The organism is Gramella jeungdoensis (genome assembly GCF_023805255.1).
GTDB classification, from domain to species: Bacteria; Bacteroidota; Bacteroidia; order Flavobacteriales; family Flavobacteriaceae; genus Christiangramia; species Christiangramia jeungdoensis.
The window spans coordinates 749,730-807,400 of the sequence record NZ_JAMSCK010000001.1 but is presented as its reverse complement, the minus strand read 5'-3'; the positions used below and the strand labels follow the sequence as shown (position 1 = coordinate 807,400).

Genomic DNA, 57,671 nt, shown 5'->3' with positions numbered 1-57,671 from the left:
CATGATCATATGAATAGCCCAGCTGGTAAACTTGTAATCTCCCATACGCACATGGCCGAGGCCATAAAAGAAAAACTGCGAATACCAGAGCATACCGGTAATAGCGGCAAGGATATAATTCAGATTAAGCGGTACATTCCCGGCGGGTTTATATTCTCCCCAGGTCTTATTCTTATTATGCAGAAAAACACAATAGATCCCTGTGGTTAAAAAAGCTCCTGTATTTGAGAAAATATAGACTACGTTTGTTTGAAAATTTCCCGCCCCATAATCATAGGCGATATCAGCAATTGGCTGACCCTGATCTATAGCGAACCCATAAAGGGCAGAAAGCACTCCTGCCAGCAGACATAAAGGCAGACCTTTAGCCACCGAAAAATTTGAATCTATCTCTCCTATATATTTTGAAAGATCAATTTCCTTAAAGCGTCCGGCAATTCCACATAGGGCTATTCCAACAACCCCCAGTATCATTCCTGTTATAAGCCATCCCGCACCTGGCTGCTGCAACACCGCTCCCAGTTCACCTTTCACAAAAGGCGGCAGCAAAGTGCCCACTACACATGAAATTCCAATCGAAATAGCATAAGTGAGGGAAAAACCTATGTAACGAATGGCAAGGCCAAAAGCAGTCCCTCCAATTCCATAGGCAGCTCCGAGTACGAAAGCTTTCCACATGGCATCAGCAGGGGCTTCTTTCAAAACCGTAACTAACTCCGGGATCGTTATCCAGGCAACGAGTAGCGGAAGGAGAAACCAGCATACAAAGGCCTGAGCCAGCCAGTAGGTTTGCCACGACCATTTGATCACTTTCTTCTGCGGCGTGTAGCATAACGCAGCAAAGGCGGCTCCTACGGCATGAAATGCCACTCCTCCAATTACACTCATTAAGTCTTAAGATTTAAATTATAAAATCGATTAGCATTGTTAAAGCTGACTAATTCCAGCTCTTCATCATTTAAAATTTCTTTCAGGCTTTCTTCATACTGCTTCCAGGTATAGGCGTAGCTTCCGGCAAGCAAAGAGACAGGCCAGTCGCCTCCTAAAAAGCATCTATCTGTTCCGAAGTGCATAAAAACGAATTTGATATAATCGTTTATTTCAGCCTTTCCCCAGGAATCTGGTTTTCCAGAGGTAGTTCCCATTCCGGAGATCTTTACATGAAAATTTGGATATTCTGAAGCTTCCTTCATCAGGTCTCCCCATTTTCCATACTTAAGGTTTTGCTGAATTGGCGGCTGATTTAAATGATCGAACACCATCCTAAGCCCCGGAACTTTTTTAGCAACTTCAAGCGCTGTTTCAATATGTTCTGGAAGTATACCTACCAGATCAAAAGGCAGGTCATGATCAGCCAGTATTTGTAAACTTTCGAGCACCTTTTCCTGCAGCAGCCATCTTGGATCCTTCTCATCATGGATAAGATGCCTGATCCCTTTGAAATATTGATTTTTAATATATTTCTCTTTCAAAATAGCCTTGCACTCTTTCGGTTCTTGAAGTGGAAGCCACCCCACTACTCCTTTAATCCATTCATTATTTTCGGCCACTTCCAGCATCCAGTCGGTATCCTCAAAGTTATTGGCAGCCTGCACCAGCACTCCATATTCCACATTAGTCTTCTTCCGCTCTTCTTCCAACTCTTCTATAGAATAAGTTCTGTTAAGAATGGAAGTATCTTCTTCCAGCCAGGAATACCTCGCCTTTTCAAAATCCCAAATATGAATATGTGTATCTATGATCTTCATTCCTGTTCCATTAATCCAAATTCACGCACGATAGCATCATTATGTTCTCCTAAAAAAGGGGCCCCTTTTTCAGATTTTAAGATTTCACCATTCACACGAACCGGACATCTGGTTGTTTTGATCTCCTGTCCTTTGCTGGTAAAAACCGTCATCTCCATATCCAAAACCCGATAGCCTTCTTCATCTATTAGCTCTTCGATATTTAAAACTTTCGCGCACCAGATATCTGCCGGTTCCAGTATATCCAGCCAGTACTTTGTTCGTTTTTCCTTAAGATGACCGGCAAGTATCTTCTTGATCTCATCTCGTAACCTGAACCAATTCTTTGGATCGTCATATTTTTTCAATGGTGGACAATCGAGCAATTCTGCCAGTTTTGGAATACTGCCCATAGCAAGGGCTAAATATCCATCCTGAGTTTCATAAACTCCATAAGGAGCTGCAACATAAGAATGGGCGTGATTCTTTTCACTTCTTTCCGGTAGTTCCTCCCCGTCATTCAGGAAAGTGGTAAATACTTCGAACTGAAAATCCAGGGCCGATTCCAGCATACTCACCTGCACCAGACTTCCCTCGCCGGTTGCATCCCGCTTTACCAGTGCAGCTAAAATTCCCTGTGCCAGATGAGTCCCGGCAAGAATATCCACTACACTTATCCCCATGGGAGTCGGGATCTTTGAGCTTTCAGCATTCAGATATGGTAAGCCCGAAAGTGATTGCAATAACAGATCCTGTCCTGGAAGATCTTTCCATTCACCTTCTTCTCCATATCCACTGATCCCGGCATATATTATTTTCGGATTTATCTCAAGAATTTCCTCATAAGAAAAACCCAGTCTCTCCATCACGCCCGGCCTGAAATTATGCATCACAACATCGGCCTTCTTCAAAAGGTCTTTTACCTGTTGTTTATCCTTTTCATCTTTAAGATCTGCCGAGAAGCTTTCCTTGTTCCTGTTGATCGTATGAAAAAGGGTGGATTCGTTCGCCACTTCAATTTCAGAAACATACAGTTGCCGACAAATGTCGCCCGTTCCGGTTTTCTCGATCTTTATCACACGTGCTCCAAAATCAGCCAGTCTCAGGCTGGCTGAAGGACCAGACAGAAATTGTGAAAAATCCACCACCAGTATTCCCTCTAATAATTTCATACCGGTTTATCGTTTAATTCAAATTCCTTTTTAACCGAAGCTGTATGTTGCCCCAGGTTCGGAGCCGGCCAGGCACCCCATAGTTTTTCACCATTAATTCGTATAGGACAACGATTGGTTTTAATACTTTTCGACCCGGGAATATCAATCTCCTGTTCGAGTTCAAATTCCTTATAACCCTTGGTTTGTTTTAACTGTTTCCAGTTCTTCAGATCGGTAGCCCAAAGTTTCCTGGATTGTAATTTTTCCATCCAGAACCCTGTGGATTCTTCTTTCAGAAAATCCACCAGAACTGATTTTATTTCATCTCTTTTCGAAAATACCATGGACTGATCGTAAGCTTCTAATCGGGGACAGTTCAGAGCTTTTTTAAGCTCCTGCAATGGAACCATCGCCACAGCTATAAATCCGTCACTGGTTTCATAAATTCCGTAAGGTGCACCCAGAAGAGGGTGGGCATTATTTACCGCGGAACGCAAAGGTCGCTTCCCGCTGACGAAATAAGTAGTAAAGATTTCAAACTGGAAATCGATCAAAGATTCTAAAAGACTGATCTCAACTTTCACAGCTTCACCTTTTCTGTTTCTCGAGATCAGTCCGGCAAGAATTGCCTGCACTACCTGCGCTCCACAGAGAATATCGCCGATAGCCAGGCCGAAAGGAGTTGGGGCGTCGTCCCTGTCACCACTGTTAAACATTAGGCCGCTCATGGCCTGTAACAATAGATCCTGTCCCGGTTTTTTTGCCCAGGGACCTTCCTTTCCATATCCGCTGATCTCAGCGTAGATAATCTTAGAGTTGATATTTTTAACCTGTTCAAAACCAAGGCTCAGTTTTTCCATCACTCCGGGGCGGAAATTATGTATCATCACATCGGCTTTTGAGATAAGTTTTTTAATTTCAGCCAGTTCCTCTTCAGATTTCAGATTGGCGGTATAACTTTCCTTATTCCTGTTGATAGTATGAAACAGAAGTGAGTTCTCTTCAACCCACTGGTCTTTGATAGGCAAAATCCTGCACAGATCGCCCTTTCCGGGATTTTCAATTTTGATCACCCTGACACCAAGATCGGCCAGGCGCAAACCCGCAGACGGCCCCGAAAGGTACTGGCAAAATTCCAGGACCAGAAACCCCTCCAATGGCTTCGAGATTTGATCTTTTCTACTCATGCATCTTTTCCTTCAAACTTTGCTGATAGATCTCATTGATAGTTTCCAAAGCCTCTTCAGCCTTAATTTTTTCTAATAAAAAGTCCTGAACCGGGTCTCCGGCATGATCCTGAAAATGGAGGTAACCGTTATAACGCGGCCTCTGGTAGGAATTATCAAGAGATGCCAGTGTATCCTTAAAACAGTTATTATTGAACTGATTGTTCTGTTTGTCAAGCCAGGCTTTTCTATGGCCAGGCTGACCTCCGTGCATCACAAACTCTGTAGACTGGTATTCTTCGGAACCAGCCATTGCTGCAAACTGAAGCGCTTCCTCTTTATGCTCACTAAAAGCGGAAACAGAAAGACCTGTCCCTCCCAGGGTACTTTTAAGTTTCTGACCGGGCTTAAAATCCACTAAATCTCCATAAGTGATCTGGTATTTGGCATAGCCCCGCCTGGTATAATTAGAATAACCGTATGCAAACGGGCAGTACCAGTAATCGTTGGAGCTGCTCATCATTTCAGCAACCTTTATAGGATTGGCTTCAAACATTCTTTTTTCCAGTAAGCCGTAAAATTCAGCCAAACTAGCCAGAGCCTTCAGGCCTGTTTCTTTACTAATTACTTCTTCTTTATTCTTAAAAGGAATTTCACCATGAACCTGGCAGAACATATAAAAGTTCATCAAAAGATCTATTGGAATAGCCGGAGCAGCAACTTTTCCTTTTCTGGCCAGATCAAGAACCTCGTCCCAGGTCTGAGGTACCGCAACTCCATTATCATCAAGCAGATCTCTTCGAAAACTAGGAACGGGCGCTGCCGCATCTATCGCCAGGGCCCACTGGTGGCCGCCATAATTATAACTGTCGTGCGAACCGCCTACCTGATTTTCTTCCTGATTCTTTATAAATTCCTTAGAAAGGTACTTTTCCAGAGGCAATACACATCTGGTTGCCGCAGCGCAGCCTACCCATGGATGATCTATCACCAGTAGATCATAGCTTTCGGTAAGTTTTTCAATAGGGTAATCGGCGAATTCCTGCAAGGTTCTTTGCCGCCATTCAATATGAACATCGGGATATAGTTCTCTGAACCTTTGTGCACAGGCCTGTAACGGAACCAATCCACGTGTATGTCCCCAGGTTATACCTTTCAATATTTTTGGAGAGTCTCCCATTACTGAGCTTTCTTTTCAGTTAACAATAAATGCTCACAAAGCATCACCAGTTCGTCGTTCTGATTGAAAACCTCAACCTTTTCAGTCACAAGGCCATATTGAGGTTTTTTGTGATCTTTCTTATCTGAAATACTGATCTTCACTTTGATGGTATCTCCGATAAAGACCGGTTTTGTAAAGCGAAGTCTTTCATAACCATAGGTCATGGCTACTTCATTAATGACATTAGCTGTCATCCCGATAGCTACTGAAAAAATCAGCGTACCATGCGCGATACGTCTTTTAAAAGGCTGGGTTTTGCACCACTCCTCGTCCATATGATGCGGAAAGAAATCCCCGGTCTGTCCGGCATGCATCACAATATCGGTTTCGGTGATAGTGCGGCCGATAGTAGTACGCTCTTCACCGACTTCAAATTCTTCGTAATATTTTTTTATAAACATACATTCGTTTTAGAAAATTTCCGGAATGCTGGTTACAGAACCCTGTAAGAAACCCTGTATTCCTTTCCCGGTTCAATATTCATCTCATATTCGTTCTCTCCAAGACTTTTAATTTTCGCGGAACTGCGAGGCTTGGATTTACTTTTGAAAATCAGTTTTCCTTCTCCCTTCACTCCGGTAAGCTTTATCTCCTTCTGATCGATGTAAACTTCAATATCCCCATTTGGCGTTGGAACTTTACCCTCCATCCATTTGAGGCCACCTAAATTGGGACGAATTTCATATTCTGCATATCCGGGAGCTGTTGGCTGCACACCCAGATAATATCTTCCGAAGAGATAAACAGGGCTCGCTCCCCAGGCATGGCAAAGGCTTTTTCCATAAGGCCTGCCGTACATGGCAAGCTGATCTGCTCCTTCTTCGGAGGGATCATATTTCTCCCAGAATGAAGTAGCTCCCAACTCCAGCATTCCGCCCCAGTAATCCCGGATTTCTTCAAGTACATATTCCTGCTCTCCCATTGCACAAAGAGCTTCTAGTTCGTAAAAACGCATATAAGGCGTGGTGATCTGCAAAATATCATCATTCAGAAGCACATTTTCCTTTACGCTTTGCTTCTTCTCTTCATCAAAATAGTTAAAGAAGATACCGAACATATTCGCATAGCGTGTCACAATATCCTGCATCTCCCCGTCAATTCGCTGGTGCTGCATCACCTGTTCCTCCTCATCCCAGAAGACATCGAATAACTTGCTTTTCAATTCGGTTGCCAGCTCCTCATACTTTTTCTGATCTTTGGTTTCACCGGCGATTTCAGCACTCACTGCCATAGCTTCCAGACTGCGCGCGAGCAGCATTTGTTCAAAACTCACTTCACCGGTCTTAGGAAGACCATCGGCCCAGTCTATAAACACCCAGTCTCCTTCTAGTGGTTCCAGAAAACCCGCTTCGTTACGCCTGCCTAGAACAAATTCCATCAGACTCTTAATACGCGGATAAAACTTTTTAATGAAGGTGGTATCTCCGGTGTAGAGGTAGTAATCGTAGATACCCCCAAACCAGTACAGCGAATAGTCCATAATGGTATTGATATGTGCCGTTACGGGCTCTTTTCCCCGAAGTGCCAGAAGAGTGCGTTCTACTGATGCCTCATCGAAGAATAAGTAATAGTTCATCAGGTAACTCTGATAGGCGTCGCCAGACCAGATCCACCGATCCCGTTTGATCCCATCGATGAAGAATTCCCGGGTCGTTAGATGCATGGTGTAAGCAGACACATCCCAGATCTCATTCAGCAGCTCATCAGAAGAGTTGAATTCACCCCGGTAATCCAAAGGCAAATATTCATAAAGCATGGAAATAGAATCATATTTTATCGTGGGATCGGTCTGTACCTGTACATAGCGGTAAGCTTTCGATTCGTCATGAGTATAAGTAGAAGGCTGACTCCCATCGAATTGAATATAATCCAATGTTTCACAGCGGGCTGAATCCAGGGCCTCCTCCCGGGATTCCCCGTAATACAGCGAAAGCTGCCCTTCGCCTTCCAGGCCGTGAACTCGAATATAGCCAAAGGTTTCTTTGCCAAAGTCCACCAGTTCACCCTCGCCTACAGGCTCAGTACTTTCCGCAGCCCAGGGTTCAGTTTTCAATCTAAATTCGGAAGGCTTATCTTCAGGAGAATGAAATTTCCAGGAGCCTACAGGTTTCCAGGGCGTTCCTGATTGCTGGGCATTCCCCTCTTCATCTATCCAGAGTTTATCTTCATTTGTAACTATCCAGGATTCATCAGAGTTAATATAAGTGCCATCGATATAAATAGCCGGCAAAAATTCCTGATTGTAAACCTTCAGGGAAATCTTATGTTTTCCCGGTTCGATAGTGACCGTTTCAGGCTGGCCATAGATTTGCTTACCATCCACAAGCAATTGAAAAGGGCCTTCTGTGTGAATATCCACCTCATCCTGCTCCGGAATATCTACTTCGGTTTGAAAAGTTACGAGTGGATAAGGACTGTAATAACGCCAAAGAGGTGGAAACACAGCCTCACGTTCCGTACGCCGCACCTGCATTTTATTGCTAAGCCAGATTTCAAAATCTCCGGGATACCAGATCCAGGTGGCTGATTCATTTGCTTTTGAAGTCTGGGCTTCAACAGAAAAGGGAATAAATAAAAGAAGTGCTATGAACCCGACAAGTAATTTGTGAAGTCTTATTTTTTTTAGAGAATCTCGCATCAAGAAATGAGTTAAAGTCTAAAAATCCTAAAAAATCACTGATGTCTTATCCTGTACCTTCCTGTGCCGGTCATTCAAACAACCAGTCTATCGCCCTTTTTCCTTTCACCCCGACATCGCGGCTTTGAATCTTCTGATCTGCCTTGATGAATCCAAGAATCAGCACGCGCCCTTTGCCTAATTTGAGCTGATGTTGTCCAGGTTCAAATCTGTAAGTATGGATATTGATCTTTGGAGCATCATCCAGTTTCAGGGCATTTGCGAGGGTAATATCGGCCTGCCCCCGGATATTTCCGGCAGCATTGGTCTCCAGGGTTGGGGCAACCAGGTTATCAGGATCTTCGCTATCGAAATAACCGGTAATCACTTTTACGGGTTTACTATTCCTGAATTTCAGGACCGTTCCATTTTCCACCTGTTCCTGTTCCTGGAATTTAACGCCGGTAAGCCTATTTAATTCAGGAGCAAGATCAATGATCTGGGCGCTCATTCTATCATAGACCAGAGTACCGATTTCCACTGGATATCTCTCCTTCTCTGAAAGCAATTCTATTTCTGCCGGTTGCCAGGCTTCAATTTTTTTCTGCTTTATGTTACCGGAACCAGCTTGCTGAAGTTTATAAATATTCCTTCTTAAATTTTCATATTCCTCCACAAAAAGAGGGAGCATTTCTTGCCAGGTCTTATACCTGCCTTCATTCCCACCAATCGGAATTCTCCTCATGCTGGTTTGCATGCTATTGGCATATAAATAATGATCTTTAGTAAGATCCACCAGCGTTCGGTAATGTTTAAGGCTTTTGTCCAGGTGCTTTGCGGCTTCTTTTAAAGTTTCCAGGTTGCCGGAATGGTCATATTCGAGCACTAATTGCGCTGCTTTCACCTTTTCAGAAAAGAATTTCGCAAAAGCGTTGTACGCCTGCATATCATTCTGCAGCCGTTTAAATTCTGCTATATTTTCACTGACTCCTTCAGCCGCCTTATCTATCGCATTTACCGCTTCCTCGCCGTGCCTGGTAATTTCACTGATAATTTGCGGCGGGGTTTCCCCGGAATGAGGTTCATTGTTCCATTCTTTTCTGGCATAATCTATCAGGATCTCCCCTTTTGGCCCAGTAGATTCATAGAAGCCGGGATACACTCTCCACTTATAAGGATTTACCAGCTGACTCATAAACATGCCTAAAAGTAAGGTTTGCCGGTTTCCCTCTGTGATCCCAAAGCGCCGTAATGTCTTGGGTGCAATTTCACCAGCTTCTTCATAGGCTTTTAAAATAGATCGGCCCACCTTACGGCTCCCACCGTACTTCTCTGACAGTTCATCACTCCAAAAATCGATCTCCTCCTGCCTGTCCCTTTCATCATCCCAGGCATAGCGTCCCCAGGCATTATACCATATCCAGTCCCGCTCCATTTCCAGTAATCGCTTTTCAGTTTTATCAGGAGTATAAGGCCAATCCCAATAAGCCACCTGCGGATACAGATGCAATGCATTCGCTCCATGAATGTTGTGCATTGCCTGAACACTTTTCTGAATAAAATCAGGGGAACCATAACGGAAAGGTTCCAAATTGGCCAAAACATGCACGTTTGAAATATGAATGGAAGCCAGGCTACTGAGATCCTGATGAATTTTCGTCCATGGTCCTCGTGGTTCATAGGTGGTCAGGGACTCTCCGTTATACTTATGCATCGTGTAAAGGTTCTTATATAAAGGGAAAGCTGCTTCTATCACCTTTGGCGCATCTGTATCGTGTGCTCTGAGAATGATTGGAGGTTCATCTGTACGTTCAAGCTCTTTAAGCCCGTCTTTTACACCGGGAATCACCGTATTTGTAAACCAGTTGATATCGTTCTTTATGCCGCTCATCGCTTCACCCAGTGCTACGAGCAAACCCACGTTCGGGTATTTCTCAATAAATGCAGCGATAGATTTCCGGTTGTAATCTTCCAACAGTGGTGTTATCTCTCTTCCCCTGTCCTGGGTTACTATATTATGATGTTCTGCAAAAGGTTTGGAAACTATGATGTTGTAGAACATTTGAATCACCCAGATCCCGCGCTTGTTAGCCTCGGTAGTTAAAAATTCGAACATTTCCTCGTTTTTTTTGAAAGTTTCTTCGTCAACTTCCAGGGCATACGGATAATCCTTCAGTTTTATCAAGGAGGCGAAGGGATGCCCATTCCAGAGGTAAAGGGAATTGAACCTGTTTTCCACCAACATATCGAGATAATCGATCCAAAGCTCCTTATCGTAAAACCAGGGGAAATTTTCAGGAGTATATGGATATTCATACACACCTCTTCCAGGTAGAAGAGTGGTTTTTTGCATTCCGATTGCGGTACCACGCAATACCATTTCTGGTTGATCGGTAAAATCAATGGTATCAGGCAACTTCTTGTTTTCCTTAACTCTTTCGGCAAGTTCTAATGCAGCATAGAGAGCTCCGGAGGAATCATAGCCTACCGCATAAATATCATTATCGGCAGAATAAATCCTGAAAGCTTCCTTTTTTTCAGGCACTTTCTTTCGCACTTGAGGTGCAATATTTTCCTTAAACCAATCGGATCCCTGAATACTAATAGAGATCCTGCGTTGTTCTACATCTGTTGGAATACTCTGAAGTATTTCAGTCTTAATTCCTTCGGCGGTGATAGCTTCCTGAAGCTTGCCCGTTCCGAATTTTACTCTGGGAGAATCCCCATCACTGATAATTTGAACCTGCGCCTGCATTCCTATTGAAATTAAGATTAAGAAGAAACAAGCAGCAATAGTTCTCAATTGGAAGTTTTTAAAATTACATATCCCTCCGAAAAGCCGAATTCCATTCATTTTAATTACCGTTAAAGAATATATACAACCCAATCATTACTATGATGAGTGCCGCCCAAATAAGCCAGGCCGATCTTTTCAGTTTTGGAAGTTCTCCATAATCAAGCGTACTTACAAACTTATCCTTAGACCTGTCTGTTAGCGATAAAATGACTGTAAGAACGGAGAGCAGTAAGAAAATATAGAATGATAATAACAAGAAATGAGGCCAGAAGTCATTCGTAGCGCTGGGAAAAACCCAAAGGTAAAGAACTCCGATACCTAAACTCAACAAGGTGCCAAAGATCAAAATAATATTTACCGCTCTTGTGGTCGTTTTTTTCCACATCACACCAAAAAGAAATACTACCGACATCGGAGGAGCAATGAAACCCAGAATAGACTGGAAAACATCGAACAGATTTAAACCCTTTATACTATTTATAGCCAGCGTTACAAAAATAGCAAGTACTGCCCCCAAGGCGGTTACGATTCTTCCGGTTCTTATCTCATCCCTTTTCGTGGCCTCAGGCTTGAATTTTTTCACATAAATATCCATGGTAAACACCGTACTCAGAGCGTTCAGGGCCGAATCTATAGTACTCACCAGGGCGGCTATCAGCACAGCCATTACCAGCCCGGTCATTCCTACGGGAAACATTCTGGTAACCATGGTCATATAGGCTTCATCGGGATTCTGAAGATCCGGATACAAGATAAAGCATATCACTCCGGGGAGGATGAACAAGGGTACATCGAGTATCTTAAGCCAGCCCGTAAAATTAGCTCCTAGCTGACCCTGTTTGATATTCTTTGCCCCCAGGACCGACTGCACCATGGACTGATCTGTACACCAGAACCAAACCCCCATAATTGGATAACCCAGGATTATAGCCATCCACGGATAGTTAGGATCGTCAGCCGGAAGAAAAAGATTCCAGTATTCGGATGGGGTTTCAGCGATAAGAGTGTCTATTCCACCAATTTTATAAATTCCGGTAATGGTAAGCGCCAGGGAAACAACGATAAGCAGGATCATCTGAAAAACGTTAGTATAGGCTATTGCTTTCAATCCCCCCGCAATAGTAAAGAAAGATGATATTATTATCAGAACGATCACCGAAAGCCACATAGGAATGCCCAAAATCTGCTGAATAAGGATTCCTCCTGCGAATAGGGTTAGTGACAACCAGCTTATAAGCACCGTTACTATAGTATACCAGGCAAGGATATTCCGGGTGGAATCACCAAAGCGCTTCCCCATGAATTCCGGCAGGGTTTGCACCCTTGCTCCCATATATCTCGGTGCGAATACAACGGCTAAAAGGAAGATGAAAATAAAGGCGTACCATGCGAAATTACCGGCAACGATACCGGTAGTATAGCCAATGCTGGCAGAAGCAATGAGCATGGATGGGCCCACGTTGGTACCCCACATCGTAAAACCAATGCTTGTCCAGTTTAAGGAGTTACCTGCAAGAAAAAGGTTTTCTCCTGCTTCTTTTTTATTCCTGAAACTGGCCCAGTAGCCTATACCTACTAAAATCAACACATACACACCTACGACCACAAAATCGACCGTACTTAGTAGTTCATGAATTTCCATAGGTAGTTAGCAGATTTTAATTTAGGTAAGATTCCAATTCGTATTCTTTTATAATATCGCCGGTTCTTTCCGGTTTACCTGAAGCAAGCGATCTTTCCATTGCTTTGAGAAGAACAATAGTTCCTATTCCCTCAATAATATTGGGATAGGCGGTAAAACTTTCTCTTATGCTATCGGCGAAATAATTGAGGTAATTCTCATATTCACCTGCATGGTGACTTTTACCTTCGAACCTGAAGAAGTGTTTAAGCTTATGTTCCCAAGTTACCTGTCTTTCCTCTCCATCCTTATCGGTTATGGCATAGCGCAAATCCATATAATCGCCCTGGCTACATCCCAGGTTCCCTCTAAGAATACAGCTCATTTCACTATCTCTTTGCACCGGCTGCACAGGTCCCGAATAAGCTCCTGAAACCCTTGCTATTCTTCCGTCATCAGCTTTATAAATGAATTGCATGGTATCAGGGTTTTTCAAACCTCCTTTTTTACCATTCTCACTAAGCATTCCATACCCCATTACCTCTTCGATATTAGGCAAATACCATCTGATAAAATCAACGGGATGGCTCAAACCGCCATAAAGCCATTTAAAAGAATCTTCCAGAGCCCAGGGTTTTTCCAGGAACCACCGGTGATCGGCGTTATAATAGGATTCTACGGTAACCAGATCGCCAATAAGCCCTGCTTCAAAATCCTTTCGCTGGCGTTTCATCGGTTCAAAAAACCGACTGCTTTGTCCTACAAAGAGTTTTTTTCCGGTTTTTTTCTGTAGTTCTATGAGTTCTGTGGCATCTTTCAGATCATCTATCAAAGGTTTGGTACATACCACGTGCTTATCATGCTTTAAAGCCATTTTGATATGGTTGGCATGGAGATGATCTGGGGTATAGATCGCGATTGCTTCTATTGAATCATCTGTAAGCAAATCTTTATACTTAGTGGTATATTCATGAAAATCGAATTCCTTGGCCCGATGCTTACAAACCTCAATATTGAGATCACACATTTTAACCAATTCCACTTTCGGGCTCGATAAAGCAGCTGAAATCGTGCTTCTACCTTCTCCAAGTCCAAGTATACCAAGTTTTAATTTCTTCTGTTCCATTTAAAGATCAGTTATTCTTAATGTTTTGAAATTCCGGCTGAAGCCCTGCCTTCTTTTTGATTTCCTCAGAAACATCGGGACCATTATTTTCCCATTTATTCCCGGGGCCGGGGCTATTAGAAAAGAACTTATCACGTTCTGTCCAGTTATTCACTGCTCTTATATATGAAGAGCCTTCATCATAATAGATATACTGATGGTGATGTGGCATATGGGCATAAGGGGCATCTACAAGATCGTAGATAGCATTCTCGCTTATCTCGGTATTCGGCTGGGCCGAAAGGGTATAGATTCCTCCAACATCATACATCTGCTTGGCAAAATGATGGATCCTGTTCGCATGGATGCGGTTATTTCTGGCGATAGTAATGGTTTTTGTCCAGCTCCAGCCCACGCAGATCCCGCTATAATTTATATCATGCACCTCATTATGATGAATATTCACATCGTGTACCACACCTGCACTGATTCCAACCGTTCCCCAGTCTTCATTTGTGACGTTCGAAATGTAGTTATTGGCTATTTCGAGGTGATGAACGATCTCACGTTCATCTTCAGGTCTGTACGGCAAGTGTGCTTCAAAATCGGGGCTTCCAAAAAAGCCTGCCTGGATAGCCGTTCCACCAATATCTTTAAAAACATTTCCGATAATTTTACTTTCAGATACCCCGGTAACAAGATCAAGACCGGTTGCGGCAAGATGCCTGAATTCACAATTCTCAAAGCGTATTCCTGAAGCATTGTAAACTTCGACAGCCGCCGGCTGTCTTTCTATCCATGCCTGGTTTTCCAGACTTTCCTTATCGGGGGTGCCTGGTTCCTTCAACTTATAGGCGTCCACGATAGACCAGCCCGCCTGTAAAGGAACGTGACCTTCCCTGGAAGGCCTCATCCATGTAGTATGCTTAAAACTGATATTATCAAACTGAATTTGCGAAACTTTATGATCTAAATTCCCCTGTACTTTAACCAGAGATTCCAGAACCGGAATTATGATATCTGAATCATTAGGGTCTTTATCCTCCTGTGGCCAGTAATATATCTTACCATTTCTTTTATCTAGATACCATTCCCCGGGATTATCAAGCAACTCCGGAGCTCCCATGAGGTAGAATGCCGAATTTCCATTGTACTCATTTTCTGAATCAATAAAAGGTGCGGGCCAGGGATGCTCGAATTCAATTTTACTCTCCGGGTGATAAAATTTCACTGCAGTACTGTCACCATGCTTTTCCATGGATCTTACGCGTAAATTTGCTATGGCCCACCATTGATGGATCACGAACTCAAGACCATCGGGATTCTGAAAATCCCATTCCGGGGTGGGTATCCACATGATTTCCTTTTCACCATCTACCGAGAGAATTCTGCTTAATTCCTGTTCTCCGAGATTAGAGGCTCTTTTGGCTTTTTCATCATCTACCCACATCTGACGGAAGAATACAGGATTTCCACTTTCCCGGGGAACATCGGTCACCCAGAGCTTTTTTGATATTATATCGGGAATACCCGCCACCTTACTGGTATTCTTTCCCCATTCACCAAGTTTTAGTCCTCCTGAAATCACCGGTTTGATAGATCCTGCCGATCTTATAATAGTTGGAGAATCGGGAGTCCCGGAATCTTCAGGCCTTATCAGGATAGGTTCATAAAGCCTGTAAGTTCCTTCTTTAACTATGATCTCTATGCCCTCATCTTTTTCAATTTTCTGAAGACGTCTTAATTCACAGGCTTTCCTCAAAGCCATGGATACAGTGGCAAAAGGAGCTTCTTTTGTTCCCGGATTTGAATCTTTCCCGCCAGGAGAAACCCATAGTTCTGCGGCATTAACTGTAAAGCCAATTAGCAGGAAAAAAGAAAAGAAGATTTTTAATAATGGTTTAGCTGACATAGTTAAGCTGGAATTTTTCGCTGACAATTCAAGCGATCATTAGTTCATTTAATTACCAATTATAGATAAATACAAGAAGTAGTCTATCCTGTACTTACAGGATGAAAACCCGTAAATAATTCAGAAATGAAAAAGATCTGATAATAAATCAGATCCTTATTGATCGGCCGAAAAGTTGAAAAATAAGGTCATCTGCTTGCTCCTAATGCGCCAGTCATCGAAGGTTCCGTAATCGAAAAATATATTTTTTCTGCCTGAGGGGCCGAGTCTTTCCGGCTGATTGGTTTTACTTCCAATTGGCGGAATTGCCTGCATAAAGGAAATATCCTGATCAGGGAATGCCGGAGAAGTACGCTCTTCATATACATCTTGAGGATACTCCGGGGTATAAAGCCTCAGAAATACATCCTCAGTAGAGGTTGCTACTAAAAACGATTGCTCCTCAGACTGGATCCTGGCCCAGTATAGATTTGCATGATATCCCTTGAATTCAGGATAAACCAGGGGAGAAACACCGGTTATAGTATTATTATAGTCCTTTTGATGAACACCCAGTTCAACACCCTGCATCCTGTTCTTCCAAACCCTGTATGGTCCATTCCCTAACCATTTCACTCCTTTTACGAGCTCTTCAGGATATGAAAAATCAACTCCCATATAATCGAAATCGACATCATACTCCTCGGGTTTATAGAATATTTCAAGTTTTGCCCAACCCGATGGATAGAACGTCCAGGTGAACTCTTTCATCCTGGATTCCTCTTCAAAAGAACTGATAAGAGAAATCGTCTCTCCATCCCTTTTTGTTTTAAGCGATTTGAAAATCACCTTTCCCGCACTAAGATGAGGACCATTATTAAAAGGAATTTCTCCATTTGAATTTTCAACTTTTTTGAGAAGACCATCATTTTTACCAATCTGGTATTCAATTTCGTTAGCATTTATAATAAACCTGTCTTCGGTTTCGGTCATAGTAACATTACCGGCCCTATCTTTTTCCTTTAGCTGTTCCACCACATCTTCAGGCAGTGAAATTGGCCAGTTGGTAGTATAAAGCTCCTGACCATTATTATCTGTAGCCGTCACATAAAGTACGTCATACTGATGCCAGTCATCAGGCAGGTCAAGTTTTAATTCGCCGATATGCCCTGGTTCAACATCGGGCGAAGCTGCGCTACCGGTAATCGCATTACCCTCAGAATCTTCATCGGGTGCCGGCATTTCAGCCAGTTTCCAGCTAAAAGAAAGTTCATTCAGATTCGTATAGAAATAACGGTTTTCAACCTTCAGGGTTTTATCAAAATGGGCACTAATATCAACATCCTGAAATTGCACGGGAGACCAGATCTCTTTAATTGCAAAGTAACTGCCTTCTTTTTCATGGAAAGGTCCAAGAATACCATCGGCTGCCGATCCATTATAAGTATCTATCTTTCCATTATCTGTTCGTTTCACTCCTTCATCGGCGAAGACCCAGATAAAACCTCCAGCAGCCCTGGGTTTATCCCAGATCATCTCCCAAAAATCATTCAGACCGGCTCCTGCACCACCGTCATACATTCCATGTAAAAATTCGGTAGGAAACACTACTTTATGACCATTCCAGAAGGTCCCTACACCATAGTTATATGGGCGGTAATGCTGGTTGGCCATTCCGTTAAATGATTGCCAGGGGTGGACCGTACGCCGATTCTGAATATCATACTTCTGAAAAAGTGTATCTAAATCGGTGTTATGACCTCCTTCGTTTCCATTGTCCCAAAAAACTATGGAAGGATGATTCACATCCCGGGTAACCATCGCCTTTACCAGATTACTGCCAATTTCCGTATCATAGGCATCATGCCAGCCAGCCAGTTCGTCAAGTACAAAAAGTCCAAGTGAATCGGCTACGTCAAGAAAATGGGTGTCCGGTGGATAATGAGACATACGAACGGCGTTCATATTCATATCTTTGATAAGTTTCACATCTTCAATACTCCTTTGCTTACTGGAAGCACGACCTGTTGTTGGCCAAAAAGTGTGGCGATTTACACCTTTGAATTTTATTTTAGTTCCATTTACATAAATACCATCCCGTTCACGCAATTCCACTGTTCTAAAACCAAAGCGCTCTGTCATTTCATGAATCGCTTTTCCCTTAGAAATAAGTTCAAATTTCACATTATACAAATTGGGGTCTTCCGGATTCCAGGTTTCTATATTCTCAAGCTGAGACTGCAGCCTCACTTTTTCACTGCCTTTTTTAATTTCGGCTGAAAAAGCTTCACCAATCGAATTATTTTCAAGATCCATGACCTGGGCAAGGACTTTAGTTCCTGCCTTCACGCCTTCAAAATATACTTCAGCATTAAAACTACCGTTGGCTTCAGCATCTATAGCCACTCTTTCGATATGCTGAACGGGTTTAGCCTGGAGATATACCGGACGGAAAATTCCGCCGAAAACCCAGAAATCAGCATGGCGTTCGGCTTTATTTACCGATTCATTCTCCGAATGTTTGGCCACCCTAACTTCCAGTAAATTGGTATCATCATATTTAAGTAAATCGGAAATATCATGTTTAAAACGGTAAAAAGCACCCTGGTGGACGGGTCCGGCAGATCTTCCATTTATCTTTACTTCTGTATCGGTCATCGAGCCTTCAAATACGATCTCTATATGTTTGTCCTTCCAGTGGGCAGGTACTGTAAATTCATATTTATAAAATCCTTCTTCCTTACCACGATCCTTATCTTCAGCATGCCCATAATTATAGATTCCAAAACCAAACTGTTCCCAATTTGAGGGCACCGGTATGCTGGTCCATTCACCTGAATTCCGACCTTCGGTAACCATAAAATCCCATACCACAGTATCATCTGTTCCGGTTCCGGAAAGGTATTTTACTTCGGTTTCCTGGCCTGACACCGAAAAACAGGTGATAATCGGTAAAAGCAGAATCAGAATTTTGGATTTATAAGTGATCATTTGTCAGTTTATTGCAAAAAAGGACATATAGTGTCGATAATAATTCAGTTAGTATTTGCATTCATAAATCGAATGTTTTTCGTCAGATCTCCTTCTTTTTGAAGAATGAGAGAATCTCCAGGGACATTGAATTCAGCATCTTTAAAAAGTATGTTCCTGCTATCCAGGAATTTCATCAATGAATCCTGACTGGTAACCTTAATATGCCTAAAAGTAAGATCCATTGCATCATTAGCCACAAATAAGGCTTCGCTATTTTCTACGATAACATTCTTCATCTGGACATTTTCCAGGGGCGATTCAGGGATACCATAGACTTTAAAGAAAGTTTCTGCTTTTTCCACCAGGATATCTTCAATAAAAACATCTTTGAAGTTTGGTGTGAGTTCATTGATCTCACGCGCAGGTTTTCTTTTTGCGAGATCCCCTACATACATAGGCTGCCCGAGCATATCCCATTTAAAGGCCGTTCCACGAAGGTTCATTCTAAGGCGTTTGTAGTAAAATTTTTCACCTCCCCCGCCTCTTGGCCTCCTGGTTTTGAAACGTATACCAACGCCTGTATTATCAAAAACACAATCATGGATATAAAGATTCCTGATCTTTCCTGCAGTCTCACTTCCAACGGTTATAGCACCATGTCCCTCTTTTGCCAGACAGTATCTTACCACTACATTTTCTGTAGGTTTATTTACACGAATACCATCTTCCCCTCTACCTGCTTTCATCGTAAAACAGTCATCACCGTTATTTAGTGTAGAATACTCTATGAGCACATTTCTACTGGACTCAATATCTATCCCATCACCTCGTGGAATACCAACCGAATTTACCGTGACTCCCCGAATAATAACGCCGTCACAATAAACCGGGACTATATTCCAGAAAGCAGTTCTTTCCAGGGTTACGCCCTCTATATAGACATTTGTTGATTTTGTAGGAGAAATAAGCATAGGTAGAAAGATCGACTCTCCGTCAAAACCTTCATACACTCTTTCTTCCACGGGTTTTTCTACAGGTACAAACTTTTCGGTAACATCTTCGGTCATCATCTGATCCTTAACCGGACCTTCTTCGGGACCATATATGGTTCCCTTACCTGTGACGGCTATATTATCCTGTTCATAGGCATAGATACAGGCACCAAGGGACATCACCTCCACCCCTTCGTGGCGGGTAAAAACAGCAGGGCGATAATCCTCCAGCTCCCCGCTAAAATATAGTTCTGCACCTTCTTCAAGGTGTAGATTTACATTGCTCTTTAAGGAAATCCTACCGGTTCTCCATTTACCTTGAGGGATGATTACTTTACCACCAGCTTTTTGACTAACCTCATCAATTGCCGACTGAATTATTTCAGTAACCTTCTGATTTTCCCTGGCTCCCTTATCAATGATATTGACAGTTAAATCAGGAAAAACCGGTTTTTTGAATTCCGGCATATCGAAAGGAGCTTCTACCGGAGCGATTTCATCAGGAAGATTTTCAGCTCCCACCTGATCTTTAGTCACAAGACTGTCCAGGGGATAATAAGATTTTTCAGTACTGGCAATTTCCCTGTCTTTCTTTTCAGAATTTCCACATGAAAAAAGGCCGGTCATTAAAACAGCGATCAGTATTAACTTAATTTGATATTTCATATCCTTATTTCATTAATCGAGACTTACCTGCCCGCCAGTTTAATCTTCGTTCTTTCCTCTCCCCCGTTTAATATATATACCAAAGGAAGCGGCCTGTCCTTGCTCTCGATAAACCGAGGTCTTTCCTGCCATGGTGTTAATGAGAGGGTATTAGTGAAATCCATCCAGTATTGCAAACGTGCAGGATTGAGGTCCCATGTCATATGAAAATGATTAGCCGGAGCATATTGTTTATATTCCAGCATGGAAGCATATCTTGGAACCACAAAAGTATGTGGCCAGGTTGGGTTTGCTCCTGCACAGACCTCTTTAGCAATATCCTCGGGCAATTCCACGGTTTCGGTTTCATCCCAAAGCATGGAAAACATCCCACTTAAGGATGAATAGGAAAGCCTTGCTGCAATTCCTTTAATTTCTCCGGGTGAAACGAAATGCACAGAATTCCCTAAATAGAAAAAATAATCCACTGCCTTTGGAAAGCTTATTTTACTCATTATATCCTTTTCTGAAGCTTCAGGCTTAGCTGCCCAGTTAAAGGATGCCGAGCCTGAATTCACACCGTCCACAAAACCTTTTTCTGTCCATTTTTCACCTTTCTTAGACTCATAGTTATGCTTTTTAGCAAGTTCTTTAGCATCTTCAGAGCCATATGCTTTTCTGAAATCCATGAATAAAGGCGGATTTCCACCAGACAGCCAGGTCATAAAAAGCTGGGTTAATAAACCCTGTACATCGGCTTCGGTAGCAAATGGGATCACTTCTTTCTCTCCATTATGATCAAAAGTTGAATTGAATAAAGATTCCATGATATCTGCCACTGGCAGCTGAATTCCGCGGGCATCTGATCCCCACTCAAGCTGACTCATAAAACCGCCGCCTACCGCATCGATCTCTTTCATAAGATCCCGAACGATTAGATAGAGGGCCAGACTCTTCTCAAGTAATTGTTCATCTTTCTCTTCAGGAAGCTCAATACGTTCTCTGGCATGTGAAAATAGCCAGGTCTTTAATCTCTGAAGCTCTTCTTTATCATAGGATTCCTTTTGAAGCATATCGGCCAGGAGTTTCATATCCAGCCTGGTGATCTCTATTCCAAAATTATTCCTGGTTTCCATTACATGGGGTAAAGCAGTTTCCATCCCCATGGAATCATGCCCGAAAACCACTACACGCTTTCCTTTTAATCCCTGAAAAGTAGCAGCGGCATAACACCAGTCTACCAAAGACTCTAAGGTATCGTCGCTCATTTCAGGATGCTGGCCTGTTTCAGGCCATTTCCCGATATTGATATGGGATAATTTCCCGTATTGAGCAATAGCTCCGTTTGTGGCATGGGTGTATACAACGCCCGGACGTGTTGCACTATTACCAGTTGTGAAATTGATCGGGATATCCTTCGGAAAATGAGAAAGCAGCGAAATTGTTGTAAGCTGCGGAAAAGACCAGGTATCCGGAATACAAACCAGTATGTTCACACCCGCCTCCAAAAACTGCTTCGCAACAAGATCGGCCTGGGGTTCTAGATCCACCAGCACGTCTGAATATACTACTTCTGCACTGGAAGCATCCGGAAACTTTATTTTTCCTGATAAAGATTCAGCTACATGTTTCACCAAATTTTTACATCGCTCTCTGCTTTGTTCATCAATCCTCGGGTCACAGGGTGCAAAAACCCCGATCACTGCCTTTGAAGTATTTGGTTTAATATCCTGAGAAAGTAACCTGGCATTCATAATAGTGTATTTTAATTTAGTGCTTTATTTTTTCCACGAGACAACAGGTGAAGCAGGAAACCCGTCAAAAAGATCACCGTTGTCCCTATGACTATTGTAAGATTCGTGTGAAGCGGATTCCTGAAACTGATCCATTCATCTGAAGTGAGAAAAACCGGCGTCATGCTCATCCAGGCGATCACCAGTATTCCTATAATGACCGCTATCCCCGCTTCGATTTGTTTTATTTTTCTGGAAAAGAAACCCAGTAAGAAAAGACCGAGTACTCCTCCGCTGAAGACTGAAGAAAGTGCCCACCATGCATCCAGTGCACTCTTTACCGAGGTCATTGCCAGAGAAACGAGAATACTTAAAACTCCCATAATGACTCCGGCGGTGGCCAGTACCCTGAATTCTGTCTTACTTGAAACTTTTCTTTTAGAGTATGTCTTAAAGAAATCGGTCAGAATCACCGTAGAGGAGCTGTTAATACTGGTAGATATCGTACTCATCCCGGCAGCAAAGATCGAGGCGATGAGTAAACCGGTGATCCCCTTTGGCAATTCTGTAACTATAAAATAAGGGAAAATCCTGTCCGCTTCGGTGATGTCCTGTAAATTTTCCGGCAACAGACCAGGCTGAACATAATAATAGGCAAAAAGAGCCGTCCCGATCATGAAGAATAGTAAAGAAACCGGAATATAGAGAAGACTTCCCATCCAGGTAGATTTCTTGGCTTCTTTTTCGGTTCGTGCACTCATGTAACGCTGCACATAATTCTGATCTATCCCGAAATTCTGAAGGTTGATAAAGAGTCCGTAAATAAAGATCACCCAGAAAGTTTCCCGAGTCAGGTCGGCTCCAAAACTCCCCAGACTGAATTTATCGAATTCCTGCCCCACTTCAATTATCTGGCCGGGACCGTCGGGCATGGATATCAAAATAATCACAAGACATGCCAGGGCACCCGAAATAAGAACTATTCCCTGAATGGCATCGGTCCATATAACGGCTTCAATACCTCCCATGGCCGCATAGATGATTACAAATACTCCTGTAAAAATGATGATACTGCTGATATCCCAGCCCAGTAACGCATTGGTTGGTAAAGCAAGCAGATAGAGGATGGTTCCCATTCTGGCAAGCTGGGTAAGTAAATAGCATATAGACGCATAATTTCTTGCCCAGGAGCCAAAGCGCTCTTCCAGATAATAATAAGCAGACTGGCTTTGAATACTTCTATAAAGAGGCACAAAGAATTTAACTGCGACGAGAGCTGCGAAGGGAATCGAGAGGCTAAATACAAAACTGTTCCAGTTACTTAAATAGGCTTTTCCCGGCAGAGCCAGAAAACTTATACTGCTTACAAATGTGGCGAAAATTGACATTCCTATGGCCCAGGAAGGTAACTTCTGCCCCCCTACCATATAATCATCTGTGGTTCTTCCTTTTTTGAAATAAAAAGAAATCCCGAAGAATAGAATAGCTGCCAGATAAATTATAAATACTAGAAGGTCAATTACTGGCAAATCCATCTACTGGTCTTTCTTTTTGTTCTGTGTCAGAATTTTACTTGCCTGGAGTTTCTTTTGTATTTCCTCAAGATTAACAACCAGTCTGCTTTTCTCCTCTTTTCTAAATTTATTTAAAGGGGAAGACATGTAGTCGTTACAAATTCCCAAAAGATGCAAAGCACACTTCAAGCCTTTTAAATAACTGGAACCAAATTTTCCTAAAGAATAAAGACCAGCTGATATATTCATTACTAGAGCGTGGAGTTCCCTTACTTTTTTAATATCCCCAGTTACCGCCGCATCATAAAGCTTTACATATAATTCAGGAAACATATTAGCCCCACCGTTTACACCTCCGTGCCCGCCAAGCAGAACAGTCTCAGCCATAATTTCTTCCGGTCCAACAAAAAGAGAAAAACCCGGATCATCTTTCATATGGAAAAGAAGCTTATTGAAATACGCTGTATTCCCCGAACTATCTTTTAGACCAATGATATTCTCATGTTCTGAAAGTTTCTTTACCGTCTCCGGCTCAATATTGATCTTAGTATGAGAAGGCATATTATAAAGGAATAACGGTAATGGAAGTCTGTCTGCCAGATACTCATAATATTCGATGAGCTCAGGTTGTCCAAGATTGAAATAATAAGGAGGAGCCGCTACAAGGGCAGAAGCTCCAGAATATTTTGCAGTTTGGGCTAGTTTTAAACTTTCGGAAACTGCGGTATCGGTAATCCCTACAAGGATCGGAACTCTCTTCTTTACCAGATTACAGGTTTCTTCAACGAGGCGATGTCTTATAGGATAAGGTAAACTGGTAGACTCTCCGGTTGTACCTAAAATAAAAATACCATGAACTCCTCCTACTACAATATGATTTATCAACTTGCCCAGCCCCTCGAAATCAAGTTCATCCTCATTGAGGAGTGGGGTTATCATTGGAGGAATAATCCCTCTAAACTGGTTTTTTTCTGAATTCCGGTCCATAAGCTTGAATATTGCTTGATTTTTTGTTCACTATCAAACTTATTATTAAAACCGGCAAAAACTATCCTGTACCTCCTTGGCGTAAAATACCTAAGATTCCTGCCATGCCCGGGCTACCTGTTTAGAAGAACCAAGACCATCTATTCCCAGTTCAATCACATCTCCAGGTTTTACATACCGCTGCGGTTTAAGTCCCATTCCCACTCCAAAAGGAGTACCGGTTGAAATAATATCCCCAGGCATTAAACTCATAAACTGGCTAAGATAACTCACCACGGTAGGCACATCAAAAACCATATCTGAAGTATTGCTTTGCTGTTTGATCTCACCATTCAGTTTAAGCCACAGCTTAAGGTTGTGCGGATCCTTTACTTCATCTTTGGTAACCACATATGGCCCAATAGGAGCAAAAGTATCACAACTCTTTCCTTTAACCCATTGACCTGCTCTTTCCAATTGAAATTCCCTTTCACTATAATCGTTGTGCAGAACGTAACCGGCGACATGGTCCATTGCTTCTTCTTTTGAAACATAACTGGCCTTTTTACCAATTACGATTCCAAGCTCCACTTCCCAGTCAGTTTTTGTACTGTTCTTTGGAATAATCAGGTCATCATTTGGCCCCACAATGGCACTTGTGGCCTTAAAGAATATCACCGGTTCTTCAGGAACCGTAGCACCACTTTCTTCGGCATGTTTAGCATAATTTAGACCGATACAAATTATTTTTGAAGGTCTTTTTACAGGTGGTCCCAGCCTTGTACCAGCCGGAACGAGTTTGTTTTGGGACTTATTATTCTTAAGCCATGATTTCAGTTTTTGTATTCCGTCAGTTCCAAAAAAGTCCTCGTCGAAATCTGAACCAAAATCAGATACATCTATCTGGGTTCCATCTTCCAATTCTACGCCAGGATATTCCTGCCCGGGCTCACCACATCTTATTAGTTTCATTTTTCAAGTTTTATCCGTTAAGTTTTATAAATCCTCCGTCTATTGGGAAGTTTGTTCCAGTAATAAAAGAAGCTTCATCTGAACACAGGTAAAGTGCCAGGCTGGCAACTTCTTCCGGTTTTCCCATCCGACCTAAAGGCTGAGTTTTAGAAAGCTCCTCAAATTTTTCTTCTATCTGGTTCGGGTAATTCTTTTTAATAAAAGCATCCACAAAAGGTGTATGCACTCTGGCAGGCGAAATGGCATTACATCTTATCCCATCTTTCAAATAATCTTTTGCAAGGGAATAGGTCATTGTAAGCACGGCCCCCTTAGACATCGAATAAGCAAAACGATCTTCTATACCCACCACAGAAGCGATACTGGCCATATTGAGAATCACCCCATCTTTATTTCTTTTCATATGAGGAACCACTGCCTGCGAACAGTTGTAAACCCCTTTTACATTTACCTGGAAGATCTTATCAAAATCATCTTCAGCCGTATTCTCAATATTACCCACGTGGGCAATACCTGCATTATTTACAAGGATATCAATAGACTGTTTTTTAGCTATCTTATCGATAATATTTTTCACTTCCTTATGATCTGAAACGTCACAGGCAACTATTTCCAGCCTGGACTTTTCAGCAACTGAATTAAGTAAATTTTCGGCCTTTCCAGAATTTAAATCGAGAATAATCACATGAGCTCCGTGAGCTATAAATTTCTTCGATATTGCTTCACCTATACCACTGCCGCCACCGGTAATGATCACATTTTTACCTTTTAAGCTAAATTCTGATCTCATGTTTCTTTCTAATTCTTATTTACAAAATCCTTATAAAGTTGACGCCAGTTCCTGCCATTGGAATTAAGATAGCTCTCAGCCTTGGTTTTATAGATCTCAAAAATTGCAGAGATCTCTTCCATATTTTTATAATCCACCGATCTCTCGCGCGCCTCTTCGAGTAATCCCCTGATGTGTTGGGCTTCTTCATCGGTGAGATCAGGTACGATAGCATGATAACCTTTCATGGTAAAATCAACTTTACCTACAGTATATTTATCAAGAATGGCTATCACTTGCTCTTCATTCAGGTCTTTTCTCAGACCTTCCATAAAGTTCTGGTGTATTGAATCGGGCTTGGCCGAATGAGCGATCATTCTTCTATCAAGTTCACTTAGTTTATCACCGGTTTTCGGATTAATACCTGCAGGAACCTGAGTATATGGATGGGAATTATGCCAGTCTCTAACAGCTATAAGATGTGTGGTAATTACATTCTCCACGCGAGTTATCCTTGCCTCATCTTTCAATTCAAGGGAAGCAACCCATTCCTTTGCTTTGGCTTGCTGATCCTGGTTGCTTTTAGCTCTCCGTTGTGAAACGTCATCAGGATCGGTTTTGATTTGCGCATAGATTTCCGATAGGTTAAGGCAAAAGATAAATACCAGAAGGAGATATATTTTTTTCATTTCTATAAATATGGAATGAATGTAAATATAACCTGCTCCTTCGGAGACACTATCCTGTACCTTCCCGCGAAAAAATCAAATAAATAAGGGTTTTAAGTGCCTTTGAAGTAAATTGTGGGTTACCCTCTCTTCTATCACAGCCCTGTTCTTTTCAAGCAACGGAAAGAATTGTTCCTTCCTTTCCCCTGCGATCTTATAGGCACAATGCATGAGCTGTCTGAAATGAGGATTAAAATGATCGGACTCCTGTTCATGACGTAAGGCGTTCGCGAAAGCCCTACCCGATTGAAAGGAATCTGGCCCGGGAAGCTGGTCTGTATCAATATCGAGTACCTCAGCATAGTTTTCGGTAAGCTCTTCGAAACGCTGAAGGGCTTCAGCATATAATTCTTTTATGAACCGAAAAGCATCACCTTCACTTTCAGCAAGGCCTATCGCTTCTTCAAGCCAGGTAGTTCCTGCTGTTTTCAGGTGAAGGCCGATATTATGCTTTTTGATCAGTTTATTTATTACCGGATAAATCGAAAATTTATCGCTTCCACTATGAACACTCAGCTTAAGATTTTCAGGGAAATCAAATTCCTGAATTGCAAATTTCAACACCTGTATATCCTCTTCAAATTCCTCTTTAAAACGATCCAGATCACCTTCGTAATCTATGCCCTTATAAAAATTCCCGGTGAATTTGGGAGCGATCGTATTTACCGGGACCCCATAAAATGCGAGAGCAGCAAGAATGAAAAATAACTGAGCCGGAGATTGTGGCTCTTCAACTTCATCTATGGAAACTTCTGTGAAGAACTTTCCATTTTTATTTTCCTTTATATGAAAATAGACTTCAGAAGCTTTCTTCATTGGAAACAGGAAAGCATGTAGCATCTTCTCTATTTCTGAAGACTTGAAAAGGATCCACTTATCTTTGGTAAGCTGAATCCCTTCTTCATACTTCTTAAAAAAAGCAAGGAATTTTTCTTCATCTGACGGCTCTCCTTTTCTCCCGATGTATTGAGCAACATCAATGGTAAAAAAATCGCTTGAATTTATATACCTGTTTACCGTTTCCAGGTTTATATGATCGGCATCTACCAGAAAATTATCCTGGAAATCTAAATCCCGAACTGCGATCCTGGCTTCTTTTTCCACACTTTCAGGCTGGCTGCCTACCGTTTTATGTTCCCGGTCAGATTTATTCCAGACAGGCGTAACTGCAACTCCAAGTTCTTTCAATTCAATGATCGCTTTGAGCTGCCCTTTACCTTCTTTCCCGAATCTGTCGCCGGTACCAAACGAATATTTACCCAATTCCTTACTCATGACTCATAAATTTTTACACACCGCTAAAGGCTCCAAAGCCACCATCTACCGGAATGATTGTTCCTGTTACGAATGAAGATTCGTCACTGGCCAGCCAGTTCGCCACTCCCTGCAGCTCCTCTGGTTTCCCAAATCTCTTCATAGGCGTTTGAGAAATAATGGTCTCTCCACGACTGGTTAGACTCCCATCATCATTTAGCAGCAAACTCCTGTTTTGTTCACCAATAAAAAAACCAGGAGCGATCGCATTGACTCGAATTCCGTCGCCATACTTGGAGTTCATTTCTACGGCGAGCCATTTTGTAAAATTATCTATCGCTGCCTTTGAGGCGGCATAACCCATCACCCTCGTTAAAGCTCTTTGGGCGGCCATCGAGGAGATATTTATTATACTTCCCTTGCCAGCCTCTGTCATCGCTTTTGAAAATACCAGTGTTGGTAGGACAGTACCCTTGAAATTCAAATCGCCAACCTTATCAAGATCATCAATATTAAGGTCAAAGATTGACTGATCGGGGGTGATCACGGCACCCTTCATATTTCCTCCGGCGGCATTTACAAGAATATCTACAGGGCCGAATTCCCTCACAATTTTTTCTTTAGCTGAGACCAGTTTTTCCTCATCCAGGACATCAGCTACCAGGGCAAGGGCTTCTCCCCCCGCTTCCTTTATTTCATCTACTCTTTCATTTACGGTATCTTCACTTCTCCCAAGAATTCCAACCCTGACACCATTCTGCGCGAGACCTTTAGCAATGGCTCCTCCCAGCACACCATTTCCACCTGTTATTACCGCTACTTTATTTTTTAAATTATGCATTTCGTTGTATTTATTTATTGACAAGTGCAAACTCCAAACCTCTTAATTCGGCAAGGCCGCGCATACGGCCAATAGCCGAATATCCCGGATAGAATTGCTTGCCCTGATCATCCATCATTTCATGACCATGATCGGGTCGCATTGGCAGAGTTTCCCTTTTATTTTTCTTCTGAAGTTCGTGGAACTTCTTCATCAGTTTAAGAATATCAGCATTGCCTTCCAAATGATTGGCTTCAAAGAAAACCGAATTTCCCTCCCGCTGAACAGATCTTAGATGAACAAAATGAATTCTGTCGTAGAATTTCGTCAGAATTCCTTCCAGATCGTTGGAAGCAGAAGCCCCCAGGCTACCACTGCAAAAAGTAAGTCCGTTAGCGTTTTGCGGAACCTTGGTAAAAATATATTCCAGGTCTTCAATTGAGCTTATAATTCGTGGTAAACCCAATACAGGCCATGGCGGGTCATCAGGATGGATGGCTAACTTAACACCATTCTCTTCAGCTACAGGAATGACCTCTTTCAGAAAATAAAGCAGGTTTTCCTTAAGGTCTTCCGCGCTGAGACCTTCATAATCCTTTAAGCCCTTCCTAAGCTTCTCAAGCGTGAACCCGGCCTGGTCTCCCGGCAATGCCATAAGCAGGCTCTCCTTTAAGGTTGCCCGCTCTTTCTCGCTCATCCGGGAATATTTTTTTTCGGCTTCTTCCAGAAGGGATTCTTCATAATCTTCTCTGGCATTCTCTCTCTTGAGAATGAAAAGATCGAAAACAACAAGATCTATCCTGCTGTAATAAAGGGCTGTGCTGCCATCTTCCAGTTCGAAACGGACATTGGTTCTGAGCCAGTCAAGCACAGGCATAAAATTGTAACATATACGGCTAATACCGCAACTGGCAAGATTCTTAAGACTGACCTTATAATTTTCTATGAGCTGGTCGCGGGTTTCTTTTCCCTGCTTGATATCCTCATGAACAGGAAGGCTTTCCACAACGTTCCAGTACAATTTAAAGCCATGCTGAGTGTTACTTTCTTCCAGCATATCAATTCGCTTCCGGATCTCCTCCACAGTCCATATCTCGCCCACCGGGATATGATGTAAAGCTGTTACCACTCCATTGGCACCAGCCTGCTTTATGGTCTTCAACGAAACCGGGTCGTGTGGCCCATACCATCTCCAGCTTTTTTCAAAAATCATCAGTTTATTTTTTAGTTCTTAAACAGGCTTATAACAAATTTACGGATCATAAATTCAAATCTCTAACGATTTAAAGTCAGACTCGCCAAAATAAAAGGCCCTGTTCCCTTGGGATCGTTAGCCCTAATCTTTTCGTTCACATAATACTCATATGAACCATCTCTGTAAGGATCACCTCCAAGACCTGCCACCGCACAAACCTGGTTAAGATTTACCAGGCCATTTTCTTCAACGCTTATTAGTTCGTTCAATATACCTTCATAGGCTTTCTGGGCCGCCGTATTGAATTTTTCAGGTAAATAGCCTTTATTATATCCTTTAGCAAATGTATAAGTAAACATCGAGGAACCGGACGCTTCAAGGTAATTACCTTCTCTGTCTCCCTGGTCGGTCACCTGATACCATAATCCGGTCTCTTCATCCTGATATTTTAATAAGGCATCCCCAAGTCCATTAAGGTAACCAATAAGCTTCTCTCTTCCCGGATTTTCTTCAGGCAGATAGTCCAAGACATCTACAATGGCCATTGCATACCAGCCCATAGCCCTTGACCAGAAATTTGGTGAGGTTCCCGTCTCTTTATCAGCCCATCGCTGCTGTTTACTGCTATCCCAACCGTGGTAAAGAAGGCCGGTCTTCTCATCCAGAGCATGCTCCTGGATCAATTCGAATTGCTTCACTATATCATTGTAGGCTTCAGCTTCCGTCTTTAAGCTGTCTGAGAACATTTTTGTATACTGGGCGTAAAAAGGTTCAGCCATATACAGTCCGTCAAGCCACATCTGTTGGGTATAACGTTTTTTATGCCAGAATCCTCCTTCTGGCGTACGTGGCTGATCCTTTAACTGGTTCCTTAAAGTATCGGCCGCTTTTCTAAACCTTTCCTCCCCGGATTCCTTGTACAGATATAATAAATTATCACCCGATTTTATCATATCAAGATTATACTTGCTCATTTCGTAAGTCTTGATCGAACCATTTGGTTCTACCAAAGCATCAGCATAAGCATAGATATAATCGAAATATTTATCTTTCCCAGTTTCTTTATACACCCCTTCACAGGCATTCAAAACAAGTCCGTTGGTGTAACTCCACCTTGCCTGATCTACAAAATCAAGTTTGGAGGCCTCCGGAAATCGGGAAATCTCTGAAAGCATCATTCTTTCATACCATTTCAGATCTTCGGAAATCTGTTCTAAGGTATCACCCACTTCAGATGTTGCCTTTTCTTCCTGTTGTTTCTTATCTTTACATCCGATGCAAAGCACAATCAAGATCAAGGCTATAGAGCTTAAAGAGTTTAGTCTGTTCAAAATCATATTATTGAAGTTATTTTTATAATTAGTCAGATTAATTAGATTATCCGTTTTATAGCAATTCAGAATTCGCTTCTGAATCTTCAGTATTTAAAATTTCTCATCTGGCCCCTGAATTCCTCAAATCCCTCTTCAATGCCATATTTATCTATGAAGACCAGGGCAAGTGAAACAGCTTCCACCAATCCATTTATTTTGCTTAGATCCTGATCCCAGAATTCAGTATTAGAAAGGGCCTTTATCGAAACCTGGTTATAGTCGCTCGCTCTCCAGATATCCTTTAAGGCTGAAACAACCTTTTCGTCATCCTTTACAGGCAATCTTCTGCCATTCCAAAGGGATCCGTAAAACCGAAGAAGACATGCCAAAGCAAATGTTAGCTTCACGGGCAGCTTCTCTTTTTGCTGTTGATAAGCCAGCAGGCTGGGTAATACTCTTACTTTGAATTTTGAAACAGAATTAAGTGCTATACTGGAAAGCTTGTGTTTCAGAAATGGATTTCTAAAGCGGTCCAGCACCTCCTCTGCAAACAAATTTAGTTCCTCCTCTGGCAGGGAAAGTGTGGGGATAATTTCATCAAAGATCGCGTCTTTTACAAAGCTTCTGGTGAACTGATCATCTAATATCTCCTTTACTGTTTTATTACCATACATCAAAGAAAAAGGGACCATTGTAGTATGCGCCCCGTTTAAAATCCTCACCTTTCGTGTTCTGTATGGCTGAAGATCCTTTACTATCAGTATATTTTCATCTATTTGATCAAAGGGAACCTTCGCTTTTAATTCTTCATCACCTTCAATAAATATTTCCACGGCCACTATAAGCTTATCTTCAAAGAGAACCTCCTTCTGATAGATCTCGATATTTTCAGCCGGATAACCCGGGACTATCCTGTCTACAAGAGTATTATGAAAGGAATTATGATTTTTAACCCAGTTTATAAATCCTTCCTCCAAATCCCATAAATCGGAGTATTTAAGAATGATTTTCTTTAAGGTATCGGCGTTATTATTAATCAGTTCAAAGGGGAGTATGATCAATCCCTTTTCCGGGGCACCTCCAAAATGTTGAAATCTTCTATAAAGCAGGGCTGTCAACTTCGCCGGAAAGCTATTATGCGGAGTGCCCTGCAGAGTATCATTCTCATCAAAAGCAATACCTGCTTCGGTGGTATTCGAAATTATGAACTCAAGACTCTCTTCTTCAGCAAGCTTTAGATATTTCTCATAATCTTTATAGGGATCAATTCCATGCTGGATACAGGAAATAACCTCTTTTTCCTCTATCTTCCTTCCCTTACGGATACCTTTCATAAAAAGGTTATAGAGCCCATCCTGCTGATTAAGCATATTTACCGCCCCCCCGGGCAATGGCTGAATTACAGCAACCCCGGCGTTAAAGTCGGCCTCTTTGTTTAGCCTTTCAATAATATAATCTACAAATGCCCTTAGAAAATTCCCCTCTCCAAACTGTACTACCCTTACAGGAAGCTTCCTCGTTAGACCAGTCTTTTCCCTAGTAAGTCTTTTATTCAGGACGTTCCTCATAATTCCATTCTAAACAGCAGTTTACGAGTAGCAATTTCTTTATCTATTATCTGGAATCCATCCTGTAGGTACCTGAGTTATTCCCCATTGAAAAATATCATCACCCATGCTACTATCGCAACGATAAGCACAGAAACTGCAATATCTTTCCAGTTATAACTTGTTTTATTATTTCTTTTCTCTACTTCCGAAATGGTCTGGAAGGTAAGGTTGTCTGTTTTCTCGTGTGCCGGAGCCGGAGTAAGAAGACTAACCACTACAATCAATACAATACAGAAAAGGAAGAACCAGGCTCCGAAAGAAAGGAAATTTATGTCTCCAAGCATATATAAGATTCCGTCCGAATCCAGAGAATCCTTAACAATTTCAAGAGTAATTCTAACCGCACCTAATATAAGGCCTACAACAAGTGTTGTTATAGCTCCCTGAGCATTGATCCTTTTATAAAATATTCCAAGAAGGAATACAGCCGTTATAGGAGGTGCAATATAAGACTGAACACTTTGCAGGTATTCATATAAAACTCCGGAAATATTCGCCATGATTGGTATCCAGGCAATTCCTATAATTACAATAATAACTGTTGCGATCTGTCCTGTTTGCACAAGTTTCTTTTCCGGTGTATTAGGTCTTAATTTTTTATAGATATCTACGGTGAATAAAGTAGAACATGAGTTAAATACGGAGGCTAATGAACTCATTAGAGCTGCAAGTAAACCTGCCGCTACAAGTCCGCGTAAACCGGATGGCAGTAAGTTACTCATCAATACAGGAAAGGCTTCATCCGGGCTATCCCAGTGTAATTCTCCTCTCATCTTCAATGTAAGGGCAATGATCCCGGGAATAAGGAACAGGAATACCGGGAGCAATTTAAGCAATGCACCAAAAATAGTCCCTCGTCTTCCTTCTTTAATATTCCTGGCTGTAAGGGCTCGCTGAACGATGTACTGATCCGTACACCAGTACCAGACACCTACGATGGAACTGGTTATAAGCAGTGAAGGCCATGGGAAATCGGGATCGGTTGCCGGTCTCCACATATCAAGATACTCAGGTCCCACGGTCTGGGTCATACTCTCCCATCCGCCAACTTTATCAAGTCCTATAAAAGTAAGTGCCGCAGCTCCTATTACAAGAATAATTGCCTGCAGGGTCTCGGTATATACTACCGCACGCATTCCTCCAAGTACTGTATATAGTCCGGTAAGGATCACGGTTCCAAGCGCACCCGTCCAGAAATCTATTCCAAGCAAAGCCGAAACCACTACTCCACCTGCGTAAATGGTTACCGATATTTTGGTGAGTACATAGGCTATTATTGAGAAAACCGACAATACCCATCTCGACCTCGCGTCAAATCTTTTTTCAAGGAATTCGGGCATGGTAAACACACCGCTTCTGGCATAAAAGGGAAGAAAAACCCAACCCAGTATCAATACCACCCAGGCCTGAATCTCATAAATAAGCATGGGTAATTTATCACCGGCACCTGCTCCTGCAAGGCCAACCACGTGTTCAGACCCGATATTGGAGGCAAAAATGGAAGCTCCAACCACGAACCACCCCACATTTCTTCCGGCCAGGAAGTAATCTTCGGTATTCGATTGTTTTTTATTGATCACCCATATCGCTATTCCAAGAAGTATGGCGAAATAAATCGAAATGGTGATCCAGTCTAAAGTATCTAAGGTCTGCATATTATTGTACTGAAAATTTGTAAGAGGTTTGAGAAGTATATTTTTCTCCCGGTTCCAATACCACCGAGGGAAATCCTTCCTGGTTAGGCGAATCTGGATAATGCTGGGTCTCCAGACAGAAACCCGTTCTTTTAGCATAAGTCCCACCTCCTTTTGCAGGCAGGGTCCCGTCAAGGAAATTCCCTATATAGAACTGTATCCCAGGTTCGTTGGTGAAAACTTCCATAAATCGACCACTTTCAGGATGATAGGCTGAGGCGGCAAACCTTACACCGCTGTCCTGCTCATTAAGCACCCAGCAATGGTCATATCCCAGACCTCTTTTCAACTGTTCATTGCTCTTTTCCTTATCAAGCTCGGTCCCAATGGCTTTTGGCTCCGTAAAATCAAAAGGAGTACCTTCAACAGGTTTTAATTCACCTGTCGGGATCAGGGTCTCATTCACCGGTAAGAACTGATCGGCATTGATCTCAACTTTATGATCGAGGATCTTCTGACTAAAATCAGCCGAAAGGTTGAAATAAGAATGCTGGGTAAGATTTACGATGGTCTTCATATCTGTCGTGGCCTTATATTGTATATCCAAGGTATTGACTGGTGTTAACGTGTAGGTCACCACCGTCTGAAGATTTCCCGGATAGCCACCTTCCCCGTCCTTACTGGTATAGGATAATTTAAGAGATACCGCATCTTCGCTCTCGCTCACTTCAGCATCCCAAACCACCTTATCAAAACCTTTTTCCCCACCGTGCAGGTGATTCTCTCCATCATTGGTTTCAAGGACATATTCGGTCCCGTCCAGAGAGAATTTACCTTTGGCGATACGGTTCCCGTAGCGGCCAATGATGGCTCCGAAATATGGATTTTCTTTTTCATACTGGGACAGGGAATCAAAACCCAGAACCACATCCTCGTAAACTCCATCTTTATTAGGCACTTTAAGGGCTGTGATGATTCCTCCATAGGTGATCACATCCATCTGCAGTCCGTTTGTATGTGAGATCATGTATTTTTCTACATTCTCACCTTCTGAAGTTTTTCCGAAATTCTGTGTTTGAACACTAAATCCTTTTTCTTCCATTCTGGAATCTTCTTGCTCAGATCCCTCATTTTCAGAAGGATTCTTACATTGTATTAATACAAGAAGAAGGGCCATACCTGACAATCTGAGCAGGTTATTAAAATTTTTCATAATCAGGTGGTTATTTTGTTATCACATTCCGTGCTGAAACAGATGATAATAGGCCTCATTGGCGTTTAGGGTATCTTTGAAGTCCCTTACCCGAGTATTATCATCGATCACCAGAAGTTCAATTCCGGCCATATCAGCAAAATCCTCCAGGAATTCGGTGGTCAGAGCCTGGGTATACACCGTATGATGTGCGCCACCGGCAAGTATCCACGTGGTCACGGCCGTATCCATATCTGGTTTTGGATCCCACAAGACGCGGGCTACAGGTAGATTTGGAAGATCTGCTTCCGGCTCCACGGCTTCCACCTCGTTAACGATCAGTCTGAAGCGGTTACCCATATCAACAAGTGAAGCATTCAGCGCGTTTCCTTTAGGAGAATTGAATACCAGCCTTACCGGATCTTCCTTTCCTCCAATCCCCAGTGGATGCACTTCGCAGTATGGCTTTTCGTCAGCGATACTGGGGCAGATCTCCAGCATATGTGAACCAAGAACAAAAGATTTCTCGGCTTTGAAATGGTTAGTATAATCTTCCATAAAGGAAGTTCCCCCTTCAAGCCCCTGGGCCATTACTTTCATGGCTCTTAACAGAGCCGCTGTTTTCCAGTCCCCTTCAGCACCAAAACCATAACCATCGGCCATTAATCTTTGCACGGCAAGTCCCGGTAACTGTTTAATTTCTCCAAGGTTCTCAAATGTATCGGTAAATGCTTTGAAGCCACCTTCGTCCAGAAATGCTCTGAGGCCAAGTTCGATCTTTGCTGCATCTACCAGAGACTGTCTTTTTTCTCCGCCTTCTTTCAAGGAATCGGTTAAACTGTAATCGTTTTCATAAGTTTTCAAAAGATCATTTACCTGCTCGTCGGTCACTTTTTCGATATGTTTAGTCACATCTGAAGAATCGTAACCATTCACCTGCACACCAAATTTGATCTGTGCGGCTACCTTATCCCCTTCGGTTACAGCAACATCTCTCATATTATCACCAATACGTGCCAGCTTTAGGTTCTGCAATTCATCCCAGCCCAAAGCGACGCGCTGCCAGTTCCCGACTTTTTTCTGAACTGCCTCGGTTTGCCAGTGACCCACGACCACCTTTCTCTTTTTACGCATCCGCGACATGATGAAACCAAATTCACGGTCACCATGTGCCGACTGGTTCAGGTTCATAAAATCCATATCTATCTTACCCCATGGGATCTCTGCATTAAATTGAGTATGTAAATGACAGATCGGTTTTTTAAGAATACTTAATCCATTGATCCACATTTTGGCAGGAGAAAAGGTATGCATCCAGGTAATAATCCCTATACAATTCTGGTTATTATTTGCTTCCAGCATCACCTGGGTGATCTCGTCAGGGGTCTTTACCGTGTCTTTATAAACCAGCTTTACCGGAACAAAAGAGGATTCGTTTAATCCCTTAACTATTTCTGCAGAATTGGCCGCAACCTGTTTCAGGGTTTCCTCGCCATATAAATGCTGGCTCCCGGTGACAAACCAAACTTCTTTATTTTTAAAATCTGTCATTTTTTATCTTTTATAAATTATTCTTGACCGTAATAGGCATCCTTGCCATGCTTACGCTCATAATGTTTTTTGATCAGTGAGTCTTTTAGTCTGGGTGCTTTGGGATTGATCTGGAGGGTGAGATATGCCATTTCGGCCACCGCTTCCAGCACCTTACTGTTGTAAACCGCCTTAGCCGCATTCTTTCCCCAGGTAAAGGGGCCATGGTTCCCTAAAAGAACCATCGGCACTTCTTCGTAAGATATCCCTCTTTCCTTAAAACAGTCCAGGATCTGTATTCCCGTATTATGTTCATAATTACCTTCTATAAGATCATCCCTCATGGGAGCCGCACAGGGAATATCCTCGGTAAGGTGATCGGCATGGGTGGTCCCAAAGATCGGGATGTTCTTTTGTGACTGCGCCCAGGCTACAGAATAGGTGGCATGAGTATGGGCGATCCCACCAATATTCTTCCAGTTCTTATAAAGATATGCGTGTGTCCTGGTATCTGAAGAAGGCCTCATTTCCCCCTCGATAACATTATTTTCAAAATCCATGATCACGATATCTTCCGGCTTAAGGTCTTCGTATGGCACCCCGCTAGGTTTAATAGCGAAGACGTCCTTGTCGCGATCCACCGCACTTACATTTCCAAAGGTATAGATCACAAGGCCAAGATCATTCAACTGTATATTAGCCTCGTAACATTCCTGTTTCAGTTCTTTATACGAGCTCATTCTTATTGATTTTATTGCTGATATTGTTTTCTACAAAAGCAGCGAGTTCTTTATATTCTTCCAGATATTTCCGGTATTGTTCTATCTTCTCAGGTTGCGGATGGTACTCTGCCTCGAATGGGCTTCCAAGTTTCTTACTGGCTTCGATCACATTTGGGTAAATACCCGCTGCAACAGCAGCATAGATAGCTGCTCCAAGGGCCGGTGCCTCATTAGACTCAGCCACCTTTATCGGCATATTCAGTACATTAGCCAGAGTTTGCATGATGTAACCCGATTTACGGGCAACCCCGCCAATTCCTATGACGCTATCTATCTTTACTCCCTCTTCCTGAAAGCGTTCCACGATCATTTTTGAACCAAAACAGATGGAATTCACCAAAGCATTGAAAATATGTGGAGCTTTGGTTCCAAGGGACAGGTTGCTAATGGCACTTTTGAGTTGCTGGTTCGCATCGGGAGTACGTCTCCCATTTATCCAGTCCAGTGCTACCGGAATACTTTCAGAAAGCTCCAGCTCTTCAGCCTGAGCAGAAAGTTTCGGAATAAAATTATCAGCGATCTCTTCCTTAAGTTTCTCTTTTTGATCTTCGGAAAGGCTGTCAGAATTATAAACAAGGTTCTCCAGCGGCCAGCTCAATACATCTTTGAACCAGGCCAGTACATCACCAAAGGCTGACTGTCCCGCTTCAAGGCCTATCATGCCCGGGATCACCGAGCCATCTACCTGTCCGCAGATACCTTTAACCGTATTATTTCCGATTTCGGAGTCTTCAGATACGATAATGTCACACGTAGAAGTCCCCATCACCCTTACCAGGGCGTGTTTGTCTATCTGTGCTCCAACAGCTCCGGAATGCGCATCAAAGGTTCCAACCGCTACCACGCAACTGGTAGAAAGGCCTAGTTTTTCAGCCCATTCCTGATTCAGGTTACCCGCTACCTCATCTGAAGTGTAGGTATCCCGGTAAAGTTTATCTCTCAATTGTGCCAGATAGGGATCCAGCTTCCCAAGGAATTCTTCCGATGGCAATCCATTCCATTCCTCGTGCCACATGGCTTTATGTCCTGCTGCACAACGACTGCGTTTGAAGCTCTCAAGATCGGAATCTATTAGCATAAAGGTCATCAGGTCGCAGTGCTCCATCCAGGAATAAGCAGCATTCTTTACGGCTTCATCTTCCCTGGTGACATGTAGTATCTTGGCCCAGAACCATTCCGAAGAATAAATTCCTCCTTCATATTTGGTATAATCGGGGCCTCCCCAGCTCCTGGCGAGTTCATTGATCTCATTAGCTTCTTTGATGGAAGTATGGTCTTTCCAAAGCACCATCATGGCATTTGGGTTCTCCTCAAAACCCTTTTCAAAGGCAAGGGGTTTTCCTTCTCTGGTCACGGGTACCGGAGAAGATCCGGTGGTGTCTATACAGATCCCTTTTACTTCCTCAGCCTTTACTTTTGCCCGGGAAATTACTTCTTTAATAGTATTTTCAAGCCCTTCCACATGGTCCAGGGGATGCTGCCTGAACTGGTTTTGAGAAGCTTTGCAATATAATTGCTCCTTCCATCTCTTATACCAGTGCACCGCTGAGGCTTCTTCCTTTCCGGATTCAGTGTTCACCAGAACGGCGCGAACCGAATCTGAACCGTAATCCAACCCAATTACGTAATTTTTCATGCTTGATCTATTTAGAGAATAAACTGAGGTCCAATTTCCATATCTATTAGCTGGATTCCATCCTGTAGATACCTGAGTTATTTTCCATTAAAAATATCATCATTCCTGCATGACAAAAACAAGGGTCTTAATTAATAAATCATTGCCGTATTTCCCTTAAATACCTTTTTTTATGTAACTTTTAAAGAATGGAATCAGAAGGCTTGTCTTTCAAATTTTAACATTAACAAAATCAACCAGGCTTAGTAGTACTTCCCAGCATTTTGGTTCATTTTTTTAATTAATTAAAATGAATTGGCAATGATCTGCTCGAAAAGCTCCTGCTTGCCACTTATCTGTTTTGGCTCACCGCTCTTTCTGGCTATATCACTGAGATCCTCAAGCGAAAGTTCTCCTTTTTCAAACCTTGCACCTTCTCCACTATCAAAGGAAGAATAGCGTTCTTCGCGTAGATTTTTATAGTCACTGTTCTCAAGAATCTCATTTGCACAAATGAGTCCGCGGGCAAATATGTCCATCCCGGAGATATGAGCAATAAACTTGTCTTCCAGATCGGTTGAATTTCTTCTGACTTTCGCATCAAAATTGATTCCTCCGCCTTTCAGGCCACCAGATTCCAGTAATACCAGCATGGCTTCAGTAACTTCATAAAGGTCGATAGGGAATTGATCGGTATCCCAGCCATTCTGGTAATCTCCGCGGTTGGCATCAATGCTTCCAAGCATGCCGGCATCAGCAGCCACCTGTAATTCATGCTGAAAATTATGACCGGCCAAGGTGGCGTGGTTCACCTCTATATTTAGTTTGAAATCATCCTGTAATCCATATTTATTTATGAACGCCAAAGAAGTCGCCGCATCAAAATCATACTGATGCTTCATGGGTTCCATAGGCTTAGGCTCGATGAAAAAGGTTCCTTTAAAGCCATTTTTTCGGGCATAATCCTTACAGGTATGAAGGAATTTTGCAAGATGCTCCTGCTCTCGCTTCATATCGGTATTCAAAAGGCTCATATAACCTTCACGACCTCCCCAGAACACATAATTTTCTCCATCTAAAGCCATAGTTGCGTCCAGGGCGATTTTCGCCTGGCCTCCGGCGTAAGCCAGAACTTCAAAATTCGGGTTTGTGGATGCCCCGTTCATATATCTTTTATTGCTGAAAAGGTTCGAAGTTCCCCACAGCAATTTTATTCCAGTTTCCTGTTGTTTTTGCTTTGCATATTCGGTCATAGTTTGAATTCGCTTCTCGAATTCGGCCAGATCTGAAGCTTCATCCACTACGTCAACATCATGAAAACAATAATATGGAGTGCCCAGTTTAGTCATGAATTCAAAGGCTGCATCCATCTTATCCTTTGCCCGCTGAATTGGATCATTACTTTTATCCCATTCAAAAGTTTCGGTACCCGGACCGAAAGGATCTGCTCCTGTATTATTAAAAGTGTGCCAGTAAGCCGTGGCAAACCTTAAATGTTCCTTCAGTGTCTTTCCACCAATCATGCGGTTTTCATCATACCATTTAAAGGCCATGGGATTCTTACTATCCCTTCCTTCAAATTGGATCTTTTCGATATTCTTAAAAAATCTGTTTTCTGAACTCATAACTAATCTTCTATTTTAATATGTTCTTTCCATTCCTGATATATTTCTTCATAGGCCAGGCTCCATTCTCTTCTAGGTTCAATTTTTTCCAGGCACTCCAGGTCGCTGAAGGCTTCTTTTTGATTATTATAAAAACCATGGCCCATCGCGGCACCCCGTGCAGCACCTTCGGCTCCTGAGGTATTGTAAAGTTCCAGGCTGGTTTGAGTAGTATTACAAAAGATCTCGCGAAATACGGGGCTTAAGAAAAGATTTGCTTTCCCTGCACGCACCAGGTCTCCTGAGGTTCCCAGCGATTTCATAATATCAAAACCGTAATTCATGGCAAAGACAATCCCTTCACAAGCGGACCGTATTAAATGTTCCGGTTTATGAATATTGAAATTCAGGTTCTCTATCCCTGAAGTTGCTTTTTTATTCTTGAAGATCCTTTCCACCCCGTTTCCGAAAGGATAAAAACGAAGGTTTTCACTACCCGGCTTTGCCCTGGCAGCCTGGGTATTCAGCGCTTCATAACTCACCAGGTCAGAATTTCCAACCGACACCATTTTCCGCAGCCACTGGTATAAAATTCCCGATCCGTTAATGCAAAGCATCACACCGTTCCTTTTATTTTCTTCGGAATTGTTCGCGTGCAAAAATGTATTGATCCTGCTTTGAGGATCATAAATATCCTGGTTACTTACAGCATAAACTACCGCAGAAGTTCCCGCAGTAGTGGCGATCTCTCCGGGCTGGAGCACATTCAGCGAAAAAGCATTGTTAGGTTGATCTCCTGCCCTGTAGGTGATCTTCAGCTCTGGATGCAGACCTAATTCACGGGCAACATCGGGATGTATTTTCGCCTGATCACCAAAATTGGGAACAATCTCTGGGATAAGTTCCTTTGACAATCCCATCCCGTCCAATATCTCATCAGCGAGTTTTTGATCTTTAAAATTCCATAGAGCTGCTTCGGAAAGACCGGAAGTTGAGATCTGCGCCACCTTTGAGAATTTTGATGCAATAAAATCCCCCGGGAGCATTATATGCCTTGCTTTAGCGTAGATCTCCGGTTCGTTCGTTTTTACCCACTTTAGTTTTGAGGCCGTAAAATTACCCGGACTCCCCAGGATTATCTCTTCACATTTTTCAGCACCAATAGCATTATAGGCATTGTTTCCAATATCTGCAGCTCTACTGTCACACCAGATGATCGATCTTCGTAAAGGCTTTAAGTTCTCATCGGTAAGCACAAGACCATGCATCTGGTAAGCAACTCCAATCGCCCTGATCTTTTTCAGTTCTATCCGGTGTTTATTCTGTAAGATCTTCAGTCCTTCTTTCACATATTGCCACCAGAGTTCAGGATCCTGTTCTGCCCAGCCAAATTGTGGGGCGATGATCTCCATTTCAGATTCAGGCAGCCCCACGGAGGCTACTGTTTTCCCTGTTTCCGCATTCAGAACTGCGAGTTTAACCGAAGAACTTCCTAAATCGATACCCAGATAGTACATAAAATCTATTTTATTCTGTTCCAATTCAATTTAATCACCATTAAAGAATATCATAATGGCAGCGACAATCAACAGCACAATAATGGTAATGAGTATATCTTTCCAGTTATAACTGCTTTTATTGTTTTTCTTCTCTTCATCAGTAATGGTAGAAAAGGTGAGGTTAAGTGTTTTTTCTTCTGAAGGTTCTTTGGTTAACAAACTAACAATAATCAGTAAGATTATACAGAAAAGGAAGAACCATGCTCCAAACGAAAGGAAATTCATATCCCCTAAATAGAATAAAATTCCGTCCTGATTCAGAGAATCTTTTATTATTTCCAGAAATATTCTAATAGTCCCCACCATCAGACCAACTACGAGGGTTACAAAAGCAGCTGTGGCATTAATACGACGGTAAGATATCCCCAACAGAAATACCGCAGTGATAGGAGGTGCAATGTAGGATTGAACACTCTGCAGATATTCATATAGTACCCCAGAAATATTAGCCATAATAGGTATCCACACAATTCCGATAATCACCACTACCACTGTTGCAATCTGTCCGGTTCTAACGAGCTTCTTCTCCGGGGTATTAGGTCTTAACTTCTTATAAATGTCAACCGTAAATAAGGTAGAGCAGGAGTTGAATACCGATGCAAGTGAGCTCATAAGAGCGGCTAGTAATCCTGCAGCTACAAGCCCTCTGATCCCAGAAGGTAAAAGATTACTCATAAGAACTGGAAAAGCTTCATCTGGAGAATCCCAGTGCAACTCACCTCTCATTTTCAAAGTTAGTGCTATGATCCCCGGAATAAGAAAAAGGAATACTGGTAATAACTTGAGCAACGCACCAAAAATGGTTCCCCTTCTTCCTTCCTTTATATTTCTCGCAGTAAGAGTTCTTTGAACAATATATTGATCGGTACACCAATACCAGATCCCAACAATACTACTGGTGATCAAAAGGGTAGGCCAGGGAAATTCAGGATCATTTGCTGACCTCCACATATCAAGGTATTCCGGCCCTACCGTCTCCTGAATACTTCCCCATCCACCTACAGCATCCAGTCCCACAAAAGTAAGCGTGGCCGCTCCAAGGACAAGTACAATTGCCTGAAGGGTTTCTGTATAGACCACCGCTTTCATCCCTCCAAGAACAGTATATAAACCGGTTAAAACAACCGTTGATAAGGCACCTGTCCAGAAATCTATGCCTAACAAAGCAGATACCACGATCCCCCCGGCATAAATGGTTACAGATATTTTGGTAAGCACATAAGCTATGATGGAAAAAACAGACAGTACCCATCGGGACCGGGCATCAAAACGCTTTTCGAGAAATTCGGGCATGGTAAAAACCCCGCTTCTGGCATAAAATGGAAGGAACACCCAGCCTAAAAGAAGAACCACCCATGCATGTAGCTCGTAAATAAGCATGGGCAATTTATTCCCGGCCCCGGCCCCCGCGAGTCCTACTACATGTTCTGAGCCTATGTTAGACGCAAAGATCGAAGCACCTACCACAAACCAACCTACATTACGCCCTGCGAGAAAATAATCTTCAGTATTCTCTTTCTTTTTTCTAATTACCCAAATAGCGATTCCGGCAAGGATGAGAAAGTAAAAACCAATAAAAATCCAGTCTAGAGTATCGAGCGTTTGCATATGCTAAAGGTTTTTAATTTTAAAATTTGAAAGGAAATGGTCGGTTTTGGTATATTTGACAAATCTTATAGTAGATATGACTACAAGTATAGCTAAAATTTGTCCAACTTTCAATGTTTCTATCTGAGAATTCGATATTTTTTAATGAAATACCTGAATTTTAAAAGTATTAAGGTTTATTGTGAAGAAAAGCCATTTGAATTTCGAAAAGTATATTTGCATCCATGAAGAGAAGGTTAATCAATCAGGAAACAGGAGAATTAGAGGATAAATCTGTTATCAAATCGGTCACAATAGACTGTGTTATATTCGGGTTCCAAGATGGCAAACTGGAAGTTCTGCTGATAAAACATGCGTTAGGAATAAAAAAAGGTGAATGGGGCCTGCCCGGTGGATGGATAAAAAAGGAGGAAGGCATAGACCTGGCCGCGAATAGATTATTGAAAGAACTCACTGGCTTAGGGGATATTTATCTTGAACAACTGAAAGCATTTGGTGATCCAAACAGATTTCCTGAAGGAAGAATTATCACCATCGGCTATTATGCTCTTATAAATAAGGAAAAATATGATATAAAAGCCGGATTTACCGCCTCTGAAGCTAGCTGGTTCAAATTGGAAGAGATTCCAGAGTTGATCTACGATCACAATGAGATTCTTAATTTCAGCCTGAAAAAGTTACGCCACAGGGTTAAGCATGCTCCTATTGGATTTAACCTTTTACCGGAAAAATTTACTCTGCTTCAGCTCATGCAGTTATATGAAGAAATTCTAGGTTTAAAAATGGACAAACCTAATTTCAGACGTAAATTTTTAAAAATGAAACTCCTGGTCGATTTAAAAGAGAAAGAAAAAGATGTTTCTCATCGTGCTGCCAAGCTCTATAAATTCGATGACAGAATTTATCAAAAATTAACCGAAAAAGGCTTTAGTTTTGAGTTTTAATCTAATACATCTATTTCTTTCAACCATTTTTCGCATAATTCCGGCCACATATCTGTCAACTCTGAACTATTGTTTATTCCAACCCCATGACTACCTACAGGAAAAATATGTAGACTTCCCTCTACACCATATTCTAGCATGGCTTCATAGAACAAGATACTATTTATTGGGCTTACCGACCTATCATTCTGCGCATGCACAAGAAATGAGGGAGGTGTATCACCGCTTACCTGCAATTCATTAGAATATTTCTCTATCATTTCCTCAGAAGGAGATGTACCAAGGAAATTTTCCCTGCTTCCCCCGTGAGCATATTTTCCGAAGCTGATTACAGGAGAAACGAGGACCTGAAAATCGGGTTTAAAAGAATAGTCATTTAGGGTATCATTCTTTATTACTGAAAAATCTTCAGTATGTGTTCCTAAAGTAGTGGCGAGATGTCCCCCGGCTGAAGTTGCAAAAACACCAATTTTTCCGGGATCGATCCCATATTGTACCGCACTGGACCTTATTACCTTCATTGCCCGCTGAGCGTCCTGTATTGGTCCCTTATGCCTGATTTTAAGATCTGGAGAAGTGGGTAAACGATATATTAGCACAAATGCGGAAACCCCGAGGCTATTAAACCATTTGGCTACCTGAAAGCCTCCCCAGTTATAGGTAAGATGCTGATAACCACCCGAAGGTAGGATCAAAACCGCAGCTCCTTTATTTTCTTCTTTGGCAGGTAAAAATCTGTACAATCCTGGTTCAGCAACCTGGGTAATACGCTCCCCTTTTTCAAGAAGTTCCAGCTTCATACCCCTGGAATTGGGCATTTTCCCCTCCGGCCAGATGGATTTATATTCCTGTGCCAGACAGGCACAGGTCAGAAGAAATAGGATAAAACCCAAAACTGTTGTTTTCATATTGTTTTTTTAAGTAATTCTTCTCTCATCAGGCTGAATACGTCTATTAAAGGCGCCGCCTCCAGACCTGGTAATGGCACTTACCAGTTTTAATGTGTCTTTTCCCATTCAGGATATTTCCGGTATAAGAGATCTTCTGCATAATTATCGATATAATTATAATTTACCCGTCGTTCTCTTTCTATTTCATTTAGATGATACTTTATCTTTCCATCCCGTCCAACAAAAATAGGCCGGCCGGTTTCAATTTCATTAAATCTTCCCCAGAGCGGACCACCATTAGAATCCTTCACTACAATCCTATCCCTACCTTCCGGCGCATCAGGATCGTCTATCCATTTCACTTTAAGTCCCATTACTTTATTCTCCTCAAACCATTTAACCGCACTTCTAATGGATTGCTTTACTTCTTTTGAAGGATTGTCCAGCTTCATAAGATATTCCACTATTTCTGTACTTTCTTTTCCGCTTAAAGAAGGCAGCTCATAAGCCCGGGCTTTGGCCGGGCTCAGGTCATCCTTATCGTGTTGCGCACACCAGATAGTGAGTTCCCCATCAACTTTTACCTGTGTTTTTAATATAATATCCAAGCCCTTATCAATTGCATTTTGAGCCTTTTGAACCCTTTTTTTATCTACGAATGAATAAGTGGACTTTTGTTTCGCAATATCCCGTAACAGATTCATTACCCCCATCATGGCCCCGTCATTAAATGTGATATGGTCGTAATATCCTTTCCTGATAGGGTAGAACTGAGGCCAGCCGCCATTCTCGTACTGTGCCTGGAGTAAAAAATCCATTCCCCGAAGAAAGGCATCCTTATATTTTTTTTCTCCTGTAGCCTTATATACCCTGGCAAGAAACCTTAGCTGTGTATGGGTCGCTCCATTATCGATAGTGGTTCCTATCTCCTGGTATTTTTCAATTTCAAGCTCTTCTATTTCTGCTTCAGAAAGCTCCCTGGCCATATTAATATTCTTAAGCCAACCTCCATTATCATGCTGATAAAGCAATACGTTATCGGCAATTTGTCGGGCTTCCTCCCCGGCATACCATTGCCTGGATCTATGCTGAACTTCCCGCCAACTTAACTTTTCAGTTTCCTGAGCTTTTAGTCCTCCAATTGAAACCAAGAAAGATATTAATAGTACAAATCCGTATTCCAAACATCTTTTCTGCATCAATCTTTTCATTTAATTCTTATTCTTTTGTAAACAAATCCCTTTCCAGAACTTCAGGTTGGATGTATTCTTTGAGTTCAAGATCTTTTCTATAGATTTCCTGAAGCGCGAGACTCGCAACAAGTCTCGCCCCTTTTTCAGATAAGTGAGTATCATCCTGCATTCCTTCCGGTTCATAATTATTCTGGCCGGGTTCAAGGTGAAGATGTAGTTGTTTGGAATCCTCAGGTCCGTACGCTGTTTCAAGTTGTTCTGTTAATAACTGCATATCTATGAATGGGACGTCCATATGTTCAGCAACCATTCTCGTAACCAGAGGATATTCCCCATGAGTATCGACCAGAACCCCGGATTCGTTAAAATTCCGGCGTACTATGGAACTAAGCAAAATGGGGTTAGCTCCTTTTTCCCTGGTCTCCCTAACGAATTTTTCAAGATTGGCCCTGTACTGAGTAAAGGGGTTGGTATATCTTTCAGGATCCTGAATTTTCTGATCGTTATGACCGAACTGGATAAAAACAAAATCTCCCGGCTGTAGCTTGTTTTTAACCTTTTCCCATCGCCCCTCAGAAATAAAACTTCTTGTACTACGGCCATTCACTGCATGATTTTCAATATTGATTTCTGAAGTCATGAGTTCAGGGAGCATCTGGCCCCAGCCATGTTCGGGATTCCTGCCGGGATCCTTTTTATCAGACATGGTGGAATCGCCAATTAAATAAAGCGTGGGTTTTTCATGTGCTGAAACAATTACTGTAAAAAACAGCAGGCAGAACATTAATAAATTCTTCATATCAAAGCTTTAATTTTTAAATTCGAAGGCACCTAAGTCGGGTGCTTCACCCTCATAGGTTAATCCAACTTCAACTCCTTTATCTATAAGATCACTTTCGGCTACCAAATGCATAAAATTAACATCAGGCAAACTTCCGTCAGCCTTTCTGGGACCTAACAATTCTTCTATTCCAAGGCTCTTAAAATCTGCTTCAGAAACCTCAACCCCCAGCTGCCAGCTATTATACGAAATATCAGTTTCAGTAGCTTCTGTCCTTCCTTTCTCTCCTAAAACAAGACTATTCTTGATTGTTAATTTGGAAAGCGGATTGGTACTGCTGAAATTATAGTTCGTTCCGTTATCATAGGCTGAACAGTTGAGAATAGTTACTTCTCCTCTATTGCTGTTGTGATCAAAACCATCAAACAGATTCCCAACAGCGATACAATTCGTATAAACTGCATTATGCTTTAGAGCTTTATCATCACTACCACCTGTCTTGAAACCATTTCCGTCCCCTCCGCCTGCGACGCCATTTTGCAGATAACCGTTCCTGATGGCCCAGCAATTCTCGTATGTAGTGGTAATATTGTCGGCACCGCGAAGGTATCCATCCCAGCCGTCATCCAGATTGTTCCAGGCCCTGCACCCGATAAACTTATTCCCGGTTCCCGCCGTAAGTTTGCAGGCAAAACCATCAGCATTTTCGATACGTGAATCAGCATTAAAATAGGAGTCACAATTGAGGATCGTATTATTGGAAGCCCCGCTATCAATCTGCAAACCGGTGTCGGCACATTCTGAAAAAGTACAGAACTCAATCAGGTTATTACTACCCTCTATTTTCATTCCATTATCACCGGCTCCAACAAAGTCGATTCCTTTCACATGCCAGTTATTCCCGGCAAGGATGACTCCCTGATTTGATGAATTTTCACTCATTCCTGAAAAATCGAATTTGGGCCTGTTTTCCGATTCTTCTCCTATAAGAACTATTTTTTCTGATGAAAGGCCGGAAGTGGTTATTCTTATTCTTCCGTTCAGTGTAAATGTCACAGCTTTAACTATTATGGAATCCCCTGCTTTAGCATTGGAAATAGCCAAAGAAAGTTCTGATGGAGTCTCAACGATTATCACTGAAGATTCTTCGGGCTCAGGGTCTGGGTCCGGATCAGGGTTTTGTCCAGTGTCGGGGGTCCCGTTATCTATCTCCTCTTCAATACTTTCACTACCACAGGAAAAAATGATAGCTGAAATCAAAATCAATCCCAGATAGTAAAATCGTGAATTATTTCTCATCATTAGCGTAATTATTTATGGCCTTGGAAGCCCAGTACCAGTCTGTGGAATTACTAAAAATATTTTCAAGCGTATATTTTTTTGCTTCCTCTTTAGAAAGCTGGTGCGACCATTCAACCCGAGTTTCCGGTGAAGCTCCCTCACCTTTGCTATTGTATTCAGCATAATAAGTGGTTTCCTCCTTATTGGGGAACATTTTATCCCCTGTCCATGGATCCCAGCCTTCAGGCACGATATGAGACCCCATTTCAGTATTAATGAAAACGGTTTGAGCATAAGGCCTCCAGGGACGTCCCAGGTAAACCTCATCCACATCTTCGGCAGCGGTAAGTTTACAATCAATAAAAACATATCCGAATTCCTGGTTTTGAGGAGTAGCAGCGGCAGTTACATAAGAATTTTTCAAACTATGAACAGCGCAATTTTTAAATACTACCGTGGCTTCTCCAAAAATAAAATCTGTAGTTCCTTCAATATAGCAATTGAGATATAGTTGCCGACTGCCTTCAGTTGCCGTATAAATGGTATCCTGGCAACCCAGAATATTAGAGTTCTTTATTACAAAACGATCTCCTTCCACATGCAGGGCCACCGCCTGGCCCTCGCCGCAGGAAGAATTTGTGATCGTTAGATTCTCAATTTTAATATCATCTCCCCGAACCAGAACTGTATACGAATTGAAAGTCGAAAATTCCTTTCCGGTCTGCGGATTCATTTTTCCGGAATAATCATCATTGGTAATGATCGTATTTTCCTGGCTCTCCCCTATCAAAGTAAGTTGATGTTTCCAGGAAGGGATCTCCAGTTTCTCGTTATAAGTTCCATTCTTAATATGAATCTTCACTTCTCCCGGACCCAGGTCACGCGTAGAATTAATTGCTTCCTGAATCGTAGTATAATCTCCGGAACCATCCTGAGCTACTGTAATTTCACGATAAGTATCTCTGGCTGAAGAAGAATCTTTAAAAATCTTATCCAGGAAATTTACTGTAAGATTGAGAGTTCTTTCAAACCATGGATGCATCAACCAGAAAGAATGAGGTGAATTCTCCAGGGTATGAACCTCGTAATAAATAACATTTTCAGATAATATTTCAGTCATATCGTCCCTTCCCGCGTGAAAGCGCGGATAGGAACTGTTGATAAACAATGTAGGCGGAGTTTCAGCATCCACATATTCCAATGGGGAAGCTTCTACCCAGTTATCCAATTTCTCGGCTTTAGATCCTCCCAACCACGTGGCGGCCATCCAGCCTTCCTCGGCTTCCGGATGAACAAAAGAAACGATCCCATCTACATTTATGATCGCCTGGACCTCATCTGAAATATTATTATTCTCAGTTTTAAATATTTCGGAATTTGGGGTGACACCTAACAGTGTTGCCAGTTGTGCTCCAGCAGAGGCTCCCAGCACTGCAATTTTATCTTTATTTATCTGGAAATCTTCGGCATTTTCACGCATCCATTTTACGGCGTCTTTTAAATCTAAAACCCCTGCTGGATAGATAGCTTCAGTTCCCAGTCTGTAAGAAGCTGTCACTGCGGTATAACCATTCATGGCCAGATGCTGGGCCATTGCGCGTTCGTTTTCCTTACTTCCGGTAAGCCAGCCTCCACCGTGGATCAGCAATACTGCCGGATTTTTCCTGTTGTCGCCGTTATTCGGAATATAGACATCGGCTTTGATCTCCCTCTCACCTATCTTTTTATAAACCAGGTCTTCCTTCGCAAGTATATTATCCGATTTTAATGGTTCTACGGGTCTGATAAAAGGATAATCCTTTTTAAGTTTTTCATAGGTTCCGGCAACGGTATATGGTTTTATTTCATGTTCCTGCGCCTGAATTTTTAAAATGAAACAGACAAGAAACGTTAGAAATAATATATACTTGTTCAGGTTCATATTTAATTTAATATTCATTCTTTTTCTATTATTTTTAGATCCTTCATTCCATCAAAAACGAGCTGAGCCACAGCCTTAGCTCCCGCGGGCTGAAAATGGGTATTATCATCCTGTCCCTCAGGATAGGCTTCATATTTTCCCGGCGGCAGATTCATAAAGTAATTTTTACTTACATAATCCTTTCCTTTTTGGGAGAAGTAATCCATAGAACGCTGGTTAAGGTCAATCAACATTACATTCATTTCTTCAGCCACATCTTTCGCAGCCTGGTCGTATTCGCCATGAACATTCTGAAGATGACCATCTTTCCAGGGATAATTACGGGCCACCGGAGTAAGTATAATGGGATGAGCTCCTTTCTGGCGCGCCTGACTCACGTACAACCGTAGAAATTCTTTATAACCTTCAATATTCACATAACGCTCTGCCTTACTTTCCGAAGCATCATTATGCCCAAACTGCATCAATACCAGGTCATCTTCTTTCAGATTCTCAAAAACCGATCGCCATCGACCTTCCTGGAAAAAGGTACGGGTACTACGCCCGCCTCTGGCCTTGTTGTCCACTACCACACTATCCGCCTTGATCAATCCTCTAACTTTAGGCAGACTGTCTGAAATCATAAACTGCTGAAAAACCTGTCCCCAGCCCATTAATGGATACCGGGTTTTCATATAATCCTTTCCGGGGTCATAATCGCCAGAATAGTCGGCCATCGTGGAATCACCGATCAGGTACACGGTTACAGGTTCCTGCTGGGAAGTAAATGCTAATAAACCCAGGGCCAAAAAAGAAAGTAGTGCAATTGCCTTTTTCATCATTTTTATATTTATCTGGCTTCTAAAGCTCCAATTTCGGGGGCCTCACCTTTATAATTCAATTCCAGTTTAATTCCTGCATCTACCAGTTTACTTGAAGAGACAGGTCGCATAAAGCTAATATCGGGAAGACTCCCATCATTTTTTCTCGGTGCAGTTAATTCTGAAAAATCCATAGACACAAAATCACTTTCCTGAACTTCAAACTCCATCTGCCAGCTATTGTTTTCAACCTGTTCAATTTCGGCATTGTATTTTCCAAGCTTACCGAACACAAGCGTATTTTTAATAATTATCTTTTCCAGGCCGTTCTTTTCGGCAAAAGCAAGATTACGTCCATTCTTAGTAGCTGAGCAATTGATAAGGGAAACCGTTCCACGATTGCTGTTATGATCAAAACCATCATTCAGATTGTTTACGGCTAAACAACGTGTATAAGTGGCGTTATGTTTTCTGTTCTTATCATCACTACCTCCGGTTTTAAACCCGTTTCCATCACCCTTTCCGGCGGTGCCATTCTGAAGATACCCATTATTAAAAGCCCAGCAGTTCTCATAGGTAGTATTCACATTATCGGCTTCCCTCAAATATCCATCCCAGCCATCATCCAGATTATTCCAGGCACGACATCCAATAAATTTGTTTCCTGATCCCACATCCATTTTTACAGCAAATCCATCGGCATTTTCTAGTTTTGAATCTGCATTGAAAAAGGAATCGCAGTTAAGAATCGTATTATTTGATGCCCCATCATCCAGTTGAAGTCCGGTATCGGCACATTCAAAAAAACTGCAGAATTCCACGTGATTGTTATTGCCTCGAATATGCAGGCCGTTGTCCCCGGCATTATAAAACTGAAGCCCTTTGATATGCCAGTTATCGGCTTTAAGAACAATTCCCTGATTTGAGGAATCTTCTTCCAATGCAGAAAAATCAAGTAGAGGGCGCTCACCTGAAATATCGCCCATCAAATAAATTCTATCTGAAGGCTCACCGGAATCATTAATATAGATTCTTTCTGTGAGCTTATAAGTTCCGGAATGAACAAAAATGGAATCCCCTGGTTTAGCATCATCAATAGCTGTAACAAGTTCCTGGGTATTCTTTACTTCGATGAAGTTTTTAGTTTTTTTTTTATTAACTGAAGCTGAAGTCTTTTTTAGAATATCCTTTTCTGAAATTTCAGACTTAGAGAAATCTATTTCCTTACTCTCCCCGAGAATCCTAATAGAAGGTTCTGAATCTCTATTGAACTCAAAGTTATCAAGCTCAACATTCTTAGCGTTATAAAGTACGAGCGAGGGACCTTTCTTTTGCAGGACCCGGACATTCTTCAGTTTTATATCATTGGCATCAATCACCGTGATCCCGTTCTCAGCTTCCAGGACTGCATTTTCCAGACTCACATTTTCCAATTTCATTTCAGGTAATCCCATAAAAAAGGCAGCGGTATTGGACCCTGTAGCTGTGATATTTTTCATTTGGATATTTCTGAAAGACGGAGTTTCTTCGGTTACAGGCATCATAGTCTCATCTCTCTTTTCATCGGCAGCATCCTGATCTCCTTCAAGGATTGGTGAATTTCCGCCATAAAAAAGATTGAAACGAATGGCTTCCGTAGGAATATTGATCATATCGATATTGGAAATATGAATGTTCTCAACAACCCCACCCCTGCCTCGGGTACTTTTAAAACGAAGTCCTACATCGGTACCTATAAAAGTACAGTTTGAGACATGCACATTTTTAACTCCGCCAGACATTTCGCTACCTATCACAAAGCCACCATGCCCATGATATACTATATTGTTCTTTACTATCACATTCTCTGTAGGTATGCCGCGATCACGGCCATCTTCATTCTTACCTGATTTAAAACAAATGGCATCATCACCCACATCAAATGTATTATTGTAGATCACAACGTTTTTACATGATTCCAGATCCACACCATCACCATTCTGTGAATACCAGGGATTTCTTACCGTAAGGTTTCTAATAGTAATATCCTCGCTCATCAAGGGATGTATATTCCATGCCGGTGAATTCTGAAAGGTTGGACCATCCAATAAGATCTTTTTACTTTTTACGATACTCACCATTACCGGTCTGAGAAAATCCTTTACAGCCTGTAGTTCTTCCTCTGAAATCTTATCTGGCACATTGAAATTAGTGGTACTTTCATGACCTCTTTTCGAGCTTTCAGAAGGGAACCACATTTTACCATCTTCAGATAATACACCTCCCGTTTCTAGAAGGTCATCCCATTGCCTTCCTGTCATTTTTCCTTTTTTCACTGGCCGCCAGGCTCCTCCGCTTCCATCGATAATTCCTTTACCGGTAATTGCTATATTCTCTACATCTTTTGCAGTGATGGGAGAAGTATTCCGAACTGTATTCAGACCTTCAAAGCTGGTTCTTACCAACGGATAATCATCAAAATCCTTACTAAAAACCAGAAGTGCTCCTGCTTCCAGGTGAAGATTAATATTGCTTTTAAAATGAATAGGCCCCGTTAGCCAGATACCCCTAGGCACTACTACTTTCCCTCCTCCTTTGGAAGCAGTATGAGAAATGGCTTTTTCAAAAGCTTCAGTGTTTTTAGTTAGTCCGTCACCCACAGCTCCAAAATCCTTAATACTTACATGAAAATCAGGAAACACAGGCTCCTGCACTTCAGGCATTTCAAACTCAATACCTTCATACAGAGACTCGGGATCCCAACCGGAACTTTGCTGACCTCTCATAATTCCTGTAAGGGCAATGGAACAGAATAAAACAATAATCCCTGTAATTAATCTCATATCCTTTCTTTTAACTGTGATTATTCTGTGATACTGAAGTATTCCACATCGGCATAACCACCTCGTTTGGCTTCCTTTGTACTCACGCTGAACAAACCTACCTTAGCGCCAATCCATTTTCCAGGTTGAGCTTTGAATGGTTCCCCAATCTTCCTGAATTTTTTACCATTCTCACTATAACTGAACTGGCACATCGCATCAGGGGCGCTCACCTCAACGCGAAAAACTGCTTCATTTGAATCGATTCGCTTTTCCTCAACAGTCACTTCCTCTTCACCATCGATCGCAGCGATAGCCTGGGTTTGTTTTATGATAAATCCATCCTTATCATGAGTTAGAGTAAGAGTGGCATAATCCATTCCCATTACGATGATCCCGGTTCTTTTGCCTTTATCGGCCTCCTGAGGAAAAAGGCTCAGTTTAGTAGTGGCGGTAAAATTGGGAGCAGGAAATTTCTGCAGAAGAAGATTTGGAGTCATCCATAGATTCTTATAATCTTCCTGTGTCTTGATGGAAAATAACCTTAAATGGTCATCTCCCGGAAGCTTAGCATGCCACACCACGTCCGGGTTTGCATGCCACTGCCACTGAAGTCCGAGACTGTCACCTTCAAATTTGGTACTTTCAACCGGTGTTACAATCGGATAATCTTTACCAACATCCGGTTTTTTATATGTTTTCACCGGTTCTCCAATGCCGTTTCCATCCTTATCCTCCCCCATAACCGGCCAATCATTTTCCCAGCTCATAGGCTGTAAATGAACTATCCTGCCATAGGCTTCCAAATCCTGAAAATGATAGAACCAGTCCTCACCTTCGGGCGTTTCTACCCAGGCTCCCTGATGCGGGCCGTTTATATCTGTACTACCCTGCTCAAGAACTACTTTTTCCTCGTATGGACCGTAGATGTTCTTCGATCTTAAAACAAGCTGCCAACCGGTGGAAACACCCCCTGCAGGCGCAAAAATGTAATAATAACCGTTGCGCTTGTAAAACTTGGTGCCTTCCACGGTTGGATGATCATCATGCCCGTCAAAAACATGTCTTCCGGCATCCAGAACTTTGGTTCCTTCAGCATTCATTTTATTAACCGTCACCAGGCTCTTCACCCCTCTACGACTTCCCGCATAGGCATGAACCAGGTAAGCTTTACCGTCGTCATCCCATAGCGGAGAAGGATCTATAAGTCCTTTTCCTTCCATAACGAGCACCGGTTCTTCCCAGTTCCCGAACGGGTCATCGGTCTTTACCATATAGATGCCGTGATCTGGATCACCCCAGTAGATATAAAGTTCATTATTATGAGAGCGAATACTTGGCGCCCAGACGCCATTCCCATGTTGCGGAACAGCAAAGGTCTCTTCTGGCACCTGCACCGGGAGCGCATAATTGATCAGTTTCCAGTTGATCATATCTTTTGAATGCAAGATCGGCAATCCCGGGGCTGCATTAAAACTTGAGGCCGTCATATAATAATCATCTCCAACCCGCACTACATCGGGATCCGAATAATCGGCGTAAAGAATTGGATTGGTATAGGTACCGTCCTCATTATCGCTTACCCAAACTTCAGATTTATAATTCTCCTGCTTTTGCGCAGAAACCATAAGAGAGATTAATAAAATAAGGCTAAGTAAAAAGCGCATTTCTGTATTTTTTGATTATCTGTCAAACTGTAAGCTTGCCAGGATAAAAGGTCCTGTTCCCTTTGGATCATTGCTTCGAACTTCCTCGCTAATGTAGTATTCATAAGAAGCATCGCGATAAGGATCTCCACCCAGACCGGCCACTGCACAAACCTGGTTCAGGTTCACCACTCCATTATCTTCAACAGTGATAAGATTATTCAAGATGCCTTCGTATCCTTTTTTGGCCACTTCCAGATATTTTTTGGGCAGATATCCTTTTTTCGACGCCTTTGCAAAAGTGTAAGTGAACATGGAAGAACCTGAAGCTTCCAGGTAATTTCCTTCACGGTCTCCCTGGTCAAGTACCTGATACCATAAACCGGATTCTGCATCCTGATATTTAGTTACCGCCTCCGCAAACTGGTTCAGGTAACCTATGATTTTTTCGCGGCCTTCATGATCCTGAGGGAGGTAATCCAGAACATCTACCATTGCCATTCCGTACCAACCCATGGCACGTGACCAAAAATTCGGAGAAGTTCCGGTTTCCTTGTCGGCCCATTTTTGCTGTTTACTGGAATCCCAGCCGTGGTATAGCAGACCAGTTTCTTCATCATACGCATACTTCTGAATAAGATCGAACTGATGTACAATATCATTATAAGCTTGTTGTGCTTCTTCACCTTCGCTGAACATTTGGGTATAATGCGCATAAAACGGATGCGCCATATAAAGCCCGTCCAGCCACATCTGCTGGGTATAACGTTTTTTATGCCAGAAACCACCTTCCTTGGTACGTGGTTGAGTGTCAATCTGGCTTCTGAGCAATTTCAATGCCTCCAGAAATCGTTCTTCCTTTGTCTTAGGATATAGATACAGTAGCACATTCCCTGAATTAAGCATATCAAGGTTCTGATCGCTCAACTTATAAGTTCTAATATCACCTTCGTCGGTGACCATGGTATCGGCGTAATCGTAGATATACTGATAATATCTTTCATCTCCCGTTTCCTGATAGACCTCCTTTGCAGCTTTCAAAACCAGGCCATTCGTATAGCTCCATTTAGGTTCATCGCGAAAGTCCAGTTTGGAAGCCTCAGGAA

General features: G+C 42.2%; 42 protein-coding genes (2 of these 42 cut by a window edge). 1 reads left to right on the top strand and 41 read right to left on the bottom strand.

Going from position 1 to position 57,671, the window contains the following annotated elements; genetic code table 11:
• The 32 genes from NE848_RS03685 to NE848_RS03530 form a co-directional block, all read right to left on the bottom strand.
• Positions 1-888, bottom strand: the 5' portion of a protein-coding gene (locus NE848_RS03685; RefSeq protein ID WP_252110858.1) for an L-rhamnose/proton symporter RhaT. The gene continues 147 nt to the left of window position 1, outside the view; the window shows 888 of its 1,035 coding nt (coding positions 1-888); its start codon is at positions 886-888; the stop codon falls past the left edge of the window.
• A complete protein-coding gene (locus NE848_RS03680) occupies positions 888-1,748 on the bottom strand; it encodes an amidohydrolase family protein (RefSeq protein WP_252110857.1) in 861 nt (286 codons plus the stop codon). The genes NE848_RS03685 and NE848_RS03680 overlap by 1 nt, the downstream gene beginning before the upstream one ends.
• Positions 1,745-2,899 (bottom strand): CaiB/BaiF CoA transferase family protein, encoded by a 1,155-nt coding sequence (locus NE848_RS03675; protein WP_252110856.1) that lies wholly within the window; start codon positions 2,897-2,899, stop codon positions 1,745-1,747. The genes NE848_RS03680 and NE848_RS03675 overlap by 4 nt, the downstream gene beginning before the upstream one ends.
• Positions 2,896-4,068 (bottom strand): CaiB/BaiF CoA transferase family protein, encoded by a 1,173-nt coding sequence (locus tag NE848_RS03670; RefSeq protein ID WP_252110855.1) that lies wholly within the window; start codon positions 4,066-4,068, stop codon positions 2,896-2,898. Before NE848_RS03670 ends, NE848_RS03675 begins: the two co-directional genes overlap by 4 nt.
• The gene (locus NE848_RS03665; protein WP_252110854.1) at positions 4,061-5,227 is read right to left on the bottom strand and encodes an ABC transporter substrate-binding protein; all 1,167 of its coding nucleotides are present in this window, start codon (positions 5,225-5,227) and stop codon (positions 4,061-4,063) included. Before NE848_RS03665 ends, NE848_RS03670 begins: the two co-directional genes overlap by 8 nt.
• Entirely contained in the window at positions 5,227-5,670 is a 444-nt protein-coding gene (locus NE848_RS03660) for a MaoC family dehydratase (protein WP_252110853.1), read from the bottom strand. Before NE848_RS03660 ends, NE848_RS03665 begins: the two co-directional genes overlap by 1 nt.
• 32 nt (positions 5,671-5,702) lie before the next feature.
• Positions 5,703-7,907, bottom strand: a complete 2,205-nt coding sequence (locus tag NE848_RS03655) for an alpha-L-rhamnosidase-related protein (protein ID WP_252110852.1) — start codon at positions 7,905-7,907, stop codon at positions 5,703-5,705.
• 70 nt (positions 7,908-7,977) lie between these two features.
• Positions 7,978-10,641 (bottom strand): alpha-d-galacturonidase, encoded by a 2,664-nt coding sequence (locus tag NE848_RS03650; protein ID WP_252110851.1) that lies wholly within the window; start codon positions 10,639-10,641, stop codon positions 7,978-7,980.
• Between the two features lie 100 nt (positions 10,642-10,741).
• Complete coding sequence (locus NE848_RS03645) at positions 10,742-12,325, bottom strand: sodium:solute symporter (protein ID WP_252110850.1); 1,584 nt, start codon at positions 12,323-12,325, stop codon at positions 10,742-10,744.
• A gap of 16 nt (positions 12,326-12,341) precedes the next feature.
• Positions 12,342-13,430, bottom strand: coding sequence for a Gfo/Idh/MocA family protein (locus tag NE848_RS03640; protein ID WP_252110849.1), 1,089 nt, complete (start codon positions 13,428-13,430; stop codon positions 12,342-12,344).
• 7 nt (positions 13,431-13,437) lie between these two features.
• Entirely contained in the window at positions 13,438-15,321 is a 1,884-nt protein-coding gene (locus NE848_RS03635) for a right-handed parallel beta-helix repeat-containing protein (RefSeq protein ID WP_252110848.1), read from the bottom strand.
• Positions 15,322-15,477: 156 nt separating this feature from the next.
• Entirely contained in the window at positions 15,478-18,291 is a 2,814-nt protein-coding gene (locus tag NE848_RS03630; protein ID WP_252110847.1) for a glycoside hydrolase family 2 TIM barrel-domain containing protein, read from the bottom strand.
• A gap of 44 nt (positions 18,292-18,335) precedes the next feature.
• Positions 18,336-19,931, bottom strand: a complete 1,596-nt coding sequence (locus tag NE848_RS03625) for a glycoside hydrolase family 28 protein (RefSeq protein WP_252110846.1) — start codon at positions 19,929-19,931, stop codon at positions 18,336-18,338.
• 23 nt (positions 19,932-19,954) lie between these two features.
• Positions 19,955-21,664, bottom strand: a complete 1,710-nt coding sequence (locus NE848_RS03620; RefSeq protein ID WP_252110845.1) for a hypothetical protein — start codon at positions 21,662-21,664, stop codon at positions 19,955-19,957.
• A gap of 11 nt (positions 21,665-21,675) precedes the next feature.
• A complete protein-coding gene (locus NE848_RS03615) occupies positions 21,676-23,178 on the bottom strand; it encodes a sodium:solute symporter family protein (protein ID WP_252110844.1) in 1,503 nt (500 codons plus the stop codon).
• The gene (locus NE848_RS03610) at positions 23,179-24,144 is read right to left on the bottom strand and encodes a dihydrodipicolinate synthase family protein (RefSeq protein ID WP_252110843.1); all 966 of its coding nucleotides are present in this window, start codon (positions 24,142-24,144) and stop codon (positions 23,179-23,181) included.
• A 90-nt stretch (positions 24,145-24,234) separates the two neighbouring features.
• Complete coding sequence (locus tag NE848_RS03605; RefSeq protein ID WP_252110842.1) at positions 24,235-25,095, bottom strand: fumarylacetoacetate hydrolase family protein; 861 nt, start codon at positions 25,093-25,095, stop codon at positions 24,235-24,237.
• 10 nt (positions 25,096-25,105) lie between these two features.
• A complete protein-coding gene (locus NE848_RS03600; RefSeq protein ID WP_252110841.1) occupies positions 25,106-25,885 on the bottom strand; it encodes an SDR family NAD(P)-dependent oxidoreductase in 780 nt (259 codons plus the stop codon).
• A gap of 8 nt (positions 25,886-25,893) precedes the next feature.
• A complete protein-coding gene (locus tag NE848_RS03595) occupies positions 25,894-26,553 on the bottom strand; it encodes a DUF3826 domain-containing protein (RefSeq protein WP_252110840.1) in 660 nt (219 codons plus the stop codon).
• Positions 26,554-26,628: 75 nt separating this feature from the next.
• Positions 26,629-27,867: a tagaturonate epimerase family protein gene (locus tag NE848_RS03590; RefSeq protein WP_252110839.1), complete on the bottom strand. Its 1,239-nt coding sequence runs from the start codon at positions 27,865-27,867 to the stop codon at positions 26,629-26,631.
• Positions 27,868-27,880: 13 nt separating this feature from the next.
• Entirely contained in the window at positions 27,881-28,687 is an 807-nt protein-coding gene (locus tag NE848_RS03585; RefSeq protein ID WP_252110838.1) for an SDR family oxidoreductase, read from the bottom strand.
• 10 nt (positions 28,688-28,697) lie between these two features.
• Positions 28,698-29,879, bottom strand: coding sequence for a mannonate dehydratase (gene uxuA, locus NE848_RS03580; RefSeq protein WP_252110837.1), 1,182 nt, complete (start codon positions 29,877-29,879; stop codon positions 28,698-28,700).
• 62 nt (positions 29,880-29,941) lie between these two features.
• Positions 29,942-31,198, bottom strand: a complete 1,257-nt coding sequence (locus NE848_RS03575; protein ID WP_252110836.1) for a glycoside hydrolase family 88/105 protein — start codon at positions 31,196-31,198, stop codon at positions 29,942-29,944.
• 80 nt (positions 31,199-31,278) lie between these two features.
• Positions 31,279-32,742: a tagaturonate reductase gene (locus NE848_RS03570; RefSeq protein ID WP_252110835.1), complete on the bottom strand. Its 1,464-nt coding sequence runs from the start codon at positions 32,740-32,742 to the stop codon at positions 31,279-31,281.
• A gap of 77 nt (positions 32,743-32,819) precedes the next feature.
• Positions 32,820-34,439: a sodium:solute symporter gene (locus NE848_RS03565; protein ID WP_252110834.1), complete on the bottom strand. Its 1,620-nt coding sequence runs from the start codon at positions 34,437-34,439 to the stop codon at positions 32,820-32,822.
• Position 34,440: 1 nt separating this feature from the next.
• Complete coding sequence (locus NE848_RS03560) at positions 34,441-35,631, bottom strand: aldose epimerase family protein (protein ID WP_252110833.1); 1,191 nt, start codon at positions 35,629-35,631, stop codon at positions 34,441-34,443.
• A 21-nt stretch (positions 35,632-35,652) separates the two neighbouring features.
• Positions 35,653-37,161, bottom strand: coding sequence for an L-arabinose isomerase (araA, locus tag NE848_RS03555; RefSeq protein ID WP_252110832.1), 1,509 nt, complete (start codon positions 37,159-37,161; stop codon positions 35,653-35,655).
• A gap of 17 nt (positions 37,162-37,178) precedes the next feature.
• Positions 37,179-37,880, bottom strand: a complete 702-nt coding sequence (locus NE848_RS03550) for an L-ribulose-5-phosphate 4-epimerase (protein ID WP_252110831.1) — start codon at positions 37,878-37,880, stop codon at positions 37,179-37,181.
• Positions 37,867-39,558, bottom strand: a complete 1,692-nt coding sequence (locus tag NE848_RS03545; protein WP_252110830.1) for a ribulokinase — start codon at positions 39,556-39,558, stop codon at positions 37,867-37,869. The genes NE848_RS03550 and NE848_RS03545 overlap by 14 nt, the downstream gene beginning before the upstream one ends.
• Before the next feature lie 284 nt (positions 39,559-39,842).
• Complete coding sequence (gene xylA / locus NE848_RS03540; protein WP_252110829.1) at positions 39,843-41,162, bottom strand: xylose isomerase; 1,320 nt, start codon at positions 41,160-41,162, stop codon at positions 39,843-39,845.
• 2 nt (positions 41,163-41,164) lie between these two features.
• Positions 41,165-42,658 (bottom strand): xylulokinase, encoded by a 1,494-nt coding sequence (locus NE848_RS03535; protein ID WP_252110828.1) that lies wholly within the window; start codon positions 42,656-42,658, stop codon positions 41,165-41,167.
• Between the two features lie 30 nt (positions 42,659-42,688).
• Complete coding sequence (locus NE848_RS03530; protein WP_252110827.1) at positions 42,689-44,308, bottom strand: sodium:solute symporter; 1,620 nt, start codon at positions 44,306-44,308, stop codon at positions 42,689-42,691.
• 224 nt (positions 44,309-44,532) lie between these two features.
• Here NE848_RS03530 and NE848_RS03525 point away from each other — a divergent pair, with 224 nt between their 5' ends.
• Entirely contained in the window at positions 44,533-45,252 is a 720-nt protein-coding gene (locus NE848_RS03525) for an NUDIX hydrolase (protein WP_252110826.1), read from the top strand.
• On the opposite strand, the gene NE848_RS03520 is transcribed toward NE848_RS03525, so the two are convergent.
• The 9 genes from NE848_RS03520 to NE848_RS03480 form a co-directional block, all read right to left on the bottom strand.
• The gene (locus tag NE848_RS03520) at positions 45,249-46,160 is read right to left on the bottom strand and encodes an alpha/beta hydrolase (protein WP_252110825.1); all 912 of its coding nucleotides are present in this window, start codon (positions 46,158-46,160) and stop codon (positions 45,249-45,251) included. The genes NE848_RS03525 and NE848_RS03520 overlap by 4 nt on opposite strands.
• A gap of 89 nt (positions 46,161-46,249) precedes the next feature.
• On the bottom strand, positions 46,250-47,353 hold the full coding sequence (gene pelA, locus NE848_RS03515; protein WP_252110824.1) for a pectate lyase: 1,104 nt from the start codon (positions 47,351-47,353) through the stop codon (positions 46,250-46,252).
• Between the two features lie 7 nt (positions 47,354-47,360).
• Complete coding sequence (locus NE848_RS03510) at positions 47,361-48,134, bottom strand: rhamnogalacturonan acetylesterase (RefSeq protein WP_252110823.1); 774 nt, start codon at positions 48,132-48,134, stop codon at positions 47,361-47,363.
• A gap of 9 nt (positions 48,135-48,143) precedes the next feature.
• Entirely contained in the window at positions 48,144-49,418 is a 1,275-nt protein-coding gene (locus NE848_RS03505) for a right-handed parallel beta-helix repeat-containing protein (RefSeq protein WP_252110822.1), read from the bottom strand.
• Positions 49,405-51,336 (bottom strand): pectinesterase family protein, encoded by a 1,932-nt coding sequence (locus NE848_RS03500; protein ID WP_252110821.1) that lies wholly within the window; start codon positions 51,334-51,336, stop codon positions 49,405-49,407. The genes NE848_RS03505 and NE848_RS03500 overlap by 14 nt, the downstream gene beginning before the upstream one ends.
• On the bottom strand, positions 51,333-52,139 hold the full coding sequence (locus NE848_RS03495; protein WP_252110820.1) for a rhamnogalacturonan acetylesterase: 807 nt from the start codon (positions 52,137-52,139) through the stop codon (positions 51,333-51,335). The genes NE848_RS03500 and NE848_RS03495 overlap by 4 nt, the downstream gene beginning before the upstream one ends.
• An 8-nt stretch (positions 52,140-52,147) precedes the next feature.
• Positions 52,148-54,940 (bottom strand): glycosyl hydrolase family 28 protein, encoded by a 2,793-nt coding sequence (locus NE848_RS03490; RefSeq protein WP_252110819.1) that lies wholly within the window; start codon positions 54,938-54,940, stop codon positions 52,148-52,150.
• 20 nt (positions 54,941-54,960) lie between these two features.
• Positions 54,961-56,586, bottom strand: coding sequence for a glycoside hydrolase family 43 protein (locus NE848_RS03485; protein ID WP_252110818.1), 1,626 nt, complete (start codon positions 56,584-56,586; stop codon positions 54,961-54,963).
• A 15-nt stretch (positions 56,587-56,601) separates the two neighbouring features.
• Positions 56,602-57,671 carry the 3' portion of a glycoside hydrolase family 88/105 protein gene (locus NE848_RS03480; protein WP_252110817.1) on the bottom strand. The gene runs 184 nt beyond the window's last position, so 1,070 of the gene's 1,254 nt are visible here — the last part of the coding sequence; its start codon lies off the right edge, out of view; the stop codon is at positions 56,602-56,604.

Bases quoted from the DNA above. Each gene is read 5' to 3' on its own strand.
- NE848_RS03545 (WP_252110830.1), bottom strand. From the start codon at position 39,558: ATGAAAAATTACGTAATTGGGTTGGATTACGGTTCAGATTCGGTTCGC.
- NE848_RS03655 (WP_252110852.1), bottom strand. From the start codon at position 7,907: ATGCGAGATTCTCTAAAAAAAATAAGACTTCACAAATTACTTGTCGGG.
- NE848_RS03570 (WP_252110835.1), bottom strand. From the start codon at position 32,742: ATGAGGAACGTCCTGAATAAAAGACTTACTAGGGAAAAGACTGGTCTA.
- araA (WP_252110832.1), bottom strand. From the start codon at position 37,161: ATGACAGATTTTAAAAATAAAGAAGTTTGGTTTGTCACCGGGAGCCAG.
- NE848_RS03535 (WP_252110828.1), bottom strand. From the start codon at position 42,658: ATGTACTATCTGGGTATCGATTTAGGAAGTTCTTCGGTTAAACTCGCA.
- xylA (WP_252110829.1), bottom strand. From the start codon at position 41,162: ATGAGTTCAGAAAACAGATTTTTTAAGAATATCGAAAAGATCCAATTT.
- NE848_RS03620 (WP_252110845.1), bottom strand. From the start codon at position 21,664: ATGAATGCCAGGTTACTTTCTCAGGATATTAAACCAAATACTTCAAAG.
- NE848_RS03565 (WP_252110834.1), bottom strand. From the start codon at position 34,439: ATGCAGACCTTAGATACTTTAGACTGGATCACCATTTCGATTTATTTC.
- NE848_RS03675 (WP_252110856.1), bottom strand. From the start codon at position 2,899: ATGAAATTATTAGAGGGAATACTGGTGGTGGATTTTTCACAATTTCTG.
- NE848_RS03650 (WP_252110851.1), bottom strand. From the start codon at position 10,641: ATGCAGGCGCAGGTTCAAATTATCAGTGATGGGGATTCTCCCAGAGTA.
- NE848_RS03550 (WP_252110831.1), bottom strand. From the start codon at position 37,880: ATGAGCTCGTATAAAGAACTGAAACAGGAATGTTACGAGGCTAATATA.
- NE848_RS03635 (WP_252110848.1), bottom strand. From the start codon at position 15,321: ATGTCAGCTAAACCATTATTAAAAATCTTCTTTTCTTTTTTCCTGCTA.
- NE848_RS03660 (WP_252110853.1), bottom strand. From the start codon at position 5,670: ATGTTTATAAAAAAATATTACGAAGAATTTGAAGTCGGTGAAGAGCGT.
- NE848_RS03605 (WP_252110842.1), bottom strand. From the start codon at position 25,095: ATGAAACTAATAAGATGTGGTGAGCCCGGGCAGGAATATCCTGGCGTA.
- NE848_RS03585 (WP_252110838.1), bottom strand. From the start codon at position 28,687: ATGCATAATTTAAAAAATAAAGTAGCGGTAATAACAGGTGGAAATGGT.
- NE848_RS03510 (WP_252110823.1), bottom strand. From the start codon at position 48,134: ATGAAGAATTTATTAATGTTCTGCCTGCTGTTTTTTACAGTAATTGTT.
- NE848_RS03530 (WP_252110827.1), bottom strand. From the start codon at position 44,308: ATGCAAACGCTCGATACTCTAGACTGGATTTTTATTGGTTTTTACTTT.
- NE848_RS03560 (WP_252110833.1), bottom strand. From the start codon at position 35,631: ATGAAAAATTTTAATAACCTGCTCAGATTGTCAGGTATGGCCCTTCTT.
- NE848_RS03615 (WP_252110844.1), bottom strand. From the start codon at position 23,178: ATGGATTTGCCAGTAATTGACCTTCTAGTATTTATAATTTATCTGGCA.
- NE848_RS03505 (WP_252110822.1), bottom strand. From the start codon at position 49,418: ATGATGAGAAATAATTCACGATTTTACTATCTGGGATTGATTTTGATT.
- NE848_RS03500 (WP_252110821.1), bottom strand. From the start codon at position 51,336: ATGAATATTAAATTAAATATGAACCTGAACAAGTATATATTATTTCTA.
- NE848_RS03595 (WP_252110840.1), bottom strand. From the start codon at position 26,553: ATGAAAAAAATATATCTCCTTCTGGTATTTATCTTTTGCCTTAACCTA.
- NE848_RS03645 (WP_252110850.1), bottom strand. From the start codon at position 12,325: ATGGAAATTCATGAACTACTAAGTACGGTCGATTTTGTGGTCGTAGGT.
- NE848_RS03525 (WP_252110826.1), top strand. From the start codon at position 44,533: ATGAAGAGAAGGTTAATCAATCAGGAAACAGGAGAATTAGAGGATAAA.
- NE848_RS03610 (WP_252110843.1), bottom strand. From the start codon at position 24,144: ATGGACCGGAATTCAGAAAAAAACCAGTTTAGAGGGATTATTCCTCCA.
- NE848_RS03485 (WP_252110818.1), bottom strand. From the start codon at position 56,586: ATGCGCTTTTTACTTAGCCTTATTTTATTAATCTCTCTTATGGTTTCT.
- NE848_RS03600 (WP_252110841.1), bottom strand. From the start codon at position 25,885: ATGAGATCAGAATTTAGCTTAAAAGGTAAAAATGTGATCATTACCGGT.
- NE848_RS03640 (WP_252110849.1), bottom strand. From the start codon at position 13,430: ATGGAACAGAAGAAATTAAAACTTGGTATACTTGGACTTGGAGAAGGT.
- NE848_RS03665 (WP_252110854.1), bottom strand. From the start codon at position 5,227: ATGGGAGACTCTCCAAAAATATTGAAAGGTATAACCTGGGGACATACA.
- NE848_RS03625 (WP_252110846.1), bottom strand. From the start codon at position 19,931: ATGAAATATCAAATTAAGTTAATACTGATCGCTGTTTTAATGACCGGC.
- NE848_RS03590 (WP_252110839.1), bottom strand. From the start codon at position 27,867: ATGAGTAAGGAATTGGGTAAATATTCGTTTGGTACCGGCGACAGATTC.
- uxuA (WP_252110837.1), bottom strand. From the start codon at position 29,879: ATGATTTTTGAAAAAAGCTGGAGATGGTATGGGCCACACGACCCGGTT.
- NE848_RS03575 (WP_252110836.1), bottom strand. From the start codon at position 31,198: ATGATTTTGAACAGACTAAACTCTTTAAGCTCTATAGCCTTGATCTTG.
- NE848_RS03630 (WP_252110847.1), bottom strand. From the start codon at position 18,291: ATGATCACTTATAAATCCAAAATTCTGATTCTGCTTTTACCGATTATC.
- NE848_RS03670 (WP_252110855.1), bottom strand. From the start codon at position 4,068: ATGAGTAGAAAAGATCAAATCTCGAAGCCATTGGAGGGGTTTCTGGTC.
- NE848_RS03680 (WP_252110857.1), bottom strand. From the start codon at position 1,748: ATGAAGATCATAGATACACATATTCATATTTGGGATTTTGAAAAGGCG.
- NE848_RS03495 (WP_252110820.1), bottom strand. From the start codon at position 52,139: ATGATGAAAAAGGCAATTGCACTACTTTCTTTTTTGGCCCTGGGTTTA.
- NE848_RS03520 (WP_252110825.1), bottom strand. From the start codon at position 46,160: ATGAAAACAACAGTTTTGGGTTTTATCCTATTTCTTCTGACCTGTGCC.
- NE848_RS03490 (WP_252110819.1), bottom strand. From the start codon at position 54,940: ATGAGATTAATTACAGGGATTATTGTTTTATTCTGTTCCATTGCCCTT.
- pelA (WP_252110824.1), bottom strand. From the start codon at position 47,353: ATGAAAAGATTGATGCAGAAAAGATGTTTGGAATACGGATTTGTACTA.